Below are 57,671 nucleotides of genomic sequence, written 5' to 3' on the forward strand. Positions count from 1 at the left end.
TTTCTGTGCTGTAATAAACCATCTTTAGGTGTCCATTCAACTGGATTTCATACAAGTTTCTACCGTCCATGAAATGGGATTGTATACATGCTTAGTCTGTACACAAATATGGGTTTTTACCTTCTATACAATGTCCATTGTCCAGAATCATTCCCCTCATCCAGTTGTCCAGAATCAGGGATTTTACCCCTTTGACATTGTATGTAAATGTGGATCCATCAAGCAGTTTTACAGTTCATCATAACATCGTTTGATGCAGACTGAACTTTTATTCCCTTTGTCTTAAATGTCCACCTTATAGGGTACATTTTATTCCTTTTCTCTCTTCATATCGTTTATGTAATTATCATCATTTTGGCGCTTTATAAATTCAAGGACATCTCCGAGTTCAGAACTAAACTTAGTGAAATCCTCTATATCATGTGGATCTATGAGTTTTAAGTTATAGTCATCAATCCACTCATTTATTCTGGGATCAGTATCAATCATCATCTCTGAAAGCTTACGCGGACCATCCCACTTATCCTTGCTCCAGTTAATGACAAGTGTTATCACTGGCTTTATTTTATCCGCCTTAGTAAATCCTGATAGAAACTCAGCATTTCCTGATACTTTTCCTTCTTTTCTATTCTGCTTAGCTATTGCTGCAACCTGAGCCGAATAGCAAAGAGCGTCATACAAAAGATTCCTTACAACCATTGCATAATGAATATCGGACTGATTCTCTACTCCAATAATCACATATGTTGTGTTTTTGTCACTTTTTATTGTAACCCGCTTTACAATATCTCGAATCTTCTGTGTTGAAAAAAGCCTATCATACTTATGTATTATGGCTTCTTCGTTTACATCTTCCGTATCAAGATTTTCCGGAAGGACCACTTTTTCGCCATCAAACATAAAAAAATTGATAGCATCAGAAAAATGTTCATTCTCTGACATATAGTCGTGTGAAACTGTATTTTTGTTACCCATTCTTTCTCCTTAATTATAAAATCGTACAAATTCCCTTTCAAGGCGTTTTTATCTTGTAAAAATACTTCTTAATTTGGGGATTTCACAGCAAGATTAAAGTGTTCTGTGCTTGTTCATATTCGATTGAGTATGAGCCAGACACTACATTAGCTGCTTTTGCTCCGAACGGAGCATATAAAAGATATCACAATTATTCTCAACAGGCAACAAGTTCACACAAAGTTCATCACATTTGCAATTTGGATTATGATAGTTATCTTTTCCTCAAATATGATACAATGAATTAAATGTATATTTATTCAAATAATATTCACCAAATACCTTAATCTTACTATCAAGGAGGCTCTACATGTTTATAGGTAATTTCTGGTCACTTCTACCGGCGCTCATTGCAATCGCACTTGCGCTCATCACCAAAGAGGTTTATTCATCGCTCTTCATAGGAATAGTTGTTGGTGGACTTCTGTATTCAGGCTTTAGTTTTACGGGGACAATACAACATGTTTTCGTAGACGGAATGATTGCTCAGCTTGCTGATTCCTGGAATGTGGGAATATTGATATTCCTTGTTGTTCTCGGAAGTATGGTAATGCTCATGAACAGGGCAGGCGGATCTGCTGCCTTTGGAAAATGGGCTGTAACCCATGTCAAGACAAAAGAAGGAGCACAGATTGCCACTATCCTTCTCGGAGTTCTTATTTTCATCGATGATTATTTCAACTGTCTTACTGTTGGTTCTGTAATGAAGCCACTTACTGACAAACACAAGATTTCAAGAGAAAAGCTTGCATACTTGATAGATGCTACTGCTGCTCCTGTCTGCATTATTGCTCCGATTTCTTCCTGGGCTGCAGCTGTAACAGGTTTTGTGGATGGTGCCAACGGACTTACTCTTTTCATCCGTGCAATCCCTTATAACTTCTATGCTTTCCTTACCTTAGCAATGATGCTTACACTTACTTTTACGAAATTTGATTATGGCCCAATGAAAAAAGCTGAAGCAGCCATCAAAGCAAAAGACATTTCTGCTTCAGATATAGATAATGATAAAACCAAGAACAGTCTTACAGGTTCAGTTGACCAGCCACATCCTCCCGTTTCCACTAAAGGTAAAGTTATTCACCTGGTTCTTCCTATTTTTACACTTATCTTCTGCTGTATTATCGGTATGATCTATACAGGTGGTTTCTTTGAAGGAAGTAGCTTTATCGATGCTTTTTCTGCTTCTGATGCCTCTGTTGGACTTGTTTACGGATCAGTGATTGCACTTATTATCACAATTATCTTTTACCTTATAACAAAGGTTCTTAGCTTTGAAGAATGCATGAATTCAATTCCAGAAGGATTCAAGAGTATGGTTCCAGCCATTCTGGTTCTTACCTTTGCATGGACGTTAAAATCCATGACCGACTCTCTTGGCGCTGCATCTTATGTTGCAGGACTTGTAGAAAATGTCGCAGGAAACAACGCACTTATGAGTTCACTTCCGGCTCTTGTATTTATTGTTGGAGCATTCCTTGCATTCGCAACTGGAACAAGCTGGGGAACTTTCGGAATCCTTATTCCTATCGTAGTAAATGTCTTTGATGCCAACCTCGGAAATGAACTTATGATTATTTCAATCTCTGCATGTATGGCAGGTGCTGTTTGCGGAGACCATTGCTCACCTATTTCAGATACAACCATCATGGCAAGTGCAGGCGCTGAATGTAAGCATATTAATCACGTTTCAACTCAGCTTCCATATGCTATGACTGCTGCATTTATTTCTTTCTTCGCATACTTGCTCGCAGGACTTGTAAGAGACTGGAGAATATGCCTCCCTGCCGGAATCGTACTTATGGTTGTGTATATTCTTATCATTAAGAAATTTGGATTGTTCGGATCGAAAGAGGCATAATCTATTTTTGTTTTATACAATCCGGACAAGATATTCATACAGAGCATAGAACGTGATTCAACTAATGAAATTGCTTTTATACAGAAATGCATTCTCATTACACAGAATAAGTTCTATATTCCAGCATCATATAATCTTTTTCAACATTATTTTCATAGATAAATCAATTCTCTATAGAACATTAAATCAAACACTTGCATAAACAATGCGCTGCTACATCTTTCAACATAGCAGCGCATTTTCTTTTTACATATTATTTTTATTCTTATTTAGCATTCTTTCTTGCTTCAAGCATAGGCTGATATTTCTCTGTATCAAATGCTACAAGGTCATTCCAGCCAAGTCCTTCAAGCTGAGTTGTCATTGCATCCCACTGAGCTTCGAAATCAGCATCGTCTTTTGCAAATACCATTCTCCAGGAAGCGTCCTTAATTGTATCGCCGCACTGTTTACGGATAAGGCTGATATCTGTTGTGTCGATTTCAAGTGCCATGTTGATACTAGGAACAACTGTCATCATGTTGTTCTTCTTGAGGTATTCAACGTCATCTGCTGAACCAAACTTATCTGTCCATTCCTTAGTTGTCTTTGTCTGGTTCATCTCGATTGTTGTTGCCCACATATCTGATGCATATGGCTCGCCTGTGTTAGGGTTGATATCGCAAGAAGCTACGATCCACTGGTTGATCTGGTTGTTACCATCGTTCCAGTTTCCGCCACCCATTTCTTCAGGAACTAAAACTTCTGCTGAGAATCTGTTGAGACCATCTTCTGTAAGTGTGTATTTGCCGTTCTCGATAGTATATGTGAGGCCTTCTGTTCCTGCGTGCTGGATAAGAACTCCCTCAGGAGAAGCGTACCAGTCAAGGAATTCCATAAGTCTTGCAAAGTTCTCATCTGAAACCTGTGAACCAACTGCGATTACACGGCCGTCACCATAATATGTATCTGATGTCTGGTAGAGGTTTGTATCTGCTACAGGGATCTCAACATAGTTTGTTCCCTCTTCGCCCTTTGCAGGAGAGTTCCAGAATCCATACTGCCAGCTGTACCAGAAGAGATAAACTCTCTTATCCTGCATCTTGGAAACCATTGAGTTCCAATCCTGTGTTGCTGAGTCAGGATCTACAAGGCCCATCTGGTTTGCTTTGTAGAAGAAGTTGAGCATCTTGTAATATGCGCCTGCTTTGTCTGTAAGTGGAGCAATTGAGTTATCTGTTCCGATCATTACTGATCCGTTAACTTCCTGTCCATACCACTTTGTAAGCTGTGCTACGTTCTCCATGAACTGGCTATCCCAGTCTTTCCAAAGGCTGATTGCATATGCAGGGTCGCCCTTGTCGTTTGTAGGATGTGCCTTCTGAATATCAGCAAGACATGTAAGAAGATCATCAAGGTTCTTAAGCTCAGGAGCTCCTACTTCATTGTACATATCCCATCCCATACGAGGATATGAATAAACGTGAAGCTGTTTATATTCTGTAGGTCCATTGTTGTTCATCTCAAGAGGAATTGCATAAATCTTTGTTCCGTCGCCCATCATAGAGTTGAACTGCTTGATCTGAGGCATGAATTTTGCAATATTTGGATACTGCTCAATAACATCTGTAAGATCATGTACAAGTCCAGATTCGATACATTCCTGCATATCTGCGTTATCAAGGATAATAAGATCACCAAGGTTTCCTGCTGCGCAGCGTGTCTGGTAAAGAGCTGCTCCGTCACCTGAAACCTGAGGTGCGATGATGTTAAGGTCAAGATTGAATTTATCTTTTACAATCTTTCCATACCATCCGGACTGAACGCCCTGGAAGTTAGCTGCAACATTGTAGAAATCAACTGTATACTCGGTGTCATGACTAACTTCTGCCGGAGCTGCCGCTGTATCGCCGCCAGTTGAATCTGTTGTGGTCTCTGTCTTTGTCTCTGTTTTAGATTCTGTCTTTGTTTCTGTTCCCCCGGTTGTGCCTGCATCTGTACTTCCACATCCGGCCAGAACTGATGCTGCCATCATTGTAGATAATGCCAGAGAAGCAATTTTCTTAAACTTCATTTCATTTCCTCCTTTTTTATATAGCTCGCTATATTAACCCCTTGCGGGGGTGTAACCTCAACCTTTAACTGCCCCGATCATGATTCCCTTTACAAAGTATTTCTGGAAAATCGGATATACTAGCATGATCGGTAGAACTACAATAACTGTTATTGTCATACGAACACTTGTAGTCGTCTGAGATGTAGCAGCTGCTGCCGCAAGTGACGATGTACTTGTCGTGCTCTGAGCCAGTGAAGCAAGTGAACTTGCCTGATTCAGGTACTGGTAAAGCACGAACTGTAGTGGATAAAGCTTTGTATCAGTCATAAGAAGAAGTGTATCCTGGAAAGCGTTCCACTGGCTTACAGCCGAGAAAATCGCAACTGTCGCCATGATAGGCTTGATTACAGGAATAATAACTCTGAAGAATACAGTTAGTACGCCTGCTCCATCCATTTCCGCCGCTTCCTGAAGTTCTTTTGGCACTGATTCAACGAATGTCTTGGTAAGAATAAGGTTGAACGGTGAAACGATAGCCGGCAAAATATATCCCCAAAAGTTATTGGTAAGATGCATGCTCTTCATAACGAGATACCATGGAATGATACCTGCGTTGAAATACATAGTTGCCACAATAAGTCTGTACCAGAATTTTCTCATCCACATCTTATCCTGAGTGAACATGAATCCAAGATAAGCTGAAGCAAATACTGTAAATCCTGTTCCAAGCACTGTTCTTAAAAGTGATATCTTTAGAGCCTGAAAAAGACCGTCAATCCTGAACGCCGATATGTAATTATGGAAATGTACTCCTTTTGGCCAGAAAAGGATATCTCCCTTGGCACTTAAGTCATTGGCACTTATTGTATTTATCAATATGTAGTAAAAAGGATAAAGGCATAAGAATGCAGCTATCGTAAAAATGATATAGCATACTATTTCCAAAGCGCGATCGCCTGCACTAACCTGTATCTTAGACTTTTTTGCTTTTTCTTTACTCATTTTTTCCCCCGGTAAAAACTCCGTCTCTGAATTTATAACGCTGATCGCTGCTGTATCCATCACAGAATACTCTCCCCTCTGATAACCTTGGACGCGCCATTAACTATTACAAGAAGCACAACACTGACAAGACTCTTAAGCATACTGATCGCAACTGATACTGAATATCCGCCGCTTCCCATTGCCATGTTGTAAACGTAAAGATCAAGCACCTGTATGAATTCCTTATTAAATGCGTTCTGGAATACGTAGTACTGTTCCATTCCGTTATTGAGGAAGTTTGCTACATTGATTACCAGAAGAACAAAGTATGTAGGTAAAAGAGATGGAATTGTAATGTGCCAGATTATCTGCATTCTGGTCGCACCATCTACTCTTGCTGCCTGTATAAGCTCATCATCAATACTTGAAATAGCTGCAATGTACATGATTGCTGCCCATCCAAGATTCTTCCATGTCAGCCAGAGCCACTGAGTGAACCAAACGTGCTCAGACTGCTGTAGGAAAAGAATAGGCTGCTGGATAAGACCTGCTTTCATCAGAAGTGAGTTCATCATACCTGTGCTGTTAAAAAGAGCAAATGCAATTGAGTAAACCATAACCCAGCTCACAAAGTTTGGAAGTGTAGTTACAGTCTGCACAAATTTGCGGAACTTCACCCCTCTTATCTCATTGAGAAATACAGCAAAGATCATAGGAAGCCAGCTTGTTCCAAGAGTAAGTCCGCTCATCGCAAAGGTGTTTTTAAGAACCTGTATGATCTGCTGAACCTTAACCTGACTGCTGACCAGTGAAACAAACCATTTAAATCCTACAAACTGGCTGTTTGCCAATGTTTTCGGCGGTTTGTAATCATAAAATGCATACATCCATCCGTAAAGCGGGTAATAACAGAATAAAAGAACCAGAACTATAAATGGCAAGACCATTAAGAATAATTGAAATGAATAAACCTTTTTCTTTGACACTTTTTCCCCTCCCTTTTTTCACTCCTGCGCTATTGATTCTCTTATGATCATTCTGCAGGGCATCTTTATTACTTCCGGCTTATCACTCTCACACTGATCCCCATCAGTGTTTTCAAGTCTATCAAGTAATAATTCTGCTGATTTTTTACCTATCTGCCTAAGCGGAAGCTCCATGGTTGTCAGCTTTGGCCTGAAAAAAGCAGATATGGATTCATTATCAAAACCTGCAACAGAAATGTCTTTTCCTATCTTTTTTCCATTTTCATATAGAAAATCATAAATTCCTCCGGTCATTTGATCCGATATTCCAAAAAGAGCTGTAACCTCCTGTTTCATAAGCTCTTTTGCCCCGTCATATCCTGATTCTCTTGACCAGTCCCCATAATATATAAGCTTTGGATCAACTAAAATCCCTTTTTCAAACAGTGCTCTCTGATACCCCATCAGACGCTGAGCCGTATGGATATTGTCGATTCGTCCCCCAACAAATCCTATCCGTTTATGCCCATGTTCTATAAGATACGAGACAATATCATGTGCACCTTTCTCATCATCTATCACAACTGATGGTATTTCTTTTGATTCCGAATATGCATAACACATCACCACCGGAATGTCATAACCTTTATTGAAGGTCTTAATAATTCGCGCATGTCCTGCAACATATATGATTCCATCAACCTGCGCCGATAAAACTTCTTTTACAACCGGGTCTGTTACCGAGCGATACTCATTTTCCCTTCCATACCAGGTATCCTGCCATCTGTCATAGAGACGAAGATTGTGGATCACTACCCTGTAATCCATCTTTTCACAGGTCTCCATAATACTCTCGATGATAGGCGGCGATGTGAACTGTGCAAGGTCTTCTGCTATTATTGCAATCGACCTGCTCCTTTTACTTCGCAGCCCTTTGGCAATTATGTTGGGCTTGTATCCGGTTTCTTTAATCACCTGCAATATCCGGTTTTTCGTCTCTTCACTGGTCTTTGCTTTCCCATTTATGACGTTTGATACTGTAGTTGCAGAGACACCGCATGTTTCTGCAATTTCCTTTAGGGTTACCATTCTGTCTCCTTGTGATTAAATTATAAATGGTAAATCGTTAAACTAGCTTAAATATAATCTATCACCGATGTAATTGTCAATATTATTTGTAAATTTGTATATTAAATACAAACTATTCCATTTTCTTTTATGCAATTTTCCTTTGACAAAGAAATATTTAAACAATACTATGGTATATAGTTACTAAATTAGCAAATTTTATGTTTTTCAAACATATTATCACGCAAAACACGCTGAATACGTACTGTTAATCGTTTAACTATTTTCTATGTTTCGTATTCAGTTTTTCAAAATGGAGGATCAATATGATTTACTATGTAAATGCTGCCTCATTCAGAGACGGCGACGGAACTATCGAAAGACCTTTTAAACACATAAATGATGCCGCAAAGCTTGCCGTTGCAGGCGATGAGGTCATTGTTAAAAGCGGTGTTTACAGAGAACATGTTATTCCTGTAAATTCCGGAACCAAGGATGCTCCTATAGTTTATCGCTCAGAAGAGCCTCTTGGAGCAGTCATTACCGGAGCAGAGCCTGTAAGTGGCTGGACAAAGGTCAAGGGAACAACATGGAGCATTCGCATCACTAATTCTCTCTTTGGCAGCTATAACCCATATATTGAGCGGGTTTACGGCGACTGGTATTTTTCTCCGATAATAAGGCATACCGGTTCAGTTTTCATAAATGACAATATGATGTATGAAGCATCTTCCCTGGAAGAATGCCAGAAAGGAAAAGGGGATCCGCTCGCCTGGGATCAGGATGCTGCTAAATATTTGTGGTATACAGAGCAGGATGAAGATTCTAACGAAACCATCATTTATGCTAATTTCCATGACTTTGATCCCAATAAAGAAAAAGTCGAGATAAGCGTAAGGCGAAATGTCTTTATGCCTACCAAAAATCATGTGGATTACATTACAGTAAGTGGTTTTAACATCAACAAAGCTGCTACCACATGGGCTCCTCCTGCTGCCTATCAGGATGGTATGATAGGACCACACTGGAGTAAGGGCTGGATAATTGAGGACTGCGAAGTTTACGGCAGTCGCTGCTGCGGCATTTCATTGGGCAAATATTATGATGCTGAAAACGATATGTATTTCACCAAGAATCATGTAAAGAGTCCGACACAGATGGAGCGCGATGCCGTATGCAGAGGTCAGTATCATGGTTGGTTAAAAGAAAAAGTCGGACACCATATTGTCCGTCGCTGTCATGTTCATCACTGCGAGCAGACCGGTATTGTCGGTAGAATGGGCGCAGTATTCTCAACAATCGAGGACTGCGATATTCATGACATCTGCACTTCTCAGCAGCTTGGCGGCGCTGAAACAGCCGGAATTAAGTTACACGCCGGAATTGATGTTACAATCAGACGCAACCACATTCATAACTGTATTATGGGCGTCTGGCTCGACTGGGAGGCACAGGGTGCAAGAGTAACTCAGAACTTTATGCATGATAACTACAGGCACAATGGCCTAAAACAGGCTCCCGGCGCAATGTTCTCTACAGATGTATTTATTGAAGTAGGTCATGGGCCAACACTTATTGACAACAACATTCTTCTTTCACCGGTTGCTATAACTATTCCAAGTGAAGGAATTGCTGTTATTAACAATTTGATTCTTGGTTCTTTCAGCCTTATAAACTCTGGAGTTGACAGCATTGTTAACGGTCAGCGTGAACCAAGATACACACCTTATCACATCCGTCACAGGACTGAAGTTGCCGGCTTTATGACAATTCTTCATGGTGATGACAGAATTTACAACAATATTTTTGTTCAGCAGTATCCTGTTTCTGATAAAAAGAAGACTGCTGCCGATTCAGACTATGAAGTTGTGGGAACCGCTCCATTCGATATCTTCCCAACTTACAAAGAATGGATAAGCCAGTTTGATTTTAATAAGAATCCAGATATGGGAGCTCTTGCAGAGGCGCACTTTGGCCACCTACCTGTATGGATTTCCGGAAACGCTTACTTTAACGGCGCAACTGTTTTCAAGAACGAAGAAACAAACCTTGTCAATAAAAAGAGTAAGATTACAGTTGATATTGTTGAGAAAAAGGATGGTTTCTATCTGAAAACTAATCTTAATAAAGGACTTAGCGATTTCCTTTGCGGCATAATTTCAACAGAAACCCTTGGAAAAGCTTTTGAGCCTGAGCAGAAATTCGAAAATCCTGACGGAACACCAATCGTCTTTGACCGTGATTTCTTTGGAAACCACAGAAATACAGCTTCCATTCCCGGACCTTTTGCAGAGCCCATTGAAAAAGAAATACTCATATGGAAGAAATAATTTGATTTTAATTTGCCCACTTGTTAAGCGCCCGATGCACAAAACCGCTGTGCACCGGGCGCTTATTTTTGTAATATGAATACCTATTCTATAAAAAGGATGCAAAAGATAATCTCTTATCTTCTACATCCTTCTTATTTATATATTTAATTTAGAAATGACAAGCTTAAACCGTTACAGATCAAAGTGCCTCGTGGCATGTACGAGCGATAACGTCAAGCTGCTGTTCCTTAGTAAGGTTGATGAACTTAACAGCATATCCTGATACACGGATAGTGAAGTTAGCATACTCAGGCTTATCAGGATGCTCCATAGCATCGATGAGCTTCTCCTTACCAAATACATTAACGTTAAGGTGGTGTGAACCCTGATCGAAGTATCCATCAAGAACGCTAACAAGTTTGTTTGCTCTCTCTACATCATCATGACCAAGAGCGTTAGGGTTCATTGTCTGTGTATTTGAAATTCCATCAAGAGCATACTCATAAGGAATCTTAGCAACAGAGTTAAGTGAAGCAAGAAGTCCGTTCTTTTCTGCGCCGTATGATGGTGATGCACCAGGTGCAAATGAAGCAAATGCAGGTCTTCCATCAGGTGTAGCACCTGTAGCCTTACCATAAACAACGTTTGATGTGATTGTAAGGATTGATGTTGTAGGCTCTGAATCACGGTATGTGTGGTGCTTCTCAATCTTCTTCATGAATGTCTTAAGGAGCCATACAGCGATCTCATCTGCTCTCTCATCATCGTTACCGTATCTTGGGAAGTCTCCCTCAACCTTGTAATCTACAACAAGGCCAGACTCATCACGGATTGTTGAAACCTTAGCATACTTGATAGCTGAAAGTGAATCTACAACGTGTGAGAAACCTGCGATACCTGTAGCGAATGTACGTCTTACGTTTGTATCGATAAGAGCCATCTCAGCTGCTTCATAGTAGTACTTATCATGCATGTACTGGATAAGGTTGAGGATATTTACATAAAGTCCTGCAAGCCAATCCATCATGATGTCATATTTGTGCATAACTTCGTTATAATCAAGAACCTCTGATGTAATAGGTGCCATCTCAGGTCCTACCTGCATGTGCTTGCCGTCCTTTGTAAGGAACTTCTCATCCTTACCGCCGTTGATAGCGTAAAGGAGACACTTAGCAAGGTTAGCTCTAGCTCCGAAGAACTGCATTTCTTTACCAGTCTGTGTAGCAGATACGCAGCAGCAGATGCTGTAGTCATCGCCCCAGATAGGTCTCATAACATCATCGTTCTCGTACTGGATTGAAGATGTTGTAACAGAAATCTTAGCAGCATACTTCTTGAATGTAGCTGGAAGCTTTGATGTATAAAGAACTGTAAGGTTAGGTTCAGGTGAAGGTCCCATGTTCTCAAGTGTGTGGAGGAATCTGAAGTCGTTCTTTGTAACCATGTGACGACCATCCATACCAAGTCCACCAACTTCAAGAGTTGCCCAAACTGGATCTCCTGAGAAAAGGTTGTTGTATGAAGGAATACGTGCGAACTTAACCATTCTGAACTTCATTGTCATGTGGTCGATAAGTTCCTGAGCCTCAGCTTCTGTAAGTGTTCCCTCTTTAATATCTCTTTCGATATAGATATCAAGGAATGTTGATACACGACCAACAGACATAGCAGCACCGTTCTGAGTCTTGATAGCTGCAAGATATCCAAAGTAAAGCCACTGAACAGCTTCTTTTGCGTTCTTAGCAGGCTGTGAAATATCAAATCCGTAAACAGCAGCCATTTCCTTCATTCCCTTGAGAGCTCTAACCTGCTCAGAGATTTCTTCTCTCTGACGAATGATGTGGTCAAGCATTGTGCCGTCGCCGCAGTTGTTGTAATCTTCCTGCTTCTTCTTGATGAGGTAATCGATACCGTAAAGAGCTACTCTTCTGTAGTCGCCTACGATACGTCCACGTCCGTATGTATCTGGAAGACCTGTTACGATGTGGCTGTGTCTTGCAGCTCTCATCTCAGGTGTGTAAGCATCAAATACTGCCTGGTTGTGTGTCTTGTGGTACTCTGTAAAGATCTTGTGGAACTTCTCATTTACCTTGTATCCGTATGTCTCAGCAGCTTCTTCAGCCATCTTGATTCCGCCGTAAGGCATGAATGCTCTCTTAAGAGGCTTGTCAGTCTGAAGACCAACGATCTGCTCAAGATCCTTCATTGATTCATCGATATATCCAGGGCCATAAGCTGTAAGACTTGAAACAACCTCAGTCTCGCACTCAAGAACGCCACCCTTTTCACGTTCCTGCTTCTGAAGCTCCTGTAACTTGCCCCAGAGCTTGTTTGTAGCATCTGTAGCATCAGCAAGGAAGCTCTCATCACCATCATATGGTGTGTAGTTATTCTGGATGAAGTCTCTTACGTTAACATCATCAAGCCAGTGGGTTCCTTTAAAACCTCTCCATGCTTCGTTCATAATATATACTCCTCTCGTATATCGTAAAATGATTTGTTAATTATTTATCATATAAATGACTCACGATGGATATGATACCAAAAGAAAAAATCCCAAACATTGATTGTAATCAAGTTTGAGATTTTTTTCACAAAAAATTACGATAAAATATTTCAATAACCAAACGCCATATATAAATTCATAGGCAAACAATTTAATAATTAAGCTTCTCCACGAAGTATCCTAGTAGCATTATCAACTCGTTCCTTCGTAGGTGACTGAACTCCTTCAAGCTGATATGGGATTCCAAGCGCCTCAAATTTGTGCTGTCCCATGGAATGATAAGGAAGGACTTCTATTTTCTGAACATTAGAAAGTTTCTCAATAAAACTTCTTGTCTTTTTCAGATAATCATCATTGTCTGTAATTCCCGGCACAAGCACGTGACGAATCCAGATTGGCTTTCCAATCTCAGATAAATACATCATGCCATCCTGAATGTTTTCATTTGGAAGTCCCGTCAGTTTGATGTGTTCTTCTCTGTCTATATGCTTGATATCTACTAAAAGAAGGTCTGTGTATTTCATCAATTCTTCTAATTTGGAGAAAAATGGTTCGCTCCTGTCAAAAGGCTGAAGTGCTGTATCTATGCAGGTATTGATGCCTCTTTCTTTTGCCTTCTTAAAAAATTCAATAAGAAAATCAATCTGAAGAAGTGGCTCACCTCCACTTACTGTGATACCACCTTCTTCTCCCCAGTATCCGCGATATCTTTCTGCAAAATCCAAGAGTTCATCTGCAGTGCGCATATCCTCTGAATTAGGATCCCAGGTATCTGCATTATGACAATACTTACACCTTAATTTACATCCCTTCAAAAAAACTATAAATCTAATGCCGGGTCCATCAACTGAACCAAAAGTTTCTATACTGTGTATTGCTCCTTTTATCATCAAAACCTCTCTTTCAAAACATTAACCTTCACACAAACTAAACATTCATTATTACACGAAAACCACAATTTCATTTAATAATACATATTTTTAATTCTCTTTTCCGTGTAAATGCTAATAAAATCAATTCACAAATCATTGAGAAATATATATTTCCCTTAATGCATCCCTGTCAAGAACCTTTATCCTTGCATGGCCGCGTCTTTCTATAAGACCGAGTTTTTCAAGTTCCCTTAGCTTACGACTCACCGTCTCCATCCTTAGATTAACACTTGCCGCGATGTCGTCGAGTTTTAATACTATATCATCTTCCACGCTTCTGTCTACTCTGTACATCAAAAAACCTGCCAGCCTTGCCATAGGATCTTTGGTGGAAAGCAGCATATTTCTTTCATTTGCATCATGAAGTTTTTTGCTGAGCATGATGATAATGTTCATAGCTGCAGAAGGATCATCGACAACCTTAATGAAATCATCTCTGTGTATCTGGCAAATAGAAGCATTTGTCAGGCATATTGCCGAATAAGGATAAATACTACCATCCAGAAACATGCCTTCCCAGATAATATCGTGGTCCGCCAGAATTGTGATGATCTGCTCTCTTCCAAGTGAATCATAGCGGCACAGCTTAATCCTGCCTTTTCGTATAATACAGATAGAATCAACAGGTTCCCCTTCTCTGAAAAGATAACTGTTTTTCTTTAAATTTTCATGAACGGAATGCTCCATCAGGCTAACCTGCGCATTTACAGGAAGTCCTTCGATAAGCGGCACGCTTTCCGTGCAGAATCCACCACATTCCTCGCAAATATTAAGTCCAATGATTCCTCGCTTTAGTTCCTCAGCTTTGGACTGATTCTTATATATTCCTTTGTTTTCTCTTATATTATCCTGTGTAAAAATATCTATTTCTTCCATGTTTCAATTCATTTAACAACTTATATATAAACTACTTTGTACCAAAAATATAATGATTTTTCCTTAAACCTTGCATCACTTGTATTGAATATCGGCATATATAATCATCATGATCAGCTATATCATTATTTTGACCACAAGTAGCAATACGCCTGAGTTCTTGCCGCAAACGGTTCTGTCTTAAGAAGCTTTCTTACCTGCTCCTTAGTGTACCAGCCCGGTTCTATTTCTTCCAATGTCGAACTACTCTTTGCAAACTCGCCTGTTGCTGTTCCAACGCAGCACACATTTTTTTCATTTGAAAAGCCTACTGCGCTGTAGCTTTCACCAATCCAGTCCTCAATGCTTACAAGATCAAGCCCTGTCTCTTCCTTAAGCTCACGCCTTGCGCTTTCCTGCGGTTCTTCGCCCGGATCAATAAGTCCTGCCGGAAAGTTATAAACCCATGCTCCCGCCGCCATTCTAAACTCCTTGTTAATAAGAATCTTTTCACCGGTCTCATCGTGCATTATCAAAACAACAGCATCAACTTTCTTATTGTGAATATCATCAAATGTCTTGAGTTCATGATTTCTGCTGATTATCTCATAGACCTTGTCCTTGTCATCTTCTGTCTTGTAATGAAGGTCGTAACGGGTTATGAATTTCCCCTGCTCCTTCTTTTCCAAATATTCGAATTTCATTATAATCCCACCTCTTATGAGCTGTTTTTATCAAATCGCGCCATACACTATCTGTCGCATCGCTCTGATGAAACTATAGTCACAGCCGCCCTCTATCTGCTGCATATAGATCATGATAAGTTCTTCAGCCGGATCAACAAACATGTATGTTCCTGCCTTGCCGTCGCCGCTGCATTCTCCAATGCTTCCGTTTGAGGCTGCCATAGCCGGATCTGTAAGAACTCTGAAATAATTACCATAGTTATATCCTGCAGCGCCTTCAATATCAAAAGACTGTAACTGCTGTGCATTAAGCTGTGGCATTGTCATATAGGCGAGCGTTCTTTTGCCTATAAGCTCTTTTCCATGATATGAACCTTTATTCAAGAGCATCTGTCCAAAATGTGCAAGATCATTTGCTGTGGAATAAAGTCCAGAGCCTCCCATTTCAAACCACGCAGTCGCTGTGGGAGTCTCCATTTCAAGACGCCTTTTTACATCTTCTTCCGCTCTGACAACTTTACCGGATTTATCAGATCTGTATAGAACTGCCTGTCTAAAGGCCTTACTATCGTCAATCTTAAAGCCTGTATCTTCCATATTCAGATGGGAAAAGACTTCTTTTCTCAAAAAATCAGAATAATTCTTTCCTGTAATTACTTCTATAACACCTGCCATTATATCTGCAGAATGACCATCTCTAAAACCAGTTCCCGGTTCGAAGGCAAGGTATCCTTCAGCAAGCTTATTACATACATCCACATTAGTTTTCAAAATGCCAGATTGTCTCTGGATTTTGGCTTCTTTGTAAACTCTTCCCATGGATCTCTCAGCTTCACCAAAATCTCCGGAATAAACAATTCCGGAAGTCATGTTAAGAAGATCCTTTACCAGAATCGGATTTGTTGCTTTTGTGATTCCCTCAGGCGATGCCACTTTGCAATCTGCAAAGGCCGGAAGATAATCTGATACTTTGCTCCAAAGGTCCAGTTCTCCGCGCTCATATAAGATCATTGATGCCAAAGAAGTCACAAGCTTGGTCATCCCAAAAATCTTATATATGCTGTCCTCACGGTCGGGTTCGTAATGATTCTCATAAACCCTTTTTCCTTTATGTTCAACAACTATTGTTGCTCCCTGTAATTTTCCTTTCTCACGCCTGTCCTCTATAAGTGTATCAAGTCTGGCAAGCTTTCTGCTGTTCATTTCTTGTCTTTTCCCTTCTAAAATACTTATCAAACACGAAAACTGTGAGAGTATTATCCCCCACAGTTTTGTAATCAGAATTTAACTGATGGCAGTTCATATTTCTTTTCATAAAAGCTGACTGCCTGTTCAAAGCCCTCTTTCTTATTGGCTTTCAATGTCTCTATATAACCATGCGCATCATACATATCGTCGTTCACTTCAATGATTCCAACGGCTATATTACTGCAATGATCCGCAATTCTCTCATAATCAGTTCCGATATCGCTAAGGTCAAATCCCTGCTCAATCGTACATTTTCCTTTTCGAAGTCTTCTGACATGGCGCCTCTTAACTTCCATGTTGATGCCATCAATAGTCTCTTCCAGAGGTTCAATTGTTTTGGCAAGGTTTACATCCTGATTTTCAAATGACTGTATCGCAAGGCTCATTATTTCTTTTACAGCATCTGCGAATATATCCATCTCAGTCTGCGCCTTAGGAGAAAAAGTTCTATTATTTTCTGACATGCCCTTGGCCTTCTCCATAATATTAAGCGCATGATCACTGATTCTTTCATAGTCTGTTATACAATGCAGCAAAAGAGAAAGCGTGTGACTGTCTTCTTCAGCCAGATGGTGAGAGTTTATCTTCATCAGATATGTTCCAAGCTGGTCTTCATATCTGTCTATCTTTCTCTCTAAATATTCAACTTCATCGGCGATTTCCTGATCATATTCCGTAATAAGTCCAATTGCCTTAACAAGCGAATCCTGTGACATGTTAGCCATTTCAATAGCTGCCTGCCTAGCCTGTTCAAGAGCAAATGGTGGATTTGACAAAAATCTTGGATCCAATGTTCTGATTCCCTGCTGCTCTTCCTGCTCCTTCTTTTCCTTCTCATCAATAGGAATCGTCTTAAGTGCAAGTTCAACCAAAAAGCTTGCAAAAGGCAACATAAGCGGAGTTGCAACAAGATTTATAAGCGTATGAATACCGGCAATGCCCACCATTCCAATCTCATCATTCATAAATGCGAAGTGAACCACCGCATTCAGAGCATAGAAGATTATCATGAAAAGAGATGCCTTGATAATGTTAAAGTACAGATGCATTAGAGCAGTTCTTTTACCATTCTTGTTAGCGCCAAGTGAGGAAAGAATCGCTGTAATACAGGTACCAACCTCTGCGCCTACAACCACAGGAATTGCCATGCTGTATTTGATCTTTACAGATAAGGACAATGCCTGCAATACACCGATGGTTCCTGCAGAGCTCTGAATGACCATAGTAAAGATGATACCTACCATAAAGCCAATGATAGGATTACTAAAAGTTGTTAAAAAAGCTTTGAATGAATCAATTTCCTTAAGCGGAGATACCGCGCTTGACATTGTTGTCATTCCAAACATCAATACTGAGAAGCCAAGCAAAATAGTTCCAACGTTTTTCTTTTTCTCACTCTTGGCAAACATATAAAAACTGATACCAAGAAGCGCCAAAAAAGGAGTAAAGGAAGCCGGCTTCAAAAGGTTTATGATAAAGTTATCACTGCTGATTGCGTTTAAGGAAAGGAGCCAGGCTGTAAATGTTGTACCAAGATTAGCACCAAGAATGACGCTGACAGCCTGCTTAAGAGTCATAATGCCTGAATTAACAAGACCTACAACCATTACGGTCGACGCTGATGACGATTGAACCAGTGCTGTAACACCAACTCCAAATAGATATGCGATAAACGGATGCTTGGTTACATTTGCAAGAGTGCTCTCAAGCTTTCCTCCAGCCATCTTGGTCAATCCGCCACTCATGACATTCATGCCATAAAGGAACATAGCAAGACCACCTACTAACCCCGCAACCAAGCTGAACATTTCGATTGAATTCATTTCACCTCCATATAGACACTCTCCCTTAAGAGCTATTCCTCATGCTCTTCGTGTCTATTACTGTTTTTCTTCTTCGTGTTACAGCTATATATTACAGTATTAACCTAAAAAAAACCATAAAAAAATTAAGTTTACTTCTTAAAGCTCTTATAAAATCTGATATATTCGCCGTAATGAGCCTCGCTAAACCTTACACTATCGGTCTCTGCGTCTTTAATATACTCACGACCGTATATATTTTCTTCTACAGACACCGTTCCCGTTTGAACAAATCCGAGTTTTTGGCAAATATGGATTGAAACCTCGTTTTCTTTTTTCACAAGTGCCTGAACCTGATCTAAAAGAAGGACTTCTTTTCCATATTCAAGGATTGCGCTGCAAGCCTCATACGCATAGCCCTGATTTTGAAATTCTTTTCCTATCAAAAATCCGAGTTCTATTTCATCAAAACCATTTCTTACAGAATACCCGGCTCTTCCGATTATCCTGCCATCTTCCCGCCTTACAATTGTCCATATCCCAAAGCCCATAAGACCGTATACTTTTTCAATATAGTCTCTCTGATACCTTTTTTCATCCTCCGGATTCTCAAAAAGACCTTCCATATACTTTGTCATTTCAGGATCCTGATATAATTTGTAGAACTCATCCACATCATCCAAAGTTGTCTCTCTGATAAGAAGGCGCTCCGTCATTATCACATCCCAGGGCTCGCCGGCGCTTCGCTGATATATCTTAACAAAAGAATCTATATCCACTTCGTCAATTTCTTCGAGTACATATTTTATCCCATTAAACTGTTCTTTAGGATTTCCTCCATGGCGCACTCCTGCGCAGTAAAAGCCATTAGCGATAAGTCTCTGTGCATCCTTGTCCGAATCAGTGATGACCAGCGTATTATGTTTGGAAGCTTCATCCTGCTTATCAAAAAAGCTCCCTCCGGCGCAGTGAATGCCGGACTCATACCCGTTTTCCTTTATATACTGGGCAGTACTTTCCATCTGACCGCGTACAGTAACATCTGTTATTGTTTTTTCGCTAAGTGAAAAATAAACATTATTTAGCACTGTTTTTATCCTCTAAAAATGAATTATGAGTTAGAAAATGTTCTCATCGAACCTGAATAAAATGCTTGCTTATATCAAAACGTCTTAAAACACATGCCATATTTACATTGTAAAAGCCCTGCAACTATAATTGCAAGGCTTATTTCTGTTACTGTTCATTTGACATCAGCTTGCTTACTCTCACTCTGCTAATTCGCAGATTCATTCGCTATCAGCTTGCTTTACTCTAACTCTGCTAATTCGTTGGTTCATTCATCGGCTTATCTCTCATACGGTAATCTTTGTCCTCATCAATCATACCCAGCATAATATCCGCAAACTTCGGATCAAACTGACTTCCCTTGCCTTTTTCTATCTCACTTCTGACCTTTTCCTGAGGAAGGGCGCCTCTATAGCTTCGGTTACTTGCCATGGCATCATAAGCATCAGCTACCGCGATTATTCTTGCTTCTTCAGGTATATCATCTCCGGCAAGTCCTTCCGGATATCCTCTTCCATCATATCTTTCATGGTGCCATTTAGCTCCGGCAGCAAGCTCTGGCATCTCTTTGATATTACTAAGAATCTTTCCGCCTATCGCCGGATGCTTTTTAATACAGGCAAACTCTTCATCCGTAAGCCTTCCCGGCTTATTTATTACTTCATCGGGCACACCTATCTTTCCAACATCATGGAGAAGTCCCATCATGAATATCTTCTCCTGCCTCTTCTCATCATAACCATATCTTGCCGCTATCTCTTTTGAATAATCTGCCACTCTACCCGAATGACCATTTGTATATTTATCCTTGGCGTCAATAGCATCTGCAAGACACTCAACGACATGCAGGAAAAGAAGTTCATTTTCTTTCGTTTTCTCATCTACCATGCTCTCGAGGTCACGCTGAAGCCCGATGAGTTCTACTGCATGCTTGACTCTCAGCACAAGAACACTGGCCACAAACGGTTTTCTGATAAAGTCCATCGCACCAAGAGAAAGACCTTTTGTCTCAGTATCCTCGTCCTCATCAGCAGTCAAAAAGATAACCGGAGTGTCTTTCCAGGCAGCTTTGCTCTTTTGAAGTTCGTTAATCACTTCAAATCCGTCCATCTCAGGCATGTTGATATCCATAAGGATGAGATCCGGAGCCAGATTATCCTTTACATGTTCCAAAAGAGCTTTCCCGGACTTGAAAACAACCACCTTAAAACCTGCATCAGTAAGGGTGTTCCAGGTTTTCTTTAAGATTATGGGGTCATCATCAACAACTATGATCTGTGGAACCATTTTCACCTCCAAAAAGACGTCAACGTTCACTGAATATCAAAACAATCTATTTATTATTTCATAGGCATGCAGATCAATTTCCAATGTAATTAGAAATAAATTCAGAGATTCACATAATTAATGATATCTTAATTGCGTTTATTCATCAACTTAATAGTAGTATACTATTCAAAGTATTAAATATAATGAATTCTTTTTCTCACGAAATGCGCATTTTCTGTCTGAACGGTAACAATATAATCAAGTATTACATGGAGGACTACTATTAATGAACTATAACATCCCAGGTATTGATATAGAAAAAGCCATAAAAAACTCCGGGTCTGAAGAACTTTTCAAAGAACTTCTCAGTGATGTATACAAACTCATGGATGAGAAAAGTAATCTGACAGAAACCTACCTAAAAGAAAAGGACCTCAAAAACTTCACCATTCAGGTTCATTCCCTTAAAACCACCTGCCGCATGATCGGCGCCATAGATCTTGGAGAGGAGTTCTTTACTCTCGAAAAGCTTGGTAAAGAAAGCAATCTGGAGCAGCTCGAAAAACTAACCCCTGGGGTTTTAAGTTCTTTTATAGTCTTAAAGCCTTATCTTGAGCCTTTTTTCTCAGATAGTAAAAACAGCGGAGCAAAGAACAGCTTCGATAAAGATGCTATTTCTGCTATCTTAAACAAGCTCATCGCTGCAATCGATGACTTTGACCTTGGCGCTGCAGAAGAATCAGCAAAGCAGCTCTTTTCCTATGAATGTAATGAAGAATTGTCAGGAAAGCTTCAAGCCTTGGATAAGCTCATTTCTAATCTCGATTATGATGAGGCAAAAGAGTTAACCAGGGAAATACTGGATAATCTTTAATAAACAACAAATGCTTCTACCTATGCCATAAGGTCACGAAAGGACGCTCAGTTATTAGCTTAAATTACTGGCACGCACTTTAAGCAGTATTTCCAGGTTCATCTTCACTTCCCGGATATTGTCCCGTAGCCTGCAACCGCTTCATCCACAGTCATTTTTCCGTTTATTACAGCATAGGCTGCTGCCCTGAACTCTTTTACCGCAGTATCAAGAATTTCTGTATCACTAAAGTTGATTGTCCTATCCTCAGGAAAACCTGACAGTGAAGCATATACCTCATCAAGAGAATAATCCTTAGTCGGGGTTATAAGCCTTTTTTCCTGAGCCATAAGTCCAAGTTCCTTTTCACTGGTAAGGAACCTTATGAATTCATTAGTCATGTCAAGATTCTCACTGTTCTTATTTACACAGAATAAAATTGACATGGAATCCATATAATATCCGCCCTTATCTCCTGAAGGCGCCACATAGAAATCATACTTGAACGGATTTTCCGTAAAAGCTTCAGATTTACTCTCACGCTTTTTTGTTCCGGAAACAACATCCCCGGAGCAGAGCATCATAGGAACATCGCCTTCAAAAAATCGCATGATCACTGCATTATAATCATCCTCGATTTCTGCTGCGCACTTGTCTACATCTATGCATCCGCTGTCCACAAACTCTTTTAATCTGGTGAGCGATTCTCTCATTGTTTCACCCGCAGAAGGCACAAGATTATTCAGATCATTTTCTATACTTCTGTCATCTTTTACCGCCTTCGCAAACATGGGATATGCAAAAGCATAGCCAATTCCCGGCGTAGTATTTGTATTGGCTCCCATGACAGGTGAATCATATCCTGCTGCCTTGAGTTTCTCACAGGCTTGTTTCAATTCCTCAAAGGTCTTTGGCACCTTCAGATTTTCTTTTTCAAAAATATCCATGTTGACAAGCATTCCATAAGAGGTCGCAAATATCGGGAGTGTCAGTATTTCTCCATTATTCATTTCCCATCTGACTCCGGGGCGGATGCAGTCCAGATCAATCTTAAGTTCAGGGTCAGAGAGGACCTCCGCACTATCAAACACAGAACCCAATTGTGCATCGCCATACATCCATGGCTTTACAAAATAGATATCAGGCGGCTCCTGTCCTGCCAAGGCCTGCTCTATCGTATTCGAATAATCGTCAAGATAAGTGTACTGAATCTCACCCTTTGGATAGTGCTCATAGAATCTTTCAAGGGCACTTTCCAATGACTCAAAATTAGAATAAGTGCCGACTATACTCAGCTTATACTCAGTATCTGATGAGTATTTTGGAGCAAACTCCTTACTTCCATTACTGCCCTGCCCACATCCTGCAACGCCAAGTACCAGCATTACCACAAGAGCAGTAGAAACGATTTTCTTAACGCGTTCACTCATATTCTCGCCTCCTACCATCATTTGTCAAAAAACTCTTTTACCTGCGAAGTGATCTCGTCACGACTTATCTCTCTAAAATGACTTCGTATTATTTTTGATTCATCAAATTCGTTTGGCGATGTGCTCTCAAAGTCCATTAGTATAAGTTCTGCTTCATGTTTTTTCAAATAAGCTAAAGCCTGTTCCTCTGATTTAACCACCACCACGTTATCACTGTCATCCAGCCACTCCTTAACCTGTCTCAAGACTGTTACATCTTTATCTATCACTAAAACGGTATGTTTTATCTCAGCTTTTTTCTCTTCTTCAATGGTAGTATCTGTTACCTGCTCCACCAGATCAGGGGGAAGATACATAAGAAGCATACTTTCAAGTCTGCTTGTATCAATTGGCTTTGTCAGATAGTCATCAAATCCGGCATTTATATACATTTCACGCATTCCTGAGACGGCATTGGCAGTAAGACAGATAACAGGCGTCTTCTGATTTGGTGTATCCCTGCACGCCTTCATTTCCTTTATTGTCTCAATGCCATCCTTGTCCGGCATCATGTGATCCAGGAAAATGACGTCATATAGATTTCTTTTAAAAAGAACTATGCATGCATCACCGCTATCTGCAGTTTCAATCTGCATCTTCGTTTTACTGAGAAGGCTTACAAATACTTTAAGATTAATCTCGGTATCATCCACCACCAGTATCCTTGCTTTTGGTGCGTAAAACTTCACTCTGTACTGTTTTCTTTCACTAAGGAAGCGCTTAAAAGCTGCATCAAACTCTCCAAGCGGCTCCCACTTCACGACCTTTTGCTTTAGGTCAAAAGAAAATACTGAACCCTTTCCATATTCGCTCTCCACCTGAAACTTACTTCCCATCATATTAAGAAAGCTCTGGGCTATTGCCATTCCAAGCCCGGTACCTTCAATGTTACGATTTTTCTTTTCCTCGATTCTCTCAAAAGCCACAAATAGCTTATCAAGATCTTCCTTCTTAATTCCTATTCCCGTATCCTTTACGCTGACATGAAGTATCACGTGATCTTCGCTATCTTCACATTTGCTGCTTGATATTGAAAAAATAACACTACCTTCCTTAGTATATTTAACGGCATTTGAAAGGATATTGGTGATAACCTGCTTGATTCTTATTTCGTCGCCGTGCATTATTCTGGGGATGTTTCTATCCACATCAAGTTCGAAGGTAAGCCCCTTTTCCTCTGCCTTTCGCTGGACCATGTTCACAAGATCATTTAAAAGAGATACAAAGTTGTAATCCACATTTATGATTTCCATCTTGCCTGCTTCAATCTTGGAAAAATCTAGTATATCGTTGATGATTCCAAGAAGCGTATTTCCCGCAGTCCTGATGCTTTCAGCATACATTAGAGTTGAATCTTCATGGCTGTCTCTAAGGATCATTTCATTCATGCCGATTATGGCATTCATAGGTGTTCTAATATCATGAGACATAGTGGATAAGAAATGGGATTTCGCTTCATTTGCCTGATTTGCTGCCTCCGCCGCAACCGAAAGTTCGCGATTGAAACTAATCAGTATAAAAATGTTGAAGTGAAGCAGGATTATAAGACCTGCTGATACGATTCCCAGAAGTATCCAGTCTATTGACCTGTTAGCTGACAGTTCTTCTGCCGGAATATAAGCTACAAGAAACCATGAATCAAGCCCACTCAAAGGAGTATATGCTATTACGCTGTCCTCTTTCTTGGAATTTCGGATGTGCATGGAACCTATCCCTGTGCGGATTGTATCTACCACTTTGTTATATTCCTGAGTAGTCATGGGATTATAAGATTTGAAATATTCAAAGAAATTGCTGTTTTTTAAGGACTTTCCGTGAATCATATAGTCACCATCCCAGTCTATGATGGATATTTCCACATTTTCGTATTCACCCTTCAAAAAAACAAGCTTCTGCTCAAGACGGCTTACAGGTACCACACGGATGAGAAGCCCTTCTCTCAAAGCGCCTGTTTCACTGTCCAAAACCTTAACATTGTTCAAAAAAGCAATGGACTGCACGCCATTTAATGGATTGGTATAAGCCCTTGTCAGGTTTACCACACCATTTACGTTACTTATCTCAAGATTGTCAAAAATAGAAATATGAGAATATTTTACAGAATAATCCGATATATCAGTTGTACTGGGAGTAGTAGAGATTCCCGCCATAGAGCCATCATCAATGTAGATAAGATGCCCTGATATTTCAGGAGATATCTTAGCTTTTCTAATATATGATATAGCCTCGTCAATAGTCATTGGAGTTCCGGCCTCCGCTGACCTGTTGATATAGTTAGACCAGATATCGCACAGATGCTGCTCATCCTCCAGATAATTGGCGATGATCTGCTCTGTTGTGGTTGTCATCTTCTCAAAAGACGCAATCGAAGCATGGTTTGATTCTGCCGCCCTATCGTTTGCATATTTCACGATTATGAAAAGAATCAAACCTACTATCAATGTATTTATGATAATGATATATCTTTTCTTCAACCTGCATCCTCTGTAAAAATAACAAATCACATATCAATACAGATTAATTTTACCATTTGACGTAAATTTATATTGTAAAAAAAGTATAAAGGTATTCTGAATGGAAACACCTTTATACTTTCTCGAGTTCTTTTACAATGAAAAGATTCTTTCAATCTTTATTATCCTTAATTTTTTGCATACACCACACATATAACTATTTCCTCCTAACAGATGCTAGTGTAAACTGCTCTCAATCCATTCTTACGAATATCGTCCAATTCCTCAGCTGTCAAACATCCGCTCTGATACATCCGCAGGTATTCCTTGGAAACATCCGAATCAAATATCAGGACATCGTCTGAATTTATAGTCACGTCAACCCCGTTGCGATATAACTCAGCAATAGGATGAGACTTCAAGTCTTTTACCCTTCCAAGAAGATAATTACTGGAAGGAGTGATATTCAGTCTGATGTGATTATCTGAAAGGAAACGAATTACAGACGGATCCTCAGCAGCTGCTATACCATGTTGCACCTCATCCAGTTCCAGACACTCTACAGCACGCCTTACGTCCTCTGCTGTTCCCCATTCTCCAACATGAGCTTTTAACTTAAGTCCTTCTGCCTTCGCACGTCTATAAATAGACTTGAAGTTCTCTATTGGCTGTGCCAACTCATCTCCATATAAATCAATTGAATAAAACGCTTTGCATCCCCAAAAATACGACAGACAATCCTCTAAATATGCTATATCACAATGTCTGGACATTCCTATCTGCAATCTAAGTTCTTTCTCTGGGGCAATCTCATCATGAGCCGCTTCAAAGGCACACACAAGTTCTTTTATATTTCCATTGAAAAATTCACCAAGTCCCCATACATCCTCACCGATTTCAAGAACAGTAACTCCATCCTCCTTCGCCTGGGTAAATGTCGCTTTTATCAGCATCCTTCGTCCTTCAGACGAATTAAAATAATCCCCTATATTCTGAGCATTCCAAGCATGCATTTCATCCATGGAATGCAGTGGCTTCGTAATCGGCCGAATGTCTCTTCCTGAATGCTCTTTCAAATAGCTCCTACTCCCACCCAGCACAAAGTGATTGTGTAAGTCAGCCTTGGGACACTTACGTATATCCGTAAGACTGCCTTGTTTTAAAGCATCTACAAAGTCCATCTAATGCTCCTCTTTATTCTCTAAAAGCAAAGTTCTGTCCTCAACATCCTCAAGAACTCTCATTTGTTGTATTGCTATCTTGTTCAGCTTCTCAAGTCTTTCTTTCTGCTTTTGCCTAGATACATATGGCATTTGTCTTAGCCACAAATTCCTTAACGCTTATCTTAAAGCTGTTCAAACCTGACTGACTTTTAATTATGGCGAATTCGCCATAATTAAAATCCGGGTTATATACCTTCTCCCATACGCCAATATACTCAAGCGTATTTCGATTTCGTAGCCAATCCGTAATAAAGAAATCTCCATCTTTAGCTTTAAGCATATCTGTAAGACAAATATAGTCTTCGTCATGAATTCTTGTAACATTTATTTCAGTATCTCTGACAACTATTTTCCCCATACAATGATCTCCCATCTGTAATTTCTTTGAGAACAAGTAATAATAATTATACTTCACGCTATATTCCTTAACAACACGATAATACGGGAGCGTGGCACGCTCCCGTTAATTCCCATAAAGAGAAAGTAAGATTCCGGATCATCTCTCCGGCCTTAGACTCTTATCGTTCAGCTTTTGCATATGACTTTGATTCGGAAACACTTAATACCTGGCAGATCTCTTTTACTGAAATAAACGCTCTGCATTCAAACATATCTTTTGCCCTCCGCTTACGTACTATTTTTTGTTACGTAATACATTTGGGTTGAAAAAATCCCCATTACTAAACGAGAGCAAAAAAAGTTTGAAATTTTATAATTTGTGGAAAATAAAAGATGAAAAACAGATTTGGACTTTATTCTGGAATAATTCCGATACAGTTTTTCTGAGAAAAATCGTATCATAATCGTATCACGACATAAAAAAGGCCTGAAATCATGTTTTCTTAACATGATTTCAAGCCTTAAAAATACTTGATTTGTTATACCGACCTCTAAACCACTTCGGATCTACTCCATCTCATTTACTCGAAAAATTCAAACCGGTTTAGTCTATTCTTTTCGTACTTCTTATGTGTATCTTTTGATACGTTTTTCAACAAATGCTACTGTACCCAAAGTGTACCCAAAACGGTTTTCATACCTCCAATAGTCTATATGGATTCCCAGCCAATTCCTCCTTTAATATATCAAGCACGGATTCTCTTGATTCCAGATAAAGATCCGTATCTTCATCCATCAAAGCTTCATATACTGTGGTCTTAATTAAAAACTCGACTGCTTCATCCCTGGAACATCCTTTATCGTTCATAATGTATTCTACAAGGAAAGCCGCTATACAGCGCATAGCCTTTTTCTGATCAGCACCTGTAATCATTATCCAATCACCTGCCTTTTCACCTTGTCAAAGCTCAAGGTGTTCACTGCCTCCGGGGTTCTGAAAAAGTACTGTTTAGGTAAATTCTCCGGCTTTAACTCCGCAATTACCTTATCGCATACTTCATCGGAATACCCTGATTCTTCCAGTTCATCATAGTATTCATTGATAATTGTAGTTGTTTCAGCATCCGCTGTAGGGCCTATCACAATATCATAATCATGCATACAACCATTACATTTACGGTTTTGAAGGATAAAGCGCAGCCACTCCTTATCAGCTTTTTCAAATACCTTAACCTTTAATCCAGCCGTTTCTTCACTGAACAGAAGATTATATCTGTAGGCTACAATCGGCTGTATCTTTATTCCCTTTTTGTTTTTGAGAAAGCTTTGGTGTTTCTCTGCGATGCTCTTGTTTCTGATTGCAAGCCTCTCCGCATGTGAAGGAACTGCGGTGGCATAGAATTCTTTGCCAAAATCCTTATAACCTTTTCCGGCTAATACATCTATCTCCTCAAAATCATATATCGTTCCATGATACAATGGCTTCAACTAACTCTACCTCCCTGCATTTCAATATAGTCCTGTAAATCATCGATAATGCCCTGATTTCCGGTAGAATTATAGTTTTCATAGCAAACGTCGATATAACTCAATACATCATATTTCTTGAGCAAATCCGATAACTCAGAATATGTTTTCTTCCAAGCTTCTGCTAAAACCGGTATTAAAACCAACTGCATATTAAGTACTTCTTTATCTCTCATACTCATAGCAGAAGACCTCCTTAACCATCTTTATCAAACGCTTGCAGTCTTTACCTGCTCTACATCTGCCTTAAACTCCATAAGTTCAAGGACATACTCCGGCATTTTACGTTTTCCGGCTTCCCAATCGGTAACTGTCCTATACGGAATATTATAGTATTCGCAAAATTCTTTGCGATTCATTCCCATATCTGTTCGTAATTTTTTTATCTCATTCGCTGTATCCATATCGTATCACCCATTTCTATCAATACTATAATAGCACTTTTAACGCATTGCATCAATATTTAAAAAAGCACTCCGAGATTTTTCATCTCAAAGTGCAGATATTTTTTAGTCTAATATGAATAATTAACAACATTCTACGTGACATGACAGTCAGTTTTTTGGTTTTAGAAGCTTTTCAAGCATTTCGACATATTCTTTAAATTGTTCTCTGCCGAACGCTGTGATATCGCATGTTGTTTGAGGTTTGTTATTTACAAAAGCTTTTTCTATCTCCACATATCCCAATTCATCGAGTTTCTTAATTTGAGCTCCAAGGTTGCCATCTGTTGATGATGTGATTTCTTTCAACTCTCGGAAACTCTTTTTACCAGTCAAAAGTGACGATAGGATAGCCAGTCTAAGCTTAGTTTGAAAAGCTTCAGGTATTGAATGTATCTCCATTGTTCTTTGCTCCTATCTTTAGATACAGCCCTAGAATAATCATTCCAAATATCATCAGGCATCTTACACTTACACTACTAATAGGAATAAGCGTTCCTTTTCCACCGAGATTTCCGTAGGGCATTTCCTTCATACTCAAGAATAACACGAAGTAAACTATACTATATATTGCCGTACATATTGTTATTATTCTCTTTTTTGTAAGTATTCCCGTCATAAATAAAGCAACAACAACTGGCAAAACATCAATTAACTCTTCGCTCCTCCATAATATATTTATTTTGTCGCTGTTTCCATTTGGTAATAACCTCAAATATAGAAATGAAAGAAAATATGAGCCAATCAATACAATTCCCCAAATTTTGATCATCCCTTCACTAATATCGTTTTGAGAAGACTTTAGTTTTCTATAGAAAATAGCAAATACTACTATATAGCCAATGAGGCGTACCCAATGATAACCCTGTCCTAATAACTGAACATATACATTGCCATATCCTACAGTATTTCGAATATAATAGGCCAATTGTTCAATAATCCAAGCGATTCCGTTGATTATCCCAATCCAAATAAAAAATGAAGCCACTTTTGCAAAATCTTTTTGCGTTTTTAATATAACCGTTTTAATCAAAGAAATATCATCTAAAGCATTTTCAATTGTCTTGTCCATTGTTTTCTCCTTATAAAGCACCTTTTCTATTATACTTTGTAAAAATATGATATTAATACATTTTTCCATCTTGAATATGCACTGTCCTACAACAATAATCGGCTATATCTTTATCATGAGTAACAATTATCATTGCTATTTTAAACTCATGCTGAAGACCAATCAACATATCCATAACAGCCTTACTTGTATCAGAATCAAGATTTCCAGTTGGTTCATCTGCAAATATTATTGATGGTGAATTAATAAGTGCTCGCCCGACCGCTGCACGTTGCTTTTCGCCTCCGGATAATTCGTATGGATAATGTTCCAATCTATCGCATATATTAAGCATTTCCGCAATTTTCTCCACCTTGCCCAATGCCTCTGCTATGTCTTGATGATCTAAAATACACGGCAAAATCATATTTTCTTTTATTGTCATATTATCCAACAATTTATAATCTTGAAAGACAAATCCAACCTGTCTTCTTCTATAGTTTTCAATTCTTTCATTATCAAAATCCGACAGCTTTTCCCCCTTAAAGGAAATATAACCATTTGACGGAGATAACAATCCTCCCATCATTTTCAACAAAGTAGTTTTTCCACATCCGGATTTTCCCATTATAGCCACGGATTCGTTCTCTTCAATTTCAAATGATACGTTTTTTATTACGTCGATTCGCCTTCGCTCCAGTGTCCTAGAGTTTTCAATATAGTAACTCTTTTCTAAATCGCATACTTCTAACAAAGCCATATCTATCCCCCATTAAATTGTAAGGTTTTCTTTTGCAATTTTTTTCCTGGTATATATATATCCAAGCCATTGAAAAATCCAAAAAAGTAAGATCATACAGATATATTTCATCATATCAAAGCTAACCAGTTGAATTATAGAAACAACTTTTTCCTGGTAAATATAATCGCGAAGGAAAAATAACATTGCCATTAAGACGATATTCATATATGAAATATACCCATCCAAGCAAATCCTCATAATATCGTTTATTTTTTGAGAATAGTCTTTTAACAGTCCGTCCATTAAGTTGTAATAGAAAATAAACGCCAATTACGTGTAGTAAAACAGCAATAATCATTTTCCCAACAGAGTAATCAATCATCAGTCCAAAAGAAGCTACAAAACAGAAGAGCGCAATATAACTTTTAAAACTATACACAAAACGATAATTATGTGTCTTTTCTTTCCCACAGCCTATATTTTCCAAATAATCTAATAGTCTGGATCTACTTTGCTCCCATCGTAAGATGAAGAATGTCCAAAACATAACGAAGGCAAATACGAATAATAATATCCCCATTAATTTCATCGATGCCAAAATGTGACTAGAGGCCAAAGTGCCAAAAGCCCATGTGAGAATGGCATTGCTTATAATAAAGCTAATTAATATAACCAAAATAATTAAGAATAAAAAAGTGGGACAATATTCTAAGATAAGGACTTTCCAAAAATCACTGTTTGTTATCCCAAGTGTAAGAAATAAATTGTATCTTGTAATCCTATTGATAAATATGTACTGAAGCAAAATCTTTTACGTTGGTGTCAAATAAGGGACTCTTTCAAATCCGGAGAATATTCCGAAGATGATTATTACACCTGGTTACTATCTGACGGCGTCGTTAAGAATGCATTTTCTGATTTTAAAGGCTATCCTCTACCACTCGAAGAAAAAATTGAAAATGAGAAAACACGACGCAGTTGGGGACTCTATCCAGCACCTGTATATGATGAAGATAATAATCTTATTCTTCCTCTACCCGAAGATGAAAAAACAACAGAATAAATAATCATACAAAAAAGCCGTAGCAAATGTATTGAATACATTCACTACGGCTCATTTTATGAACTGATTTATAGTTTGCTATTTACTCTAAAATAACATCATATTTTCAAAGTGTATTGTCATTTTATTGTCACGGGTGACAACATGCTCCTAACATTGTCTCGCTCATTCGTCACCCATATTTTCAAAAATGCTTACCGCGTTTTCGTCCATTTCTTTCACAGCAACAAAATATTTGAAACTATTATCAGCTTCCTGCCTGTCAAAGACGAAATTACCATGTTCTGCCACCCATTTTGAAGCATCTATGAACAGCCGGCACATAGATTCCACGGCGCTCCACATGTCGTTTACATCGGTGCCGCAATAAGTGTTCAGATACTTCTGCCACTCTTCCTCAGAGAGCCATTTCTTCATATACTTTCCGGATTTACCGACGCTGACAGAATAATCGGTCAGTTCTCCTATTTTCCAGGAAAGCATCTTTTCAAGCTGCTTTCTGACCACGAAGTTCAGCATATCCTGTGCATATGTCACTTCTTTTCTCCAAAGGCCCTTTGCGATATTGTTAAGGCACCACCAGAATTCGTTGCAGACGGCCGCATACTGTTCCTTTGACGGTCGATGAACTAAATAAGTTTCTTCCGACGCTTCAGGAATCTCAGGAAGAATTCCGTCTTTATCCAGCAGGATCTTGCATAAGCTGTCTTCCTTAACGTTTTCCTTTGCATGTGAAATCGATTTAACTGTAAGATCCAGCCTGTTTCCGTCCGTAAATATCATCAGCCAGCCATAGGAGTTTTCTTTGTCACTCGGATAATCCGGATGTTCGTCAGGATACTGCATAAACAGTATATCCCCGAACCGCCGGATCCACTCCTTGTCCCGGATAAACGATCCGGTTTCTTCCACAACATAAACAATGTCATAATCCTGAAAAATATCCTTTGGAGCATTGGGATTGGTTCTTGATCCGTTCATATAAACAGCTCGGATTCTTGCATCTTCCTCAGCTGTACGCAGGATCAGTTCCATCATCTCTTCCTCTGTGCGCATTAGTCCATTACCCTACCTTTTCATTTCATGTCCGATCTTGTCCGGACAGCCATTGCTCCATCTCCCAAGTATGATCCATCTGAGCAATCAATTTATCATATAGTCTTCGCCCTTCGTCCATTTCTTCAAGCCAGTATTTCCTGGCTGTTTCCGTTCCACAGATCCGGTCTTTGGAAGAAACGGCAAGTGACAAACGGTTTTCTGCGACTTTTTTCAGATCGGCTGCTGTCAGTTCCCCTATATCCCGCCTTGCATTCATGATCATACGCATCTCATCGTATCGGTCCAGATCATCCGCATCCCACACGGAGAGTTCAAACGGCGATGCGTTTTTGAAAAGCTCCGGATTTTCGGTCGGACTGTTTTCAGCATGAAGAACGATGGCCACACCGATCTTTTTCACCGTTTCGCTTTTCATTCCCATGGCCTCCAGATATTCCTCCGCTATAAAGCGCGAATAGTGATGATGCGCACCATAATTGCCATTCTTCCAGCTCTCAACGTATCCGATGTCATGCAGCAGGCAGGCAATCACAAGCGGCACCGGATTCCACCCTTCACCTTCAGCTATTTTCTTTCCCCACAGTGCCACCCGGAGTGAGTGCTCCAGACGATACAGTTTATCTTCGCGTCCGGGCTCCGGATGAAATGCATCTTTTACAAATTCATATGTGAGTTTCATCAGATTCTCATTTTTGCGCTCATGGTATTTGTCGATCAGTTGTCTCATCTCTTCAGTTACAAAATGTTCCATAATCATACTTCCTTAATCTTCTTCTCTCTTTTGGTCACAAAATACAGTAGCTGCTTCATTCTTTACACAGTTCCATATAAGCATATACTGTCAGGGCATCATGTATCAGACTGCGATATCTTTCATGAACATGGATCAGTGCCCATTCGCCGCCCTCTTTCTTGGAAAGGACAAGCCCGTCCGTAATATATGCAAGCACTCTTGCCAACAAAACTGTTTATAACCGTATCCATTTATCGTCCGTGCAGATTTGCTTCTGCTGTCCGTCCTTAATACTATACGCTTCACCGTAAAGCGTATCTGTTCCATTGTCTAGAACAATGAAACTCCCGTTATTCAAAGCAATTATCTCATGTCCGATGCTGTCTGGGTAGGTAATATCCTCTATCAGTCTCATTCCATCAAGCATTTCATTCTTCAGCGCCTCGAAATGAGGAAAAATATTGATTTTAGTTATTCCAAGACCACTGATCCATCTCTGAAATTCAGGATCGATTGCCTCCCCCGGAAGTTCCGGGCCTGCATAAACCATTTCTGCACAGTTCATGGATCCGGCACTCCATGCGATCAGCAAACCGTCCCAAGCCTGCAACCGTTCTTTTAACCCTATAGTCTTCATAAAACTGTTTTGTGTCGGTACATGTCCACCTGCCAGGATCAGCACATCCATTTCAGGAAGGCGCTCTATGATCTCTTTGTTTCGTCCGTCACACATCAATACTTCTGAAGCACTGAGATTGCTCAGAGAAAAAGCACCCTTCAAACAGAATAATACACTATCATTTTTATCATAATATTCAGGTGATCCGCTGATGATCATTACCTTTGAATCATTTTTCCAAGCATCATTAATGGACTTTAATAATCCGTTGGTTTCCGGCAGTTTGGCTGGAAGTCTCTTGCCGTCTGTTTTTACCTGCCCACCCAGTGAGCTTGTCAAGATCGCTTTCATTGTTACCAGCACTCCATGTTCTTTTTCTGATTTTGTTTATTATTCGTCTGCAGTAATCACCTTTCTTCTAAACACCCGCTCGGTTCCAGGCGTATGTCATCATATCTATACCCCGCTCTCCATTTCGGATTTTCTTAACCTCCTCCGTACAGAATTTCATAGTTTCCTCAATGAATTCATCGGACATTTCTTTAGTGAAAAAGAAAATGGGTTCTTCATCCATGGGCAGAAAATACGAACTCATATCCTGCATAAGCCTCTTTGTGTCAAAAGCACTGATCTGATTCAAAGCCTCGTCCTCAAATCTGTCAGGTACTATAAGATCATTCACCAATCCATACTTATTGATAACATATTGGTTTATTATCTCATAGTCTTTATGTAATCGCTCCACATTTCCGGGAAGCACCGGATATTGCTTTCTTGCCGCAAGATCCGCAGATATTCGCCACCTTGACACCTTCAAAAGATTCAAAGTAGTTTGCATACTGCTTCAGCATCTTCCTAGGGTTTTCTTTATCCTTTGATGCTCTTTCCTCCGGAGTCCCGGCGGTTCTTACCCAAAAGTCATATGCATCAAACTCCCAGGCTTTCTTGTGCTGTTTACTGTAATCTTCCATACCCATTATCCTCCCGGCATTTTATATGGACATTTATCCGGACATTTGTCCGAATAACTACTTAATTTATGTTCTATCTTGCCCCGTTAGCCAGTATTGTTTTTCCGATACCACTGGCACCGGTAACAAATATATGATCCCGTTGTCTCATAATCTTTTTATATCTCCGGTCTATCCCTCAAGTTGAATTACACCATTACCTGCTAAACTAGATATTCTTTAATCATAGCCTTTATTATATTAGAACTGATGGCATGTTGAGAAGTCTCAAATGTCATAATCATATTTTTCCCCAGAAAATATCCACTTTGCTCATATGCCTCTATCTTAACTATATTCTTGTTTGCATAAGCTATGTTATCCATCATTCCAAAATGTTCCCAGATATATTCCTTTCTAGTTCGGATATTAAGGCATGTAAAATCTGGTCTTACTGCTCCCATGCCCTTAAGTGCAAGTGGGTATTCATACCTGTATGGAATGCCACTTTGTTCCAGCATATTGGCTATTATCAGCTCAGATTTTGATCTTACCCTTATTCCATTGTTTGAAAAAAACTCTGTAACACTTTCATTAATTCCCATCGGCTCGTAGATTTCTTTTTTCCAATTCTCAACATATATTACCAGAGGTTCAATGATCGGTGTAACAAGCTTTTTCCTTGCATCTGCCATGCCCATATACACATTTTCAAGTGACTTTATATCATAGAGCTTTAAAAACTCCCAAATATCATTTCTGATTTTTACAAGTTTCTTTTTAAGTATCGTTTCATAATCTCGCTGTGCCACCTTCTTCAGCTTGTCCATTTCTTCGATTCTCGCATACTTCCGCTTTTGTTCGAGCTTGTCTACCCAGTAATACTGGTCTTTCCCGTTACTCTTACTTATTGCAATTCCACAATTGCTCAAGCTTTTTACCCTTAACGCATTCTTATCAATTTGGGTTATTAGAGCATCTATCTCATGTATTTGTTTTTCCAATTCTTCCTTGTAATCCTGCATCACCAAACTCCTTTTTCAGTTCTACGTGCCCCCGCTTTATCTTTTGACTGTTATCACGTAGTGCCGCAATGATACATCAGGCATTCTACGTGATATGCTCTTGTAAACAAGCCTCTCATCACGTAAATTATCCAGATATCTACCTATTTCTACGTGAACCACGAGAATCAAGAGCAACATCTCACGTAGATGCCATAAATATCATGCATGTCACTACGGGAATAGCAGCTCAAAAAAACTACTTCCCACGTAAGCCGTCTCCTTTTGCCCCTTCTTTATCTATTATTTTGGGATTTACCAAGCTGTCCCAGAAAGAACAGCCATTTCAAAACGAACTTTGAAAAGAACTATCTTGAAATACAAGTGACAATATATAACAACACAGAAAAAAAGTAAAGAGATTTCTAACCGTATTGATTCCCATACGGTTATGCCTTAAGGATTAGACTCTGACGAATTCAGCCAGTATAACAACATAGCCCTAGAAGTCGCATATATGCGCTTCCAGGGCCCAATGCAATAACACTCGTTATATTATTCCAATTCCACGGTTCCCGGCGGCTTGGAAGTAAGATCATACATTACGCGGTTTACGCCTTTAACCTCATTTATGATACGGCTCATTACTTTTTGAAGAACGGCAAAGGGTATTTCTGAAGCTTCTGCAGTCATGAAATCTATGGTTTCAACTGCTCTAAGAACAACAGCATAATCATATGTACGCTCATCACCCATAACACCGACTGATCTCATATTGGAAAGAGCTGCAAAATACTGATCAGGAAGTTTCTCAAGACCTGCTGCGGCAAGTTCTTCACGATAAATATAATCTGCATCCTGAACTATTCTGACTTTTTCAGCAGTAACTTCACCGATAATTCTGATTCCAAGTCCTGGACCTGGGAATGGCTGACGATAAACAAGATATTCCGGAAGCCCAAGTTCCAGACCTGCTTTTCTGACCTCATCCTTGAACAAAAGACGAAGCGGCTCAATTATTTCTTTAAAATCAACATAATCAGGAAGACCGCCAACATTGTGATGTGACTTGATAACAACTGATTCACCGCCAAGGCCTGACTCAACAACGTCAGGATAAATTGTTCCCTGCGCAAGGAAATCCACAGCACCTATCTTCTTAGCTTCTTCTTCAAAGACACGGATGAATTCTTCACCAATTATTTTACGCTTGCGCTCAGGTTCTTCAACGCCCTTGAGTTTCGCATAATATCTCTCCGCAGCATTTACTCTGACAAAATTGATATCAAAATTTCCGTCAGGGCCAAATACACCCTCAACCTCATCACCTTCATTTTTCCTAAGAAGGCCGTGATCAACAAATACGCATGTAAGCTGCTTTCCAATAGCCTTAGCCAAAAGAGCTGCCAAAACAGAGGAATCTACACCTCCGGAAAGAGCAAGGAGAACTTTTCCGTTTCCGACTTTTTCTCTTATTTCCTTAATAGTATTCTCAACAAAAGAATCCATTCTCCAGGAACCTTCTGTCTCACAGATGTTCCTTACAAAATTGTGAAGGATTTCTTTTCCCTTAACTGTATGAAGCACTTCAGGATGGAACTGAATAGCATATAATTTCTTGTCCTCGCATGCAGCTGCCGCAACAGGACAATCCGCAGTATGCGCGATAATTTCAAATCCCGGAGCAGTCTTACTGATATAATCAAAATGACTCATCCACACAATTGTGTTATCGCCGATTCCTGCAAAAAGAGACTCCTTTGCTCCATCGATGAGAGTCTGCGTCTTGCCATATTCACGTACAGGCGCCTTCTCAACCTTTCCACCAAGCACATGCATCATAAGCTGTGCGCCGTAGCAAAGTCCCAAAACCGGAATACCAAGCTCAAACAATTCCTTAGTGTAAGTCGGCGCACCATCTTCATAACAGGAATTAGGTCCACCTGTCAAAATAATTCCCTTTGGAGCCATTTTTTTGATTTCATCAATTGGTGTCCGATAAGAATATATTTCGCAATAAACATTGCATTCTCTGACTCTGCGCGCCACAAGCTGGTTATATTGACCGCCGAAATCTATTACGATTACTTTCTCTTTTGCTGCCATTCGTCCTCCTAAGTCTTTTGATATCTATTGTTACTGTCTCATAGTGAATCATGTTCTCACAAAATGCGCTGCTTAGAGTGCGTTTTGTATCTGAACAGTAACATTTCATATTAACTTACATCATTTTCATATATCACACAAAAACTTTCAAGAAAAATCACACATTATTTTATTAAAACAAAACTTAAGATATAAATCTTCTTACGGTAATAATAGATCTGTAAGTAGCCGGACTATACTTAATTCCGGTCTTCTGTGTACTGGCATGAACTATCTGTCCTCCGCCAATATATATGCCAACATGTCCGCCGTAATATATCACATCTCCCGGCTGAGCATCAGCATAAGAAACTTCCTGTCCATATGCTCCCTGCGCCCATGAAGTTCTGGGAACAGAAACTCCGAAAGCCTTATAGACTGACTGTACGAACCCGGAACAGTCCGCTCCATTTGTAAGGCTTGTCCCACCGGCAACATAAGGATATCCAACAAACTGGCAGGCATAATTTGCTACATTCTGCCCGGAAAGACTCCCCGGTGCGGAAATTGTCTTGGAACTGTTGGAAGTTTTCTCTGACTTAGAATTATTTGAATTTGATGAAGCATAAGCCGTCTCTGCCGAAGCCTCACTATTCTTTGCAGCTTCCTCTGCTGCAAGTCGCGCTGCCTCTTCCTCTGCCGCTTTTGCAACTTCTACAGCCTTTTTTGCTTCATCTACCTCTTTTTGTTTAGCAACAATCTGTTTCTGCAAAGTTGCAATTCCAGACTGCTGACTCTTTATCTGTGCAGTATAAACTGCTGCATTCTGCTTTGCTTTGGCTATCTTGACATCATAGTCTTCATACTTTTTCTTGTAATCAGCCAGAAGCTCTTCCATATATTTCTGTTCTTCTTCAAGTTCGTACTGTGAAGTTTCAAGTTCCGACTTCTCAGCAGCAAGCTGTTCTCCATATTCCTGAGCCGTTTCTTTCGCAGAAACATACTCCGCAAGCTTTGTTCTGTCATACTCAAACAGATTCTCTACATAAAGAACCTTATTGAGCGCATCTGCATAACTCGAAGCAGTAAGCAGTATATGCACATATGCCATTTCGCCCTTTTCATACATATACTTTACTCGCTGAACCATAGCACTATATAAAGTCTCTTCGTTCTGCTTGGCTACATCATATTCAGCCTGTGTCTTCTCTATCAATATCTCTTTGTCTGCAATATCTTCTTTTATCAGCTCTATATCTGACATAAGACCAACAAGTTCAGATGATGTCTCGTCAATTGCCTCCTGAGTTTCACCCTGCGCATCAGAATAATCACTTATCTGCTCATTCGCATTATCAAGCTTATTCTGACTATCCTTGCTCTGTTTCTCAAGGTCCTTTTTTTGCTTCTCCAGTACTTTTTCTTCCTGCTCAAGCTTCTTCTGATTTTCCTGAAGTGTCTCACTGTTAGTCGCCAAAACCACAAGCTGACTGTTAAAGCCCAAACTAATTGCCAGGGACATAGCTATTACTGCAAAAAAATATCTTTTTTTCATACCATCCCCCTATCAGCATTTTCCAACGAAAGCTTTTTGCTTTCATCTATAATTCTATTACATCATATTTATCGTATCTAGTGTAGTTGTTTTTATATTTCTCGACTATATTGCTTAGATAAAATCTAAATTCTGCAAGGCAGAAGAAGGCGTCGATGGGGGTCCATCGACAACTGATGACAACGCAGCAGATTTAAATTTTAGCAAGCATATAGTCGAGTTAATATAAAACAGCTACACTAGTCTTCTACCCAAAAAAATCAGATAAACCTCCATAAAACCATAGAAGTTTATCTGATCAATAATCTTATGAATAAGCCTTAAAGCTCACAATTTCCTACTGTTCTTGGGAACGATTCTACGTCTCTGATGTTGCCCATTCCTGTAAGATACATTACGCATCTCTCAAATCCAAGTCCAAATCCTGCATGACGAACACTTCCGTATCTGCGAAGATCAAGATAGAACTGGTAATCATCCTTCTTCATTCCAAGTTCATCCATACGCTTCTCGAGAATCTCAAGGTCATCTTCTCTCTGGCTTCCACCGATGATCTCACCAATTCCAGGAACAAGACAATCAGCTGCAGCTACTGTCTTTCCATCTGGATTAAGCTTCATATAAAATGCCTTGATATCCTTAGGATAGTCTGTTACAAATACAGGCTTCTTGAATACTTCTTCCGTAAGATATCTCTCGTGCTCTGTCTGGAGATCACATCCCCATGAAACTTTGTAATCAAACTTATCATTATGCTTGGAAAGAATATCAATTGCTTCTGTATATGTGATACGTCCAAACTCATTGTTAACAACGTTGTTAAGTCTTTCTATAAGTCCCTTATCAACAAACTGGTTAAAGAACTCCATCTCTTCAGGACAATGCTCAAGAACATAGCTGATAACATACTTAAGCATAGCTTCTGCTGTATCGCAGTCATCCTTAAGATCTGCAAAACACATTTCAGGTTCGATCATCCAGAACTCAGCTGCATGTCTTGTTGTATTTGAATTCTCTGCACGGAATGTAGGTCCAAAAGTATAAACATTCTTGAAAGCAAATGCATATGTCTCAACGTTAAGCTGTCCGCTAACTGTAAGGTTTACAGGCTTACCAAAGAAATCCTTTGTGTAATCAACTTCACCCTCTTCTGTCTTAGGAACATTGTTAAGGTCAAGTGTTGTAACCTGGAACATCTCTCCGGCACCTTCACAGTCACTTCCTGTGATAAGAGGTGTGTGAACATATACAAAGTCTCTGTTCTGGAAAAATGAGTGAATAGCATATGCAGCAACAGAACGAACTCTGAAAACAGCCTCAAAAGTATTAGTTCTTGCTCTAAGATGTGGAATAGTTCTCAAATATTCAAGTGTATGTCTCTTTGGCTGAAGAGGATAATCCGGTGTGGAAACACCCTCAATCTCAACAGTATCTGCCTGCATCTCAAATGGCTGCTTGGCATCAGGTGTAGCAACAATTGTACCTGTTACTATTACTGCTGCGCCTACATTCAATTTACTGATCTCTGCAAAATTTGAAAGTGCATCAGTATAAACAACCTGAAGAGGTTTGAAAAATGAACCATCATTCAACATAATAAAACCGATGGTCTTGGAATCACGGATATTTCTTATCCATCCTCCAACGCTTACTTTTTTACCTGTGTACTCATCCTGTTTGGTAAATAACTCTCTGATATCTGTCAGTTCCATATCACCCTCCACTAAATATTAGTTTGATGCACTATCAGAAGTTGCTTCTACAACATTTGCGTGATCAACCATATATCCTACAACTTTTTCTGCCATAAGTCCTTCTCTGTAAACCTCAAGGTCAAGAGAAGCCTTATACTCTTCATATGTGCTAAATCCTGTGCTTGAAGCACTTTCATAGGCATTCTTAAGATAATCATCAATTTCCTGCTCAGAAACTTCAATTCCAAGTTCATCAGCAATTGCCTGGAACATCAGATACTGATTTGTTGTATCTGTAGAAATTGAATTAAGGTATTCATCTGCAGTACCTGTAAAGCCCTCGCTCTGCATCATCATATTCACAATATCTGTAGCAGACAGCTGCTGTCCATAATAATATGAATAAAGGTTAGCACGATACTCAAGCATCTGATCCTGCTGCTTGATATATCTGTTTACAAGTTCCTGAGGTGCCTCTGAAAAAGTAGAGCTGTCTGAAAGAGTTGTAATAACAGCATTCTCCACTGTTGTATCATATTCATCCTTGGCATTTGAATTAAGTGTATCAAGCGCATACTTCTTGAGCTCTTCAAGATTTGTTACGCCGTCAAGGCCAAGTCCTGCCGCCCAGTCATCTGTAATATCTTCAGCCTCAGTATTGATGCTGTTAACAGTTACTGTAAATACAACTGCCTTTCCGGCAAGGTTTTCTGCGCCATAATCTTCAGGGAAAGTAAGGTTAAGATCAACAGTCTGTCCCTTCTCAACACCAACAAGTCCGCTCTCAAATCCTTCAATATATGAGTTGGAACCAATCTTAAGTGATGCTCCCTGCGCTGTACCGCCATCAAAAGCTTCAAGCGTATCAGCAAACTTACCTACATAATCGATATTAACTGTATCGCCATCCTGAACAGCTCTGTCAGTAACTTCTACCATAGGAGGATTACTAGCCTTGATGTTCTCGATATAACTTGTTACATCTTCATCAGTAATCTCTTTGAGAGAAGCCTCAACAGTAATTCCATCATACTGTCCAAGAGTTACATAATCGGATGCCTTAACATCCTTAAGTGCCATAGTCGCAAGATTATCAAAATCAATTGTGATAGCTGATGCTGTTTCATCAGTAGATGTCTCTGTTGTAGTGCTCTCCTGAGCTGATGCATTCTCAGTAGCTGCTGTGTCTGAATTTGCAGCTTCCTTGCTGCATGCTGTAAAAAGCGTGCAAACCATTACTCCTGCAAGGAGTACAGATAGTTTCTTTTTCATAAAAATCTCCTTTAGAACTCAATATATACTATTCCATAGTAAAAACAATATTTCTTATACTACCACACCTTACAAATAGATTAAAGTATTTTATTGCCTATCTTCCTAAAGAATGCTACAATTATCTCTGCTAATTTTGTTTTTTATTTTTTGGAGGGTCATATTTTGAGTACTGGTCTTATTGTATTAATTGTTATCGCAGTTATCCTTACTGCCGCAGTAGTTGCACTTGTTATCCTTGGTAAAAAAGCTCAGAAAAAGCAGGAAGAACAGCAGTCACAGCTAGATGCCATGAAGCAGACTGTTACAATGCTTATTATCGATAAAAAGAGAATGAAGTTGAATGAAGCAGGTCTTCCACAGGCTGTTGTGGAACAGACTCCTAAGCTTCTCAGAAGGTCAAAGCTTCCAATCCTTAAAGTCAGAGTAGGCAACAGAGTTATGAGCCTTATCTGTGATGAAAAGATCTTTGACAGAGTTCCTGTTAAAAAGGAAGTAAAGGCATCAGTAAGTGGCATTTATGTTACTGAAGTTAAAGGTCTTCACGGCAAAGTTGTTGTTCAGGAAGAAAAGAAGGGCTTCTTCAAGAACCTTCTTGCAAAGGCTCAGGAAAAGGCCGGAGCTAAAATGGTTAAATAATGAATTTAAAAATCGGAAACGAGTTACCTCGTCTCCGATTTTTTTATTTCTATGATTATCATTGAATCCGATACAACCATCCCATCCATCTCAAGCTCGTATTCTGCAATGACCTTCATCTCATCATCATTTCTACTCTTGGTAAAATCAAAGCTTTTGGTAATCACCTTCATGGTCATTGAACCATAAGGCGTCTTATACTCGGTATCATACTCTAAGTTTTCTCCGAATTCGAGACGGTTCTGGGTATCTCCGCCTCTTAATATCTCCATGCCACGTCCATCTGATGCAACAAAAACTTTATTGTGCACCTTAACACTTGCTGCGCCATTGCCCTGCTCCTCGTCATATTCGAGTTTGTATCTCCCATCATCCATATCTTCGTAAACACCAGATGAAGAAGTCACTACCTTTTCTGTGGGTTCACCAGGTCTTGAATGAATGCCTGTAACATGAATATCGACATATTTTCTCATAAAAACGCACCTCTTTAGTCACTGTATCTTATTCGGATTAATAGGCCCGGATAGGAAAACCTGTGGTGCCAGACCACTCTCTTTGACTACTTCATATGCTTCTTTTGCCTTATCATCATCTTCAAAGATGCCAAACACAGTGGGACCGCTTCCTGTCATAAATGCCCTTATAGCGCCATTTTCTTCCATAAGCTTTTCAATCTGTCCTATAACTTCGTACCTTTCGGCAGTTACCGGTTCAAGAACATTCCCGATATTTGCGCACATTTCAGAAATGTCTCCATTTTCAATCGCAGCTTTGATGCTGTCTATATCAGGATGCGATACGATTTCTTTACTATCAAGTTCCTTATATACCCATGCTGTAGAAACATCTATATCTGGTTTTGCCACAACTATGCTGCACATTGGCATATCAGAAATAGTTGTCAGTTCTTCACCTATTCCTTCCGCAAGCGCTGTTCCACCGATTATGCAATATGGAATATCTGCGCCAAGCTTAACTGCGAGCTCACAAAGCTTTTCTATATTTAGCCCCAGATTCCACAGTTCATTAAGCGCAGTATACGCAGCAGCACCATCTGTGCTTCCACCAGCCATCCCTGCCGCAACAGGAATTCTTTTTACCAAATGGATATTTGCTCCTTTTTTTACGTCATACTCTTTCTGTAATTGCCTGGCAACCTTGCAGATTAGATTACTCTCATCAGTTGGTATCTTGTCTGACGAAGCTGTAAGCTTTATTTCTCCGGTATCATTGCTTTCAAAGGTCAGAGTGTCGTATATATCAACGTTTTGCATGATCATTCTGACGATATGATAGCCATCATCACGTTTTCCCGTAACATCAAGTCCCAAATTTATCTTAGCATAGGCTTTTTTCTCTATTGTCATTATTAAAATTCCCCATTTCACAGTATTTCAAAGGTCTTTATGCCAGTAAAGTCAGCCACAGACCATCTTCTTTTACATCTTCTCATTTGCACCACTCAAACACAAGAAAAAAAGTCATAAATTAATAAAAAAAATTTATTTCAAACTCTAAAGTTTTCTGTAAAACTGCCGATAGATAGATTAGGTAAACTATAGTTTCGTTTCAGCGAAGTTTTTGTTAACCATCGCAGAAAAGGAGTTCAGTATGGGCGTAAACGGAATTACCGAGGTTACTAACAACATCGCAACGACCTATGCTTCTACCGTCAATCCTTCTTCCACTGAAGAGAAAAAGAAAGACTCTGAAGTAAAGGTTAAAGAAGAAGCTGCAGCCGTATATGAGAAGTCAGAGGAAAAATCAAATTCCTCAACTACTACGATTACGGCGGACAGAATGAAAATCATCCAGCAATTAAAGGCAGAAGATGCAAAGCGCCAGCAGCAACTGTTAGACATCGTTAATAAGATGATGGGCAAACAGGCTAAGACCTACGCTGTCGCTAATTCTGACGACGACGAGAATTCCATCTGGGAATTCCTTGCCAAGGGTGATTTTGAAGTTGATGCAGCTACTAAAGCACAAGCTGAGGCTGACATAGCCGAGGATGGATACTGGGGTGTAAAACAGACCTCAGAACGTATTCTCGACTTTGCAAAAGCACTGGCAGGCGATGACCCTGAAAAGCTCGAAAACATGAGAGCAGCTTTCGAACAGGGCTATGCACAGGCAGAGAAAACCTGGGGAAAAGAGCTTCCTGAGATTTCCAAGCAGACCTATGCAGCCGTAATGAAAGGTTTTGACGAGCTTACAGGAAAAATTACAACTGAATAAAACTATTTAAAAATAACAGGGACGGTTTCTACGCTCACCTTCATGTGAGCCGAGATAACCGTCCCTGCTACTTTTATTACTCCACTATCCCACGAAGAGAATTTATATCAGACACATCATACCTCTCCATGTAGCTTTCTATCTCTTCAACAACCTTTTCTGTAGCATAAGGATCATGGAAATTCATTGCTCCGACTGCCACAGCCGTAGCACCCGCCATGATAAACTCAATTGCATCGCTTCCGTTTGCAATCCCCCCCATTCCAATTATGGGAATATTAACAGCATGCGCTGCTTCATAAACCATTCTCACAGCCACAGGCTTTATTGCAGGACCTGACAAGCCTCCTGTCTTATTAGCGAGCGCAAATTTTCTTTTATGAATATCTATTTTCATTCCTGTGATCGTATTTATCAGAGAAATTGCATCAGCGCCTGCTGCCTCTGCCGCTTTTGCCATCTCGGAAATGCTTGTCACGTTGGGACTAAGCTTCATGATTATCGGCTGTTTAGCCTTTTCTTTTATTCTTTTTGTTATATCAAAAAGAGCATCCTTGTTCTGGCCAAATGCTATTGCCCCTTCCTTTACATTAGGGCAAGAAACATTTATCTCCAGCATATCTACTCTTTTCTCATCACCAAGCCTCTCTACAACTTCAAGGTAATCCTCAACAGATTTACCGCATACATTGACAATGACTCTGGTGTCATACTTGTCCAGGAAACGAAGATCACGCTCTGCAAACACCTCAACTCCCGGATTCTGGAGGCCTATGGCATTTAACATTCCGCCGTATACTTCCGTAACTCTCGGAACAGGATTTCCCTCCCATGGAACATTTGCAACACCCTTAGTGACTACCGCTCCCAATTTATTAAGGTCCACAAAATCAGAATACTCCATTCCTGAACCAAAGGTTCCGGATGCAGTCATTACCGGATTTTTGAACTTAACCCCTGCTATCTCAACTGATGTATTTCTCATAATATTCTCCATTTTATATTCAGATTTAAACCGTTTTTCTCTTTTCACTAATGGACTGTCTTGTTTATATATCTATGTCATCAGCATCAAAAACAGGACCGTCTGTACAGATTCTTGCATTCTTAACATGAGAATGGTCGTCCACATTTTTAGTCTTACAAACGCATCCAAGGCAGGCACCAACTCCGCACGCCATTCTTTCCTCAAGAGAAATATATGCTTTTATTCCCTTAGCTGCTGCGTATGTCTTTATTGCCTTAAGCATAGGCATCGGTCCGCAGGCAAATATGACATCACAGTCAATATTCATTTCATTCATGGCATCAATTACATTGCCTTTTGTTCCAATGCTTCCATCCTCAGTTGCAATATATAGGTTTGAGCATTTTTCAAATTCATCAGAAAGAAATGTTTCCTTATTCCTGTATCCCATTACTGCAGAAACTGTTGCAGCCTTCTCTTCAAGCGAAGATAAAGACTTTGCAGTCTCAAGAAGCGGCGGAACTCCAATTCCTCCACCCATGACTACAGCTTTTTTCCCTGCTGCCTCTTTCACCGGAAATCCATTTCCTAAAATTCCCAGTATCATTATGTAATCTCCGGGCTGATAAAACGTAAACTCAGCTGTTCCCGAGCCAACAACCCTGTAAACCAGTCTGATAGCAGTTCTTTCCTCATTAACTTCGCATATGCTTATGGGTCTTGGTAAAAGAGTCGATTTATTTGTAGGAAAAACTCCCACAAACTGCCCCGGACAGACATCTTTAGCTAAAGGTGTCTCAAGCCACATATCATAAATACCTTCTGCCAAAATTCTCTGACTAAGCACCTTAGCCTGCAACTTCTGCTTTTTTGCCATAAAATCTTTTTCTCCTACTATTTATTTAGCTTTAATTATCACTATAAACAATCTGTCCATTACAGATTGTATAATAGATTTTACCCGGAAGCCTCTCACCTAAAAATGGCGTGTTGGAAGCTTTCGAAGAACTACTTACATAATCCCACTTTTCATCCCTTGCAAACACGCACAGGTCTGCTTTTTTGCCCTCTGCAACTACTCCGGCCTCAAGTCCGTAGATTTGTGCGGGTCCTATAGTCATCCTCTTTATCAGTTCGCCAAGTGATAAATAACCGGTATCAACAAGCTCTCTGATTCCAAGCGCAAGCGATGTCTCAAGCCCTATTATTCCGCTTGGCGCTTCAGTCAGCCCCTTTGACTTTTCTTCCCTTGAATGAGGAGCATGATCTGTAGCTATCATTTCAATGGTCCCATCTCTTAAACCTTCTATAATAGCCTGTCTGTCACTTTCAAATCGAAGCGGAGGATTCATTTTTGCCAGAGAACCATATTTTAAAATAGCATTTTCAGTAAGTGTAAAATGATGCGGAGTTGCCTCTGCATGCACCTTTGCGCCTCTCTTTTTTGCCTGACGGATAAGCTCAACAGACTCCTCAGCGCTGATATGCTGGATTACAATCTCAGCATCCACTTTTTCAGCGATACTTATGTCTCTCTTGACCATTGATATTTCTGCTTCCCTCGGAGACCCTGTAAGCCCAAGCTTTTTTGCAACTTTTCCCGCATTTATCCCATTCTCAGTAATAAACTCAGGATCTTCTTCATGAAGACTTACCACTTTCCCAAGCTTTGCAGCCTCAACGCACGCCTTTTCCATAAGGGTGCCATCTGTAAGCGGTTTTCCGTCATCTGTGAAAAGAACTGAGCCTGCTTCTACTAATTTCTCCATATCCGTAAGTTCTTTTCCCGCCATATCCCTGGTAACATTACCACAGGCATAAACATTGATTCCGGTTGTCCTGCCTCTTTCAAGGACATCTTTTATCGTCTCTGCGTTATCCATATGGGGATTTGTATTCCCCATCATCACAACGCTTGTAAATCCACCTCTGGCTGCAGCTAACGCTCCTGTCTTAATATCTTCTTTATAGGTAAATCCAGGATCACGAAAATGAACATGACAGTCAACAAAGCCCGGTGCAACAATTTTCCCGGAAGCATCAATAACTTTGACGTCACCATTCTCGTCCTTCCCTTTCAAAAACTCATCACTGCTTTCGCAGATTTTTACTATAGTATCACCCTCGATCACTATATCCCTCTTCCCTTCTGTTTTGGAAGCAGGATCAATCAAATACCCATCCTTAATAATAAGCATAGTAAAACTCTCTCCTTATACAGCGTTTCATTTATGAACCCATTTCATCTATACGATATAATTGCACATTTCCATTTCATACTTCAAGTGTTTTTAATAAAAATTGAATTTAACATTTCTATTTCTTTTTTTGCTTAACCGTGAGAAAATATACAGGGTAAAAATTTAGGACTGCCATCCCTACAGTTCCATAGAAAAGAGGAATTTATATGATTCGTTCAATTTTAACCGTATTATTTGTTGCGGTATTTCTGGTTTTAAGTCTTCCAATCCAGCTTGTTTTGCTGCTTGTTGGCAAATTCAATCCCTGGGCCAAAAAGACTGTTTCCCTGGCAATTGTAAGCTGGGCCTTCAATGTTGTTCAGTTCTTAAGCGGCGTCAAAAAAACTGTCATCGGAGAAGAAAATGTCCCGAAAGATAAAGCGGTTTTATATGTCGGCAACCACCGAAGTATCTTTGATATTGTAATAGCTTATCCCCGTGTTCCAAGGCCAACAGGCTTCATTTCCAAAAAGGAAGTCCTGAAAGTTCCACTTCTTAATATCTGGATGATCTACATGGACTGTCTTTTCCTTGACAGAAGCGATCTGAAAAAGGGACTTGAAATGATATTAAGCGCAATCGACAAGGTTAAAAACGGAATTTCAATCTTCATCTATCCTGAAGGAACAAGAAATAAGACAGACGAACCACTTGGAGAATTCCACAAAGGAAGTTTTAAGATTGCACAGCGTACAGACTGTCCGATAATTCCAGTTGTAATAAATCATTCAGATGAAATTCTTGAAAAACACGTTCCTTTCATAAAGTCAACTCATATCACTCTCGAATATTGTAAGCCTGTTATCATGAGTGAGCTTTCAAAGGAAGACCAGAAAAATATCGATCAATATGTTAAAAAGATCATCGAAGAAACCTATTTAAAAAATCAAAATAAATAAGCCGTCAAAAAGGCTGTGATAAATGAAAAACTCACTTATCACAGCCTTTTTATTATCCTTTTGCGCCCTTGCTTCCGCCAAGGTGCACGCCTTCCAACACGTTTGTTTCAAATGAATAGACAACCTTATGACTCTCTCTGTCAGCCTTAAGTGCCAACTGAATCATATTATCAAGAAGTTCTTCATACTTCATTCCAAGAGGCTCCCAAAGATAAAATGAAAGTGAACCCGGAATTGTATTGATCTCATTTAAGTAAACCTTATTAGTAGCTTTATCAAGCATAAAATCAATACGGGAAACACCTGAACATCCAAGACAGATGAAGGCATCAACAGCCATTTTTCTTATCTCATCTCGCATCTGAGGTGTAATATCTGCAGGGATTTTTCTCTTAAGTGATGCCATTCCCTTAGATCCGCCTGTCTTTGCGCCACCCTTAGCTGAGCCCTTTGCTCCGCCGATGTATTTATCCTCAAAAGAAAGGATGTCATCTGAGTTTACAGGCTCTTCGCATTCTGAAGCCTGTGCTGATTCGTAATCTCCAAGAACAGAACAGTTGATTTCCTTAAGCTCTGTGATTGCAGGTTCAACCAAAATCTTCTTAGAAAACTCAAAACCAAGATCAAGCGCTTCAAGAAGTCCTTCTCTATCAGATGCTTTCTTGATTCCGATACTTGAACCGAGATTAAGAGGCTTGATGATAACAGGATATGTAAACTCTTTTTCTATCCTTGAAACCAATTCATCAACATTCTCATAATCTTTCCAGGTATAGCACTTACAATCAAGAACAGGGATTCCATTATCCTTAAGAACTGTCTTCATTACATACTTATTCATTCCAACAGCTGAAGATAAAACGTCACATCCCACAACAGGAAGCCCTAAAGTTGCAAGGAACCCCTGAAGTGTACCATCTTCAACGTTTGTTCCGTGCACAATAGGGAATGCAACATCAACCTGTGCCAACACGTTATTTCCAAACTTTTTCATGGGATATCTTACAAGAGAAACCTTATCTCCGTCCTTAATCCAGATTACCTGTGTGCTCTTTTTGATAAGTTCCGGAATATGTGTATATTCTTCAATCTTATCCACATACTCTCCGATATAGTAATCATTGTTCTTTGTGATATAGACAGGAATAACTTCATATTTGTCACGATTTATATATCCAATAGCCTGAATCGCAGAGATTATTGAAATCTCATGCTCAGTACTTTTCCCTCCAAATAAAACAGCAACTCTAAGCTTCATAATAAAAATACTTCCTTCCTATAGTTCTTTTATGAATAATTATCCGGCAGATCATTTTCAAGAAGAATTACTTTTTCTCTGCCTGCATCTATCTCATACATAAGCGCTGTAGCCTCGTTTAACGTATGCTTTACAAACAATCTCTCCGGATCAAATCCTGCCTCTTCTGCACCGGCCTTGATCGATGCGCTATTCTTGTCACCTACCAGAATAATGTAGTCACAGACAGCTGCTGCCTGCTTTCCAAATTCTTTATTATACTCATCCTCTTTTGCGCCAAGCTCTACCATTCCGGGAGTTACAAGAATCTTAACACTGTCTTCAAAAAGAGCAAGCGTCTCAAGAGCAACCTTCGCTCCATTAGGATTAGAATTATATGCATCGTCCAGTATTGAAACATTGCCATGCTTATTGAGCTCAAGCCTGTGTGGCACCGGCTGAAGACGTCTTACCGCCATTTTCAGTTTGCTCATAGGAATTCCAAAACTGTTTGCAGCAGCAATGGCTCCCACTATATTCTCAACATTATGTCTTCCAACAAGTCTTGTTGTATACTCCGCAGTCTCTCCCTTCGGTGATGTCACTGTAAAAGTAGTTCCTGCGCTTGTAACCTTTATATCTTTTGCCTGATAATCATTTCCATCTGAAATACCGTAAGTAATCGCATCACTGTATTTCATATGTGACTTAATGATCTCATTGTCACCATTTACAAATTTAAGGTGTTTTTCTGTTCCATCATTCTTGCCACCCTCAGCCTTAAGCTTTTCATCAACCGCATCAAGCAGTTCATACTTGGTGCTGATAATGTTATCAAGGCTGTGGAAAGTCTCAAGATGCTGATAACCAATGGATGTAAGTATTCCATCGTCAGGATGAACAATATCAGTAATTTCTTTAATATCATGAAGGTGTCTCGCACCCATTTCACATACAAAAATCTGATGTGTCGGCTTAAGATGCTCTCTTATAGTTCTCACTATTCCCATCGGTGTATTGTAACTTTCAGGCGTCATAAGAACACTAAAGCCCTCTGACAAAAGAGTTGTAAGATAATACTTAACGCTTGTCTTTCCATAGCTTCCGGTAATACCAATAATTCGAAGTCCCGGATGCTCTCTTAACATTCTCTTTGCATCATCAATAAAATACTTATTGATTCTCTTTTCAATCGGAAGATTTATAAGATTTGCAAGTGCTGTAAACAGTGGGAAAAGACATACATACACAGCCCATATAACAACACATATCACGCTGCCGTATTTTGATGATTTATTCACCAATACAGAAACACACAAAAGTATTGCCAGCAGTATTCCATAAGTTACAAACAATCTTTTTACCCTGTCTGTAACAACAAATTTCTTTTTAGCAGGTTTAGGAATGTACAAAAGGCTTGTAAGCACTATAAATACGATTGCAAGTATGTCAAATACTACATATAAAACCCACATTTCATTTGCCAGGAAAAACGGAGCAAGGACCAGGGAAAATGCTGCTCCTACATGCAGTCCAAGTTTACTCTGAATAGAGCCAAGGAACCTGAAATACCCCTGAAACTGATAGCTTGAAAGCTGAAGCATATGGGTATAATACCAAAGCCCCAGTATTGTTATGGCGATAATACCTATAATCTTAATCAAGATAGTGAAAATATACATTTCTATTCTCCAATTTTATTCGCTTTTTAATCAATCTTTAAAAAACTTCCAAGTATCCTGTTATACAAAAATGGATTATCAAGGAATGTATAATGTCCTGCGCCCTTAATCACTGCAAGCCCTGCTTCCGGCATAAGTTTTTCCATTGTCTGCCCGTCTGAAAGCGGTGTCGCAGTATCCATATCGCCCCATATGAGTAGTGCAGGCTGCTTGACAGATGGCATGTACGGAACTAAATCCTCATTAACACACATAACAAGCGATTTACGCATAACCTGAGAAGCAGCTGCATAATCCGCACTTCCAAACTTCTTCTGAAGCATATCCAGTGTTTGCGGGAAAAGCTTTATTATACCTGTCTTTGTCAAAAGATTCTTATAAAACTTATATCTCTTTGTTCGCTTATTCTGAGCCTTCGTCTTAACAGGAAGCACTCCTGCCGAATCAGTTAAAATAACTTTTGGTATTGAAAAATCGGTCTTTATCCTACCATCATTAATCCCGGACGCAAGCTTGATTATTATCCTTCCACCCATAGAATGTCCCAAAAAGATTATCTCTTTCTCATTGGGATATAACTGCTTAATGAATGCAAGAACAAAGTCAACATATGCATCCACATTCATAGGTTCTTTTGGCTCATCACTTTTACCAAATCCCGGCATATCCATGGCAACAACGTGATATTTACTCTTGGCAAAAGAGATCACTCCGGAAAAGAGCTCTATATTAGCTCCCCAGCCATGCAGCATAACCAGCAACGGTCCTGCGCCTTCATCTATGTAATTTATATTTAATCCATTTATTATTGTTTTCATGACCCATCCATATTATCACTATGATTATTTACATGCAAATAAATAAGGACTATTAGTTACTGCATTAAGCTCCATGTAAGCGACAGTAACAATTTTTCTCAATCCGTAATGGCACTGAGTAAAAGTATCAAAAGCGCATCATATTGCGGATTATTCATAACTCCCGCTGCCATATCATAGTCATTGTATGTTCTTTCTGTAGAAGCAGTAACATAATTCATGCATTCAGGATTTAGTCCCATCATATAATGAGCATGGTTTTCAATTATAGTCCTGTATTCATAATTATATATGATATGATTTGTAATAGTCATGCAGCGCATATCTTCCAGTACTTTTACAAAACTGTCCTCTGATGATAATTCAACTACATGATATTTTCCGGATGAAGCTTCCTTTGCGATATTCTCTGATTTTTTCATCAGAGCTTTCATAATGATTTCGCAATCGTCTTTATCTACCTCCTGATTTGTGGATAAGTAGACTATAGAACCAAGAAAAATATTATCATCTGAATTAAATAAATCTGTAAAATCTCCTCTGTTAAAATAACTCTCAAGAATTCCGAGGTACTTGTCATTGCCCGTTGTTCTATAAAGCTGCGCCGCCGCTTTAAATGCTGCTGTAGTCTCTTCAGCTTTCTGATTGTTCAAAAAACTCTCAAAAGCTCTGTCGGCAGCTCGAAGCACTTCCTTGGCATAATTCGCATCAAATTTCTTATACAGATAACTAAATCTTGCAACAGCAGAAGCAAAATTGATCGTTGCTTCCATGGATACCGGCGTAACCTCTACAGGAGCAAAAAATACATCCGTTCCACTTCCAATATTGGTAAGAGCAGCTCCGTATACGCCTCCGGTCTTGGCATCCTGCATTTTGAGCATCCAGTCCACTTCGTATTTGGCTTCATCAATTATATCCGGTATTCCGTTTCCGCTATCAGACATTCCTTCGTCATCTGAAAAAGAATCCGGATTCATCTCATATGCAAGTAACAGGTTGTCGACAATGTAACTACCAATATTTGTATCTCTATCAGCCTGTCCATCCAGATGCCAGCCACCTGTAACATCTATCGCCTCTGACATATTCTCTTGAAAATGCGCCTCAGTAGTATGGCAGGCACTATGCCCATTATCACCTGCATCCACTTCTGAAATTGCTATTCCACATCTGTTAATATAGTATTTTTTGCAGGCCTCATTTAATGTTTTTCCATAAACATCTTCCCCTATCTCAAAAGAATAGGATTCACCCAAATAATCAGCATAGATGTAATACTTACCCGGCTCATTAAAATCACCGAATCTTCCATTTCCGTAAAAGATACCGCTTTCTTCATCCAACTCAGGCTTTAAGATTTCACCTGTATAAACAGTTTCCCCACTTTCTAATTCTTTTATTTCATAATTTTCAGGAAGCTTTTTCCCCCTGAAAATAATATTTTTTTCAGAACCAATGTTATAACCTATCTGATTCACTAAAATATTAGGAATCTGCTGTGGCATCTCAAAATCCGTTGAATTAGGTGTACTCACACTTTGGACTTTTTGTGTCACCTGCGTCACATTTGTCTCTTTTTCAGCTGAAGAAGCGCCGCAACCTGCGACGCTCCCCACTGTTAACAGCATACATGCTGCATATATTATTCTTTTTTTCCCTATCAGGTCTGAAAACATAAATAAATCCTTATACGCTATAAAAATCTGTGCCTAAAATTTCAAAGATATCCACACATTATTTTACGCGGTTATAGTTAATCAGACAACCATCAAGGATAATCTGTCTCTCATCATCTGTCAGATTACCAAGTTTCAGTTCAAACTCTTTAAGCCCATCACCGGAAACTGCATATGCCTTGATTATCTCAGCTTTATTCTTAACAGCTTCTCTGATACCAGGCAGGAAAAGATAATCTTTATTCTTAAACGGAAGTTCACCATCATCAATTATGAATGGAAGCATTCCCCAGTTGATAAGATTTGAACGATATCTCTTTGTAGCATATTCATTGGCAATATTTGCCCATCCGCCCAACACTTTCTGACATGAAGCTGCCTGCTCTCTCGCAGAACCATCTCCCGGCTTTACTGCAAAAATTGTAGAACCGATTCCTGTATTTTTGCCTGAAACATCAGGGAACTGCGCGCAAATAACCTTGATAGCCGCGGCTGTTTCTTCGCTTATCTCCTCTATAGGGGCATCCTCTCTTCTCTTAAGCTCCTGAGCATATACTTCCTTGGCCAGTCCCACATAAGCAGGATCTTTTCTGGAAAGAGTAAACTCTGCAAGTCCAAGAGGATTAGATCTGTAAGATGATGTCTCACCTGATGGTATAAGCTCATCTGTAGTTGTAACAGGGTCATGAATCTCTGAAACAACCTTGAGAAGCAGGTTATCAGTAAGCGCGATCATCTTAGGCCAGTCCTTGATATTGGGACCGAGCTGAAGTTCAACAGATGGATCAGCTTTTCCGTGAGAATCAAATACTCTGTTCTTATAAATCTCACTGTCAAAATGATATTTATATTTGTTAAACTCACCGTCAAATTCAGTAGCAGGAGTAAGCACGCCCTGATTTGCTGCCGTTGCTGCAATAGAACGGGCATCCATAAGGGCAACTGATGCAACCTGACCATTCTGAACCTTGGAACCTTCACGGTTAGGGAAGTTTCTGGTTGAGTGTCTGATACTGAATGCATTATTAGCAGGAGTATCACCTGCGCCAAAGCAAGGTCCGCAGAATGCTGTCTTCAAAATAGCTCCTGATTCAAGAATTGCAGCTGCCGCGCCATTCTTAACAACTTCCATGAAAATAGGAGTTGAAGCAGGATAAACACTAAGTGTAAATCTGTCATTTCCAATAAAGTGACCTTTAAGAATATCAGCCGCAGCACAGATATTTTCAAATCCGCCGCCCGCGCAGCCTGCGATGATTCCCTGATCAACATAGAACTTTCCGTTTCTAAGCTTATCCTTTAATGAAAACTCTACCTTATCTCCAAAGCTTACCTTTGCTCTCTTTTCCACATCAGCAAGAATATCTGCAGCATTTCTGTTCACTTCTGCTATTTCATAGACATTACTTGGGTGGAAAGGCATAGCTATCATAGGATTGATGGATGAAAGATCCACTTTTACAAGTCCGTCATAGTATGCTACTTTACCTGGCTTTAATTCTTTGTAATCTTCACTTCTTCCATGAATCTCGTAGAATTCTTTAATTTCTTCATCTGTCTGCCAGATTGATGAAAGGCAGGTTGTCTCTGTTGTCATAACATCGACACCAATTCTGAAGTCTGCGCTTAGATTCTTAACACCCGGTCCGACAAACTCCATAACCTTATTCTTTACATATCCGTCAGCAAATACTTTTCCAATTATCGCAAGCGCTACATCCTGAGGTCCTACGCCCTTCTTAGGCTCTCCTTCAAGATAAATAGCTACAACTCCCGGCATATCAACATCATAGGTCTGTCCAAGAAGCTGTTTTACAAGCTCAGGGCCGCCTTCACCAATTGCCATTGTTCCCAAAGCGCCATATCTTGTATGTGAGTCAGAACCAAGAATCATTCCACCACCTATTGCCATCATCTCTCTCGCAAACTGATGAATGACTGCCTGATGAGGTGGTACATAAACTCCGCCATATTTCTGTGCAGCAGTAAGTCCAAACATGTGGTCATCCTCGTTAATGGTTCCGCCTACTGCGCATAGAGAGTTGTGACAGTTAGTCAGGACATACGGAATAGGGAATCTCTCAAGACCTGATGCTCTTGCTGTCTGTATTATTCCAACGTAGGTAATATCATGTGAAGTCAGTTTATCAAACTTGACACATAGCTTATCCATGTTGCCTGATGTATTATGAGCTTTTAAAATACCATACGCTATTGTATTCTTTTTTGCTTCATCCCTAGAAGTGCCTGCTCCAATGCTATTAAGAGCTCCGTCTGCCTCAGGTCCATCCGGAATAAGATTGATTCCATCTACCAGAAAACATCCCTTATCATGTGTAGTTACCATCCAAAACCTCCTTCAATGACTGTGTTTTTTTACCTGCCAATACCTATAATTATGATGCAAAAGCCATAAGTGCTGTCACGGATTGTTTCTCTCAATTCGCTCTTTCACTTCCAAACCATAATTATACGTGTATACAATTATATAATCGCTATGATAACACATTTTTCCTATGGTTTGTAGTGA

Annotated in this window: 52 protein-coding genes; 6 read left to right on the top strand and 46 right to left on the bottom strand. The window is 39.6% G+C overall.

From position 1 onward, the window contains the following. Window positions 1-309: 309 nt before the first annotated feature. Entirely contained in the window at window positions 310-975 is a 666-nt protein-coding gene (locus BM086_RS06920; RefSeq protein ID WP_092325199.1) for an Rpn family recombination-promoting nuclease/putative transposase, read from the bottom strand. A 349-nt stretch (window positions 976-1,324) separates the two neighbouring features. Between BM086_RS06920 and BM086_RS06925 the strand changes: the two genes are divergently transcribed. Next, window positions 1,325-2,875, top strand: coding sequence for a Na+/H+ antiporter NhaC family protein (locus BM086_RS06925; RefSeq protein ID WP_092325201.1), 1,551 nt, complete (start codon window positions 1,325-1,327; stop codon window positions 2,873-2,875). Window positions 2,876-3,140: 265 nt separating this feature from the next. Here BM086_RS06925 and BM086_RS06930 read toward each other — a convergent pair whose 3' ends face one another. The 4 genes from BM086_RS06930 to BM086_RS06945 are packed head-to-tail and all read right to left on the bottom strand — an operon-like array spanning window position 3,141 to window position 7,948. Then, complete coding sequence (locus BM086_RS06930) at window positions 3,141-4,928, bottom strand: sugar ABC transporter substrate-binding protein (RefSeq protein ID WP_092325203.1); 1,788 nt, start codon at window positions 4,926-4,928, stop codon at window positions 3,141-3,143. A 57-nt stretch (window positions 4,929-4,985) separates the two neighbouring features. Then, on the bottom strand, window positions 4,986-5,912 hold the full coding sequence (locus BM086_RS06935) for a carbohydrate ABC transporter permease (RefSeq protein ID WP_092325480.1): 927 nt from the start codon (window positions 5,910-5,912) through the stop codon (window positions 4,986-4,988). A gap of 59 nt (window positions 5,913-5,971) precedes the next feature. Further along, window positions 5,972-6,880, bottom strand: a complete 909-nt coding sequence (locus tag BM086_RS06940) for an ABC transporter permease subunit (RefSeq protein ID WP_242952139.1) — start codon at window positions 6,878-6,880, stop codon at window positions 5,972-5,974. Between the two features lie 18 nt (window positions 6,881-6,898). Continuing rightward, on the bottom strand, window positions 6,899-7,948 hold the full coding sequence (locus BM086_RS06945; RefSeq protein ID WP_092325205.1) for a LacI family DNA-binding transcriptional regulator: 1,050 nt from the start codon (window positions 7,946-7,948) through the stop codon (window positions 6,899-6,901). A 305-nt stretch (window positions 7,949-8,253) separates the two neighbouring features. On the opposite strand from BM086_RS06945, the gene BM086_RS06950 reads away from it, so the two are divergent. Further along, entirely contained in the window at window positions 8,254-10,257 is a 2,004-nt protein-coding gene (locus tag BM086_RS06950) for a right-handed parallel beta-helix repeat-containing protein (protein ID WP_092325207.1), read from the top strand. A 181-nt stretch (window positions 10,258-10,438) separates the two neighbouring features. On the opposite strand, the gene pflB is transcribed toward BM086_RS06950, so the two are convergent. The 8 genes from pflB to BM086_RS06990 all read right to left on the bottom strand — a co-directional run bounded on the left by pflB (window position 10,439) and on the right by BM086_RS06990 (window position 20,623). Further along, a complete protein-coding gene (pflB, locus tag BM086_RS06955) occupies window positions 10,439-12,703 on the bottom strand; it encodes a formate C-acetyltransferase (RefSeq protein ID WP_092325209.1) in 2,265 nt (754 codons plus the stop codon). Window positions 12,704-12,903: 200 nt separating this feature from the next. Next, a complete protein-coding gene (pflA, locus tag BM086_RS06960; protein WP_092325211.1) occupies window positions 12,904-13,635 on the bottom strand; it encodes a pyruvate formate-lyase-activating protein in 732 nt (243 codons plus the stop codon). A 135-nt stretch (window positions 13,636-13,770) separates the two neighbouring features. Then, on the bottom strand, window positions 13,771-14,553 hold the full coding sequence (locus BM086_RS06965; protein WP_092325213.1) for a Crp/Fnr family transcriptional regulator: 783 nt from the start codon (window positions 14,551-14,553) through the stop codon (window positions 13,771-13,773). 125 nt (window positions 14,554-14,678) lie between these two features. Next, window positions 14,679-15,236, bottom strand: a complete 558-nt coding sequence (locus BM086_RS06970; protein WP_092325215.1) for an NUDIX hydrolase — start codon at window positions 15,234-15,236, stop codon at window positions 14,679-14,681. A 30-nt stretch (window positions 15,237-15,266) separates the two neighbouring features. Next, complete coding sequence (locus tag BM086_RS06975; protein WP_092325217.1) at window positions 15,267-16,421, bottom strand: serine hydrolase domain-containing protein; 1,155 nt, start codon at window positions 16,419-16,421, stop codon at window positions 15,267-15,269. A gap of 74 nt (window positions 16,422-16,495) precedes the next feature. After that, window positions 16,496-18,289 (bottom strand): Na/Pi cotransporter family protein, encoded by a 1,794-nt coding sequence (locus tag BM086_RS06980; protein ID WP_092325219.1) that lies wholly within the window; start codon window positions 18,287-18,289, stop codon window positions 16,496-16,498. A gap of 131 nt (window positions 18,290-18,420) precedes the next feature. Further along, window positions 18,421-19,356: a GNAT family N-acetyltransferase gene (locus BM086_RS06985; RefSeq protein ID WP_092325220.1), complete on the bottom strand. Its 936-nt coding sequence runs from the start codon at window positions 19,354-19,356 to the stop codon at window positions 18,421-18,423. Between the two features lie 235 nt (window positions 19,357-19,591). Further along, window positions 19,592-20,623, bottom strand: coding sequence for an HD-GYP domain-containing protein (locus BM086_RS06990; protein WP_092325222.1), 1,032 nt, complete (start codon window positions 20,621-20,623; stop codon window positions 19,592-19,594). A gap of 268 nt (window positions 20,624-20,891) precedes the next feature. On the opposite strand from BM086_RS06990, the gene BM086_RS06995 reads away from it, so the two are divergent. Next, the gene (locus BM086_RS06995; protein WP_092325224.1) at window positions 20,892-21,479 is read left to right on the top strand and encodes an Hpt domain-containing protein; all 588 of its coding nucleotides are present in this window, start codon (window positions 20,892-20,894) and stop codon (window positions 21,477-21,479) included. Window positions 21,480-21,583: 104 nt separating this feature from the next. Here the strand turns inward: BM086_RS06995 and BM086_RS07000 are convergent, their stop codons facing one another. The 23 genes from BM086_RS07000 to tig all read right to left on the bottom strand — a co-directional run bounded on the left by BM086_RS07000 (window position 21,584) and on the right by tig (window position 42,739). Beyond that, window positions 21,584-22,888 carry an ABC transporter substrate-binding protein gene (locus BM086_RS07000; protein ID WP_175560149.1) on the bottom strand — a complete coding sequence of 435 codons (1,305 nt, stop codon included), beginning with the start codon at window positions 22,886-22,888 and terminating at the stop codon, window positions 21,584-21,586. A gap of 17 nt (window positions 22,889-22,905) precedes the next feature. Beyond that, a complete protein-coding gene (locus tag BM086_RS07005) occupies window positions 22,906-25,401 on the bottom strand; it encodes a response regulator (protein WP_242952140.1) in 2,496 nt (831 codons plus the stop codon). Window positions 25,402-25,607: 206 nt separating this feature from the next. After that, complete coding sequence (locus tag BM086_RS07010; RefSeq protein ID WP_092325228.1) at window positions 25,608-26,561, bottom strand: adenosine deaminase; 954 nt, start codon at window positions 26,559-26,561, stop codon at window positions 25,608-25,610. Beyond that, window positions 26,562-26,693 (bottom strand): hypothetical protein, encoded by a 132-nt coding sequence (locus BM086_RS21570; RefSeq protein WP_255367775.1) that lies wholly within the window; start codon window positions 26,691-26,693, stop codon window positions 26,562-26,564. Then, entirely contained in the window at window positions 26,677-26,961 is a 285-nt protein-coding gene (locus BM086_RS07015) for a KilA-N domain-containing protein (protein ID WP_092325230.1), read from the bottom strand. Before BM086_RS07015 ends, BM086_RS21570 begins: the two co-directional genes overlap by 17 nt. A 675-nt stretch (window positions 26,962-27,636) precedes the next feature. Next, window positions 27,637-27,876 carry a hypothetical protein gene (locus BM086_RS07020; protein ID WP_092325232.1) on the bottom strand — a complete coding sequence of 80 codons (240 nt, stop codon included), beginning with the start codon at window positions 27,874-27,876 and terminating at the stop codon, window positions 27,637-27,639. Then, entirely contained in the window at window positions 27,876-28,430 is a 555-nt protein-coding gene (locus BM086_RS07025) for a DUF3990 domain-containing protein (RefSeq protein WP_092325234.1), read from the bottom strand. The genes BM086_RS07020 and BM086_RS07025 overlap by 1 nt, the downstream gene beginning before the upstream one ends. Continuing rightward, the gene (locus tag BM086_RS07030) at window positions 28,427-28,651 is read right to left on the bottom strand and encodes a DUF3791 domain-containing protein (RefSeq protein ID WP_022785433.1); all 225 of its coding nucleotides are present in this window, start codon (window positions 28,649-28,651) and stop codon (window positions 28,427-28,429) included. The genes BM086_RS07025 and BM086_RS07030 overlap by 4 nt, the downstream gene beginning before the upstream one ends. A gap of 27 nt (window positions 28,652-28,678) precedes the next feature. Beyond that, the gene (locus BM086_RS07035) at window positions 28,679-28,873 is read right to left on the bottom strand and encodes a helix-turn-helix domain-containing protein (protein ID WP_092325236.1); all 195 of its coding nucleotides are present in this window, start codon (window positions 28,871-28,873) and stop codon (window positions 28,679-28,681) included. Between the two features lie 150 nt (window positions 28,874-29,023). Further along, window positions 29,024-29,314: a winged helix-turn-helix domain-containing protein gene (locus BM086_RS07040; RefSeq protein WP_092325238.1), complete on the bottom strand. Its 291-nt coding sequence runs from the start codon at window positions 29,312-29,314 to the stop codon at window positions 29,024-29,026. Further along, on the bottom strand, window positions 29,292-29,984 hold the full coding sequence (locus tag BM086_RS07045; protein ID WP_092325240.1) for a hypothetical protein: 693 nt from the start codon (window positions 29,982-29,984) through the stop codon (window positions 29,292-29,294). Before BM086_RS07045 ends, BM086_RS07040 begins: the two co-directional genes overlap by 23 nt. Window positions 29,985-30,036: 52 nt before the next feature. Continuing rightward, window positions 30,037-30,723: an ABC transporter ATP-binding protein gene (locus BM086_RS07050; protein ID WP_092325242.1), complete on the bottom strand. Its 687-nt coding sequence runs from the start codon at window positions 30,721-30,723 to the stop codon at window positions 30,037-30,039. Between the two features lie 1,210 nt (window positions 30,724-31,933). Beyond that, on the bottom strand, window positions 31,934-32,824 hold the full coding sequence (locus BM086_RS07070) for an aminoglycoside 6-adenylyltransferase (protein WP_092325249.1): 891 nt from the start codon (window positions 32,822-32,824) through the stop codon (window positions 31,934-31,936). Between the two features lie 25 nt (window positions 32,825-32,849). Then, on the bottom strand, window positions 32,850-33,578 hold the full coding sequence (locus BM086_RS07075) for an HD domain-containing protein (RefSeq protein WP_175560150.1): 729 nt from the start codon (window positions 33,576-33,578) through the stop codon (window positions 32,850-32,852). A 55-nt stretch (window positions 33,579-33,633) separates the two neighbouring features. Continuing rightward, complete coding sequence (locus tag BM086_RS22045) at window positions 33,634-33,777, bottom strand: aminoglycoside adenylyltransferase domain-containing protein (RefSeq protein WP_442857332.1); 144 nt, start codon at window positions 33,775-33,777, stop codon at window positions 33,634-33,636. 18 nt (window positions 33,778-33,795) lie between these two features. Then, window positions 33,796-34,530 carry a Type 1 glutamine amidotransferase-like domain-containing protein gene (locus BM086_RS07085; protein WP_092325255.1) on the bottom strand — a complete coding sequence of 245 codons (735 nt, stop codon included), beginning with the start codon at window positions 34,528-34,530 and terminating at the stop codon, window positions 33,796-33,798. A gap of 67 nt (window positions 34,531-34,597) precedes the next feature. After that, a complete protein-coding gene (locus BM086_RS07090) occupies window positions 34,598-34,924 on the bottom strand; it encodes a hypothetical protein (protein ID WP_092325257.1) in 327 nt (108 codons plus the stop codon). Then, a complete protein-coding gene (locus BM086_RS07095) occupies window positions 34,908-35,150 on the bottom strand; it encodes a hypothetical protein (RefSeq protein ID WP_242952141.1) in 243 nt (80 codons plus the stop codon). The genes BM086_RS07090 and BM086_RS07095 overlap by 17 nt, the downstream gene beginning before the upstream one ends. 203 nt (window positions 35,151-35,353) lie before the next feature. After that, window positions 35,354-36,154 carry a hypothetical protein gene (locus tag BM086_RS07100; protein WP_092325259.1) on the bottom strand — a complete coding sequence of 267 codons (801 nt, stop codon included), beginning with the start codon at window positions 36,152-36,154 and terminating at the stop codon, window positions 35,354-35,356. 534 nt (window positions 36,155-36,688) lie between these two features. Continuing rightward, complete coding sequence (gene guaA, locus BM086_RS07105) at window positions 36,689-38,239, bottom strand: glutamine-hydrolyzing GMP synthase (protein WP_092325261.1); 1,551 nt, start codon at window positions 38,237-38,239, stop codon at window positions 36,689-36,691. A gap of 184 nt (window positions 38,240-38,423) precedes the next feature. After that, on the bottom strand, window positions 38,424-39,773 hold the full coding sequence (locus tag BM086_RS07110; RefSeq protein WP_092325263.1) for a C40 family peptidase: 1,350 nt from the start codon (window positions 39,771-39,773) through the stop codon (window positions 38,424-38,426). Between the two features lie 320 nt (window positions 39,774-40,093). Continuing rightward, window positions 40,094-41,485, bottom strand: a complete 1,392-nt coding sequence (asnS, locus tag BM086_RS07115) for an asparagine--tRNA ligase (RefSeq protein WP_092325265.1) — start codon at window positions 41,483-41,485, stop codon at window positions 40,094-40,096. 18 nt (window positions 41,486-41,503) lie between these two features. Beyond that, window positions 41,504-42,739: a trigger factor gene (tig, locus tag BM086_RS07120; RefSeq protein WP_092325267.1), complete on the bottom strand. Its 1,236-nt coding sequence runs from the start codon at window positions 42,737-42,739 to the stop codon at window positions 41,504-41,506. Window positions 42,740-42,904: 165 nt separating this feature from the next. On the opposite strand from tig, the gene BM086_RS07125 reads away from it, so the two are divergent. Next, on the top strand, window positions 42,905-43,378 hold the full coding sequence (locus BM086_RS07125; protein WP_092325269.1) for a hypothetical protein: 474 nt from the start codon (window positions 42,905-42,907) through the stop codon (window positions 43,376-43,378). Between the two features lie 23 nt (window positions 43,379-43,401). Here the strand turns inward: BM086_RS07125 and BM086_RS07130 are convergent, their stop codons facing one another. Together BM086_RS07130 and ispE are read right to left on the bottom strand one after the other, a co-directional pair. After that, window positions 43,402-43,854 carry a DUF1934 domain-containing protein gene (locus BM086_RS07130; RefSeq protein WP_092325271.1) on the bottom strand — a complete coding sequence of 151 codons (453 nt, stop codon included), beginning with the start codon at window positions 43,852-43,854 and terminating at the stop codon, window positions 43,402-43,404. An 18-nt stretch (window positions 43,855-43,872) separates the two neighbouring features. Further along, window positions 43,873-44,748 (bottom strand): 4-(cytidine 5'-diphospho)-2-C-methyl-D-erythritol kinase, encoded by an 876-nt coding sequence (gene ispE, locus BM086_RS07135; protein ID WP_092325273.1) that lies wholly within the window; start codon window positions 44,746-44,748, stop codon window positions 43,873-43,875. 244 nt (window positions 44,749-44,992) lie between these two features. Between ispE and BM086_RS07140 the strand changes: the two genes are divergently transcribed. Continuing rightward, window positions 44,993-45,619 carry a hypothetical protein gene (locus BM086_RS07140; protein WP_092325275.1) on the top strand — a complete coding sequence of 209 codons (627 nt, stop codon included), beginning with the start codon at window positions 44,993-44,995 and terminating at the stop codon, window positions 45,617-45,619. 76 nt (window positions 45,620-45,695) lie between these two features. Here BM086_RS07140 and BM086_RS07145 read toward each other — a convergent pair whose 3' ends face one another. The 3 genes from BM086_RS07145 to BM086_RS07155 form a co-directional block, all read right to left on the bottom strand. Beyond that, complete coding sequence (locus tag BM086_RS07145) at window positions 45,696-46,604, bottom strand: dihydroorotate dehydrogenase (RefSeq protein ID WP_092325277.1); 909 nt, start codon at window positions 46,602-46,604, stop codon at window positions 45,696-45,698. 64 nt (window positions 46,605-46,668) lie between these two features. Continuing rightward, complete coding sequence (locus BM086_RS07150) at window positions 46,669-47,463, bottom strand: dihydroorotate dehydrogenase electron transfer subunit (RefSeq protein WP_092325279.1); 795 nt, start codon at window positions 47,461-47,463, stop codon at window positions 46,669-46,671. Window positions 47,464-47,494: 31 nt separating this feature from the next. Continuing rightward, on the bottom strand, window positions 47,495-48,784 hold the full coding sequence (locus BM086_RS07155; protein ID WP_092325281.1) for a dihydroorotase: 1,290 nt from the start codon (window positions 48,782-48,784) through the stop codon (window positions 47,495-47,497). Window positions 48,785-48,993: 209 nt separating this feature from the next. On the opposite strand from BM086_RS07155, the gene BM086_RS07160 reads away from it, so the two are divergent. Then, the gene (locus tag BM086_RS07160) at window positions 48,994-49,725 is read left to right on the top strand and encodes a lysophospholipid acyltransferase family protein (RefSeq protein ID WP_092325282.1); all 732 of its coding nucleotides are present in this window, start codon (window positions 48,994-48,996) and stop codon (window positions 49,723-49,725) included. A gap of 52 nt (window positions 49,726-49,777) precedes the next feature. Here the strand turns inward: BM086_RS07160 and BM086_RS07165 are convergent, their stop codons facing one another. The 5 genes from BM086_RS07165 to BM086_RS07185 form a co-directional block, all read right to left on the bottom strand. After that, entirely contained in the window at window positions 49,778-50,983 is a 1,206-nt protein-coding gene (locus BM086_RS07165; RefSeq protein ID WP_092325284.1) for a D-alanine--D-alanine ligase family protein, read from the bottom strand. A 29-nt stretch (window positions 50,984-51,012) separates the two neighbouring features. Then, on the bottom strand, window positions 51,013-52,644 hold the full coding sequence (locus BM086_RS07170) for a Mur ligase family protein (RefSeq protein WP_092325286.1): 1,632 nt from the start codon (window positions 52,642-52,644) through the stop codon (window positions 51,013-51,015). 26 nt (window positions 52,645-52,670) lie between these two features. Then, on the bottom strand, window positions 52,671-53,462 hold the full coding sequence (locus BM086_RS07175) for an alpha/beta fold hydrolase (protein ID WP_092325288.1): 792 nt from the start codon (window positions 53,460-53,462) through the stop codon (window positions 52,671-52,673). A 98-nt stretch (window positions 53,463-53,560) separates the two neighbouring features. Beyond that, window positions 53,561-55,141, bottom strand: a complete 1,581-nt coding sequence (locus tag BM086_RS07180; protein WP_092325290.1) for a glycoside hydrolase family 9 protein — start codon at window positions 55,139-55,141, stop codon at window positions 53,561-53,563. Between the two features lie 58 nt (window positions 55,142-55,199). Then, window positions 55,200-57,488 (bottom strand): hydratase, encoded by a 2,289-nt coding sequence (locus BM086_RS07185; protein ID WP_092325292.1) that lies wholly within the window; start codon window positions 57,486-57,488, stop codon window positions 55,200-55,202. Between the last annotated feature and the right edge of the window lie 183 nt (window positions 57,489-57,671).

Origin of the sequence: Butyrivibrio sp. YAB3001, assembly GCF_900112195.1 — a bacterium.
Lineage (GTDB): Bacteria > Bacillota > Clostridia > Lachnospirales > Lachnospiraceae > Butyrivibrio.

Coding starts and splice junctions, on each gene's coding strand:
- BM086_RS06950 (WP_092325207.1), top strand. CDS start 8,254: ATGATTTACTATGTAAATGCTGCCTCATTCAGAGACGGCGACGGAACT.
- BM086_RS07165 (WP_092325284.1), bottom strand. CDS start 50,983: ATGAAGCTTAGAGTTGCTGTTTTATTTGGAGGGAAAAGTACTGAGCAT.
- BM086_RS07145 (WP_092325277.1), bottom strand. CDS start 46,604: ATGAGAAATACATCAGTTGAGATAGCAGGGGTTAAGTTCAAAAATCCG.
- BM086_RS07070 (WP_092325249.1), bottom strand. CDS start 32,824: ATGCGCACAGAGGAAGAGATGATGGAACTGATCCTGCGTACAGCTGAG.
- pflB (WP_092325209.1), bottom strand. CDS start 12,703: ATGAACGAAGCATGGAGAGGTTTTAAAGGAACCCACTGGCTTGATGAT.
- tig (WP_092325267.1), bottom strand. CDS start 42,739: ATGAAAAAGAAACTATCTGTACTCCTTGCAGGAGTAATGGTTTGCACG.
- BM086_RS07040 (WP_092325238.1), bottom strand. CDS start 29,314: ATGGAGATACATTCAATACCTGAAGCTTTTCAAACTAAGCTTAGACTG.
- BM086_RS07000 (WP_175560149.1), bottom strand. CDS start 22,888: ATGAGTGAACGCGTTAAGAAAATCGTTTCTACTGCTCTTGTGGTAATG.
- asnS (WP_092325265.1), bottom strand. CDS start 41,485: ATGGAACTGACAGATATCAGAGAGTTATTTACCAAACAGGATGAGTAC.
- BM086_RS07180 (WP_092325290.1), bottom strand. CDS start 55,141: ATGTTTTCAGACCTGATAGGGAAAAAAAGAATAATATATGCAGCATGT.
- BM086_RS21570 (WP_255367775.1), bottom strand. CDS start 26,693: ATGCCATATGTATCTAGGCAAAAGCAGAAAGAAAGACTTGAGAAGCTG.
- BM086_RS06930 (WP_092325203.1), bottom strand. CDS start 4,928: ATGAAGTTTAAGAAAATTGCTTCTCTGGCATTATCTACAATGATGGCA.
- BM086_RS07100 (WP_092325259.1), bottom strand. CDS start 36,154: ATGCAGGATTACAAGGAAGAATTGGAAAAACAAATACATGAGATAGAT.
- BM086_RS07175 (WP_092325288.1), bottom strand. CDS start 53,462: ATGAAAACAATAATAAATGGATTAAATATAAATTACATAGATGAAGGC.
- BM086_RS07035 (WP_092325236.1), bottom strand. CDS start 28,873: ATGGATACAGCGAATGAGATAAAAAAATTACGAACAGATATGGGAATG.
- ispE (WP_092325273.1), bottom strand. CDS start 44,748: ATGACAATAGAGAAAAAAGCCTATGCTAAGATAAATTTGGGACTTGAT.
- BM086_RS06975 (WP_092325217.1), bottom strand. CDS start 16,421: ATGAACAGCAGAAAGCTTGCCAGACTTGATACACTTATAGAGGACAGG.
- BM086_RS07020 (WP_092325232.1), bottom strand. CDS start 27,876: ATGATTACAGGTGCTGATCAGAAAAAGGCTATGCGCTGTATAGCGGCT.
- BM086_RS07015 (WP_092325230.1), bottom strand. CDS start 26,961: ATGGGGAAAATAGTTGTCAGAGATACTGAAATAAATGTTACAAGAATT.
- BM086_RS07010 (WP_092325228.1), bottom strand. CDS start 26,561: ATGGACTTTGTAGATGCTTTAAAACAAGGCAGTCTTACGGATATACGT.
- BM086_RS07110 (WP_092325263.1), bottom strand. CDS start 39,773: ATGAAAAAAAGATATTTTTTTGCAGTAATAGCTATGTCCCTGGCAATT.
- BM086_RS06945 (WP_092325205.1), bottom strand. CDS start 7,948: ATGGTAACCCTAAAGGAAATTGCAGAAACATGCGGTGTCTCTGCAACT.
- BM086_RS07185 (WP_092325292.1), bottom strand. CDS start 57,488: ATGGTAACTACACATGATAAGGGATGTTTTCTGGTAGATGGAATCAAT.
- BM086_RS07140 (WP_092325275.1), top strand. CDS start 44,993: ATGGGCGTAAACGGAATTACCGAGGTTACTAACAACATCGCAACGACC.
- BM086_RS07170 (WP_092325286.1), bottom strand. CDS start 52,644: ATGTATATTTTCACTATCTTGATTAAGATTATAGGTATTATCGCCATA.
- BM086_RS07085 (WP_092325255.1), bottom strand. CDS start 34,530: ATGAAAGCGATCTTGACAAGCTCACTGGGTGGGCAGGTAAAAACAGAC.
- BM086_RS07030 (WP_022785433.1), bottom strand. CDS start 28,651: ATGAGTATGAGAGATAAAGAAGTACTTAATATGCAGTTGGTTTTAATA.
- BM086_RS07150 (WP_092325279.1), bottom strand. CDS start 47,463: ATGGCAAAAAAGCAGAAGTTGCAGGCTAAGGTGCTTAGTCAGAGAATT.
- BM086_RS06935 (WP_092325480.1), bottom strand. CDS start 5,912: ATGAGTAAAGAAAAAGCAAAAAAGTCTAAGATACAGGTTAGTGCAGGC.
- BM086_RS06980 (WP_092325219.1), bottom strand. CDS start 18,289: ATGAATTCAATCGAAATGTTCAGCTTGGTTGCGGGGTTAGTAGGTGGT.
- guaA (WP_092325261.1), bottom strand. CDS start 38,239: ATGGCAGCAAAAGAGAAAGTAATCGTAATAGATTTCGGCGGTCAATAT.
- BM086_RS06990 (WP_092325222.1), bottom strand. CDS start 20,623: ATGGTTCCACAGATCATAGTTGTTGATGATGACCCCATAATCTTAAAG.
- BM086_RS06920 (WP_092325199.1), bottom strand. CDS start 975: ATGGGTAACAAAAATACAGTTTCACACGACTATATGTCAGAGAATGAA.
- BM086_RS07095 (WP_242952141.1), bottom strand. CDS start 35,150: ATGGAAGATTACAGTAAACAGCACAAGAAAGCCTGGGAGTTTGATGCA.
- BM086_RS07130 (WP_092325271.1), bottom strand. CDS start 43,854: ATGAGAAAATATGTCGATATTCATGTTACAGGCATTCATTCAAGACCT.
- pflA (WP_092325211.1), bottom strand. CDS start 13,635: ATGATAAAAGGAGCAATACACAGTATAGAAACTTTTGGTTCAGTTGAT.
- BM086_RS06995 (WP_092325224.1), top strand. CDS start 20,892: ATGAACTATAACATCCCAGGTATTGATATAGAAAAAGCCATAAAAAAC.
- BM086_RS06925 (WP_092325201.1), top strand. CDS start 1,325: ATGTTTATAGGTAATTTCTGGTCACTTCTACCGGCGCTCATTGCAATC.
- BM086_RS07075 (WP_175560150.1), bottom strand. CDS start 33,578: ATGGAACATTTTGTAACTGAAGAGATGAGACAACTGATCGACAAATAC.
- BM086_RS07050 (WP_092325242.1), bottom strand. CDS start 30,723: ATGGCTTTGTTAGAAGTATGCGATTTAGAAAAGAGTTACTATATTGAA.
- BM086_RS06970 (WP_092325215.1), bottom strand. CDS start 15,236: ATGAAATTCGAATATTTGGAAAAGAAGGAGCAGGGGAAATTCATAACC.
- BM086_RS07160 (WP_092325282.1), top strand. CDS start 48,994: ATGATTCGTTCAATTTTAACCGTATTATTTGTTGCGGTATTTCTGGTT.
- BM086_RS07155 (WP_092325281.1), bottom strand. CDS start 48,784: ATGCTTATTATTAAGGATGGGTATTTGATTGATCCTGCTTCCAAAACA.
- BM086_RS07045 (WP_092325240.1), bottom strand. CDS start 29,984: ATGGACAAGACAATTGAAAATGCTTTAGATGATATTTCTTTGATTAAA.
- BM086_RS06965 (WP_092325213.1), bottom strand. CDS start 14,553: ATGGAAGAAATAGATATTTTTACACAGGATAATATAAGAGAAAACAAA.